Origin of the sequence: Streptomyces sp. NPDC127106 (assembly GCF_042677605.1) — a bacterium.
Lineage (GTDB): Bacteria > Actinomycetota > Actinomycetes > Streptomycetales > Streptomycetaceae > Streptomyces.
In genome coordinates this window covers 1-56,469 of record NZ_JBHXTC010000035.1, presented here as the reverse complement: position 1 = coordinate 56,469, position 56,469 = coordinate 1, and the positions used below count along the sequence as shown (strand labels likewise).

52 protein-coding genes and 2 pseudogenes (1 of these 54 only partly in view) are annotated in these 56,469 nt (G+C 72.4%); 23 read left to right on the top strand and 31 right to left on the bottom strand.

The genetic code is table 11. From position 1 onward, the window contains the following. The 12 genes and pseudogenes from ACFVGY_RS25655 to ACFVGY_RS25600 all read right to left on the bottom strand — a co-directional run. Window positions 1–2,053: the 5' portion of a WD40/YVTN/BNR-like repeat-containing protein gene (locus ACFVGY_RS25655; RefSeq protein ID WP_385681146.1), read on the bottom strand. The gene continues 311 nt to the left of window position 1, outside the view; only the first 2,053 of its 2,364 coding nucleotides appear in the window; it begins with the start codon at window positions 2,051–2,053; its stop codon lies off the left edge, out of view. Window positions 2,054–2,670: 617 nt separating this feature from the next. After that, window positions 2,671–3,948, bottom strand: coding sequence for a thymidine phosphorylase (locus ACFVGY_RS25650; protein ID WP_385681144.1), 1,278 nt, complete (start codon window positions 3,946–3,948; stop codon window positions 2,671–2,673). A gap of 102 nt (window positions 3,949–4,050) precedes the next feature. Beyond that, window positions 4,051–4,449, bottom strand: a complete 399-nt coding sequence (locus ACFVGY_RS25645) for a cytidine deaminase (protein WP_385681142.1) — start codon at window positions 4,447–4,449, stop codon at window positions 4,051–4,053. Further along, window positions 4,446–5,708, bottom strand: a complete 1,263-nt coding sequence (locus ACFVGY_RS25640) for an ABC transporter permease (RefSeq protein ID WP_385681140.1) — start codon at window positions 5,706–5,708, stop codon at window positions 4,446–4,448. Before ACFVGY_RS25640 ends, ACFVGY_RS25645 begins: the two co-directional genes overlap by 4 nt. After that, a complete protein-coding gene (locus ACFVGY_RS25635; protein WP_385681138.1) occupies window positions 5,705–6,820 on the bottom strand; it encodes an ABC transporter permease in 1,116 nt (371 codons plus the stop codon). Before ACFVGY_RS25635 ends, ACFVGY_RS25640 begins: the two co-directional genes overlap by 4 nt. Then, window positions 6,817–8,487: an ABC transporter ATP-binding protein gene (locus ACFVGY_RS25630; protein WP_385681197.1), complete on the bottom strand. Its 1,671-nt coding sequence runs from the start codon at window positions 8,485–8,487 to the stop codon at window positions 6,817–6,819. Before ACFVGY_RS25630 ends, ACFVGY_RS25635 begins: the two co-directional genes overlap by 4 nt. 229 nt (window positions 8,488–8,716) lie before the next feature. Next, on the bottom strand, window positions 8,717–9,775 hold the full coding sequence (locus tag ACFVGY_RS25625; RefSeq protein ID WP_385681136.1) for a BMP family protein: 1,059 nt from the start codon (window positions 9,773–9,775) through the stop codon (window positions 8,717–8,719). Window positions 9,776–9,998: 223 nt separating this feature from the next. Next, a complete protein-coding gene (locus ACFVGY_RS25620) occupies window positions 9,999–11,243 on the bottom strand; it encodes an amidohydrolase (protein WP_385681195.1) in 1,245 nt (414 codons plus the stop codon). Window positions 11,244–11,380: 137 nt separating this feature from the next. Beyond that, window positions 11,381–12,601, bottom strand: coding sequence for a hypothetical protein (locus ACFVGY_RS25615; protein ID WP_385681134.1), 1,221 nt, complete (start codon window positions 12,599–12,601; stop codon window positions 11,381–11,383). Between the two features lie 66 nt (window positions 12,602–12,667). Continuing rightward, window positions 12,668–13,582, bottom strand: coding sequence for an N-acetylneuraminate synthase family protein (locus tag ACFVGY_RS25610; protein ID WP_385681132.1), 915 nt, complete (start codon window positions 13,580–13,582; stop codon window positions 12,668–12,670). Between the two features lie 145 nt (window positions 13,583–13,727). After that, window positions 13,728–14,426 (bottom strand): annotated as a pseudogene (locus tag ACFVGY_RS25605) (acylneuraminate cytidylyltransferase family protein); the annotation flags it as partial. 134 nt (window positions 14,427–14,560) lie between these two features. Then, window positions 14,561–16,063 carry a DUF6716 putative glycosyltransferase gene (locus tag ACFVGY_RS25600; RefSeq protein ID WP_385681194.1) on the bottom strand — a complete coding sequence of 501 codons (1,503 nt, stop codon included), beginning with the start codon at window positions 16,061–16,063 and terminating at the stop codon, window positions 14,561–14,563. 203 nt (window positions 16,064–16,266) lie between these two features. Between ACFVGY_RS25600 and ACFVGY_RS25595 the strand changes: the two genes are divergently transcribed. Next, window positions 16,267–17,241, top strand: a complete 975-nt coding sequence (locus ACFVGY_RS25595; RefSeq protein ID WP_385681192.1) for a glycosyltransferase family 2 protein — start codon at window positions 16,267–16,269, stop codon at window positions 17,239–17,241. Further along, window positions 17,241–18,665, top strand: a complete 1,425-nt coding sequence (locus ACFVGY_RS25590; RefSeq protein ID WP_385681131.1) for a polysialyltransferase family glycosyltransferase — start codon at window positions 17,241–17,243, stop codon at window positions 18,663–18,665. Before ACFVGY_RS25595 ends, ACFVGY_RS25590 begins: the two co-directional genes overlap by 1 nt. Before the next feature lie 54 nt (window positions 18,666–18,719). On the opposite strand, the gene leuE is transcribed toward ACFVGY_RS25590, so the two are convergent. Together leuE and ACFVGY_RS25580 are read right to left on the bottom strand one after the other, a co-directional pair. Beyond that, complete coding sequence (leuE, locus tag ACFVGY_RS25585) at window positions 18,720–19,382, bottom strand: leucine efflux protein LeuE (protein WP_385681129.1); 663 nt, start codon at window positions 19,380–19,382, stop codon at window positions 18,720–18,722. Window positions 19,383–19,436: 54 nt separating this feature from the next. Continuing rightward, on the bottom strand, window positions 19,437–21,017 hold the full coding sequence (locus tag ACFVGY_RS25580; protein ID WP_385681127.1) for a methylmalonyl-CoA mutase: 1,581 nt from the start codon (window positions 21,015–21,017) through the stop codon (window positions 19,437–19,439). 182 nt (window positions 21,018–21,199) lie between these two features. On the opposite strand from ACFVGY_RS25580, the gene ACFVGY_RS25575 reads away from it, so the two are divergent. Beyond that, complete coding sequence (locus ACFVGY_RS25575) at window positions 21,200–22,081, top strand: peptidoglycan-binding protein (RefSeq protein ID WP_385681125.1); 882 nt, start codon at window positions 21,200–21,202, stop codon at window positions 22,079–22,081. A 457-nt stretch (window positions 22,082–22,538) separates the two neighbouring features. Here ACFVGY_RS25575 and ACFVGY_RS25570 read toward each other — a convergent pair whose 3' ends face one another. Together ACFVGY_RS25570 and ACFVGY_RS25565 are read right to left on the bottom strand one after the other, a co-directional pair. Further along, window positions 22,539–23,648, bottom strand: coding sequence for a hypothetical protein (locus tag ACFVGY_RS25570; RefSeq protein WP_385681123.1), 1,110 nt, complete (start codon window positions 23,646–23,648; stop codon window positions 22,539–22,541). Further along, a complete protein-coding gene (locus ACFVGY_RS25565; RefSeq protein WP_385681190.1) occupies window positions 23,648–24,391 on the bottom strand; it encodes an RNA polymerase sigma factor in 744 nt (247 codons plus the stop codon). Before ACFVGY_RS25565 ends, ACFVGY_RS25570 begins: the two co-directional genes overlap by 1 nt. Window positions 24,392–24,714: 323 nt before the next feature. Between ACFVGY_RS25565 and ACFVGY_RS25560 the strand changes: the two genes are divergently transcribed. The 13 genes from ACFVGY_RS25560 to ACFVGY_RS25500 all read left to right on the top strand — a co-directional run bounded on the left by ACFVGY_RS25560 (window position 24,715) and on the right by ACFVGY_RS25500 (window position 34,405). Continuing rightward, window positions 24,715–25,374: a 2-oxo-4-hydroxy-4-carboxy-5-ureidoimidazoline decarboxylase gene (locus ACFVGY_RS25560; RefSeq protein ID WP_385681121.1), complete on the top strand. Its 660-nt coding sequence runs from the start codon at window positions 24,715–24,717 to the stop codon at window positions 25,372–25,374. Window positions 25,375–25,526: 152 nt separating this feature from the next. Next, entirely contained in the window at window positions 25,527–25,907 is a 381-nt protein-coding gene (gene sdhC / locus ACFVGY_RS25555) for a succinate dehydrogenase, cytochrome b556 subunit (protein WP_385681119.1), read from the top strand. A 5-nt stretch (window positions 25,908–25,912) separates the two neighbouring features. After that, window positions 25,913–26,395, top strand: a complete 483-nt coding sequence (locus ACFVGY_RS25550) for a succinate dehydrogenase hydrophobic membrane anchor subunit (RefSeq protein ID WP_385681117.1) — start codon at window positions 25,913–25,915, stop codon at window positions 26,393–26,395. Window positions 26,396–26,421: 26 nt separating this feature from the next. Further along, on the top strand, window positions 26,422–28,176 hold the full coding sequence (gene sdhA / locus ACFVGY_RS25545) for a succinate dehydrogenase flavoprotein subunit (protein ID WP_385681115.1): 1,755 nt from the start codon (window positions 26,422–26,424) through the stop codon (window positions 28,174–28,176). Next, entirely contained in the window at window positions 28,176–28,934 is a 759-nt protein-coding gene (locus ACFVGY_RS25540) for a succinate dehydrogenase iron-sulfur subunit (RefSeq protein WP_385681113.1), read from the top strand. The genes sdhA and ACFVGY_RS25540 overlap by 1 nt, the downstream gene beginning before the upstream one ends. Before the next feature lie 157 nt (window positions 28,935–29,091). Next, on the top strand, window positions 29,092–29,712 hold the full coding sequence (locus tag ACFVGY_RS25535; RefSeq protein ID WP_385681111.1) for a Uma2 family endonuclease: 621 nt from the start codon (window positions 29,092–29,094) through the stop codon (window positions 29,710–29,712). A 134-nt stretch (window positions 29,713–29,846) separates the two neighbouring features. Further along, on the top strand, window positions 29,847–30,467 hold the full coding sequence (locus tag ACFVGY_RS25530; protein ID WP_385681109.1) for a Uma2 family endonuclease: 621 nt from the start codon (window positions 29,847–29,849) through the stop codon (window positions 30,465–30,467). 48 nt (window positions 30,468–30,515) lie between these two features. After that, window positions 30,516–31,097 (top strand): hypothetical protein, encoded by a 582-nt coding sequence (locus tag ACFVGY_RS25525; RefSeq protein ID WP_385681107.1) that lies wholly within the window; start codon window positions 30,516–30,518, stop codon window positions 31,095–31,097. 203 nt (window positions 31,098–31,300) lie between these two features. Further along, complete coding sequence (locus ACFVGY_RS25520) at window positions 31,301–32,143, top strand: alpha/beta fold hydrolase (RefSeq protein WP_385681105.1); 843 nt, start codon at window positions 31,301–31,303, stop codon at window positions 32,141–32,143. A 212-nt stretch (window positions 32,144–32,355) separates the two neighbouring features. Beyond that, entirely contained in the window at window positions 32,356–32,667 is a 312-nt protein-coding gene (locus tag ACFVGY_RS25515; protein WP_385681103.1) for a hypothetical protein, read from the top strand. Window positions 32,668–32,762: 95 nt separating this feature from the next. After that, window positions 32,763–33,170, top strand: a complete 408-nt coding sequence (locus tag ACFVGY_RS25510; RefSeq protein ID WP_385681102.1) for a hypothetical protein — start codon at window positions 32,763–32,765, stop codon at window positions 33,168–33,170. Between the two features lie 3 nt (window positions 33,171–33,173). Next, entirely contained in the window at window positions 33,174–33,617 is a 444-nt protein-coding gene (locus ACFVGY_RS25505; RefSeq protein ID WP_385681100.1) for a thiol-disulfide oxidoreductase DCC family protein, read from the top strand. Window positions 33,618–33,628: 11 nt separating this feature from the next. Next, entirely contained in the window at window positions 33,629–34,405 is a 777-nt protein-coding gene (locus tag ACFVGY_RS25500) for a TetR family transcriptional regulator (protein ID WP_385681098.1), read from the top strand. Between the two features lie 45 nt (window positions 34,406–34,450). Here ACFVGY_RS25500 and ACFVGY_RS25495 read toward each other — a convergent pair whose 3' ends face one another. Continuing rightward, on the bottom strand, window positions 34,451–35,440 hold the full coding sequence (locus tag ACFVGY_RS25495; RefSeq protein WP_385681188.1) for an NAD(P)-dependent alcohol dehydrogenase: 990 nt from the start codon (window positions 35,438–35,440) through the stop codon (window positions 34,451–34,453). Window positions 35,441–35,543: 103 nt separating this feature from the next. Between ACFVGY_RS25495 and ACFVGY_RS25490 the strand changes: the two genes are divergently transcribed. Then, the gene (locus tag ACFVGY_RS25490) at window positions 35,544–36,188 is read left to right on the top strand and encodes a TetR/AcrR family transcriptional regulator (RefSeq protein WP_385681096.1); all 645 of its coding nucleotides are present in this window, start codon (window positions 35,544–35,546) and stop codon (window positions 36,186–36,188) included. Between the two features lie 23 nt (window positions 36,189–36,211). On the opposite strand, the gene ACFVGY_RS25485 is transcribed toward ACFVGY_RS25490, so the two are convergent. Both ACFVGY_RS25485 and ACFVGY_RS25480 read right to left on the bottom strand, forming a co-directional pair. After that, entirely contained in the window at window positions 36,212–37,618 is a 1,407-nt protein-coding gene (locus ACFVGY_RS25485) for a metallophosphoesterase (protein WP_385681094.1), read from the bottom strand. Continuing rightward, entirely contained in the window at window positions 37,615–37,875 is a 261-nt protein-coding gene (locus tag ACFVGY_RS25480; RefSeq protein WP_385681092.1) for an SCO4848 family membrane protein, read from the bottom strand. The genes ACFVGY_RS25485 and ACFVGY_RS25480 overlap by 4 nt, the downstream gene beginning before the upstream one ends. A gap of 121 nt (window positions 37,876–37,996) precedes the next feature. Here ACFVGY_RS25480 and ACFVGY_RS25475 point away from each other — a divergent pair, with 121 nt between their 5' ends. Further along, window positions 37,997–39,253 (top strand): D-alanyl-D-alanine carboxypeptidase family protein, encoded by a 1,257-nt coding sequence (locus ACFVGY_RS25475; RefSeq protein ID WP_385681090.1) that lies wholly within the window; start codon window positions 37,997–37,999, stop codon window positions 39,251–39,253. A 15-nt stretch (window positions 39,254–39,268) separates the two neighbouring features. Here the strand turns inward: ACFVGY_RS25475 and ACFVGY_RS25470 are convergent, their stop codons facing one another. The 4 genes from ACFVGY_RS25470 to glyA all read right to left on the bottom strand — a co-directional run bounded on the left by ACFVGY_RS25470 (window position 39,269) and on the right by glyA (window position 43,625). Then, a complete protein-coding gene (locus tag ACFVGY_RS25470) occupies window positions 39,269–40,189 on the bottom strand; it encodes a YihY/virulence factor BrkB family protein (RefSeq protein WP_385681088.1) in 921 nt (306 codons plus the stop codon). A 169-nt stretch (window positions 40,190–40,358) separates the two neighbouring features. Next, a complete protein-coding gene (locus tag ACFVGY_RS25465; protein WP_385681086.1) occupies window positions 40,359–40,958 on the bottom strand; it encodes a 2'-5' RNA ligase family protein in 600 nt (199 codons plus the stop codon). Between the two features lie 129 nt (window positions 40,959–41,087). Further along, window positions 41,088–42,101 (bottom strand): tryptophan--tRNA ligase, encoded by a 1,014-nt coding sequence (trpS, locus tag ACFVGY_RS25460; RefSeq protein WP_385681084.1) that lies wholly within the window; start codon window positions 42,099–42,101, stop codon window positions 41,088–41,090. 255 nt (window positions 42,102–42,356) lie between these two features. Then, the gene (glyA, locus tag ACFVGY_RS25455; protein WP_385681082.1) at window positions 42,357–43,625 is read right to left on the bottom strand and encodes a serine hydroxymethyltransferase; all 1,269 of its coding nucleotides are present in this window, start codon (window positions 43,623–43,625) and stop codon (window positions 42,357–42,359) included. A gap of 251 nt (window positions 43,626–43,876) precedes the next feature. Between glyA and rocD the strand changes: the two genes are divergently transcribed. Beyond that, window positions 43,877–45,085 (top strand): ornithine--oxo-acid transaminase, encoded by a 1,209-nt coding sequence (gene rocD / locus ACFVGY_RS25450; RefSeq protein WP_385681080.1) that lies wholly within the window; start codon window positions 43,877–43,879, stop codon window positions 45,083–45,085. Window positions 45,086–45,145: 60 nt separating this feature from the next. Here rocD and ACFVGY_RS25445 read toward each other — a convergent pair whose 3' ends face one another. Continuing rightward, window positions 45,146–46,336 (bottom strand): glutathionylspermidine synthase family protein, encoded by a 1,191-nt coding sequence (locus tag ACFVGY_RS25445; protein ID WP_385681078.1) that lies wholly within the window; start codon window positions 46,334–46,336, stop codon window positions 45,146–45,148. Between the two features lie 4 nt (window positions 46,337–46,340). Continuing rightward, a complete protein-coding gene (locus tag ACFVGY_RS25440) occupies window positions 46,341–46,640 on the bottom strand; it encodes a hypothetical protein (protein WP_385681076.1) in 300 nt (99 codons plus the stop codon). Window positions 46,641–46,737: 97 nt separating this feature from the next. Here ACFVGY_RS25440 and ACFVGY_RS25435 point away from each other — a divergent pair, with 97 nt between their 5' ends. Next, window positions 46,738–47,592, top strand: coding sequence for a hypothetical protein (locus ACFVGY_RS25435; protein ID WP_385681187.1), 855 nt, complete (start codon window positions 46,738–46,740; stop codon window positions 47,590–47,592). Window positions 47,593–47,775: 183 nt separating this feature from the next. Here the strand turns inward: ACFVGY_RS25435 and ACFVGY_RS25430 are convergent, their stop codons facing one another. Then, the gene (locus ACFVGY_RS25430) at window positions 47,776–49,176 is read right to left on the bottom strand and encodes a PLP-dependent aminotransferase family protein (RefSeq protein ID WP_385681074.1); all 1,401 of its coding nucleotides are present in this window, start codon (window positions 49,174–49,176) and stop codon (window positions 47,776–47,778) included. Window positions 49,177–49,222: 46 nt separating this feature from the next. On the opposite strand from ACFVGY_RS25430, the gene ACFVGY_RS25425 reads away from it, so the two are divergent. Continuing rightward, window positions 49,223–49,735 carry a carboxymuconolactone decarboxylase family protein gene (locus tag ACFVGY_RS25425; protein ID WP_385681072.1) on the top strand — a complete coding sequence of 171 codons (513 nt, stop codon included), beginning with the start codon at window positions 49,223–49,225 and terminating at the stop codon, window positions 49,733–49,735. 72 nt (window positions 49,736–49,807) lie between these two features. Here ACFVGY_RS25425 and ACFVGY_RS25420 read toward each other — a convergent pair whose 3' ends face one another. The 3 genes from ACFVGY_RS25420 to ACFVGY_RS25410 all read right to left on the bottom strand — a co-directional run bounded on the left by ACFVGY_RS25420 (window position 49,808) and on the right by ACFVGY_RS25410 (window position 52,541). Then, window positions 49,808–50,797, bottom strand: coding sequence for a malate dehydrogenase (locus ACFVGY_RS25420; protein WP_385681070.1), 990 nt, complete (start codon window positions 50,795–50,797; stop codon window positions 49,808–49,810). A 261-nt stretch (window positions 50,798–51,058) separates the two neighbouring features. Beyond that, window positions 51,059–51,688: a DUF3017 domain-containing protein gene (locus ACFVGY_RS25415; RefSeq protein ID WP_385681068.1), complete on the bottom strand. Its 630-nt coding sequence runs from the start codon at window positions 51,686–51,688 to the stop codon at window positions 51,059–51,061. After that, window positions 51,678–52,541: a bifunctional methylenetetrahydrofolate dehydrogenase/methenyltetrahydrofolate cyclohydrolase gene (locus tag ACFVGY_RS25410; RefSeq protein WP_179175100.1), complete on the bottom strand. Its 864-nt coding sequence runs from the start codon at window positions 52,539–52,541 to the stop codon at window positions 51,678–51,680. Before ACFVGY_RS25410 ends, ACFVGY_RS25415 begins: the two co-directional genes overlap by 11 nt. A 253-nt stretch (window positions 52,542–52,794) precedes the next feature. Between ACFVGY_RS25410 and ACFVGY_RS25405 the strand changes: the two genes are divergently transcribed. Further along, window positions 52,795–53,412 (top strand): hypothetical protein, encoded by a 618-nt coding sequence (locus ACFVGY_RS25405; protein ID WP_385681066.1) that lies wholly within the window; start codon window positions 52,795–52,797, stop codon window positions 53,410–53,412. 101 nt (window positions 53,413–53,513) lie between these two features. On the opposite strand, the gene purH is transcribed toward ACFVGY_RS25405, so the two are convergent. Beyond that, entirely contained in the window at window positions 53,514–55,094 is a 1,581-nt protein-coding gene (purH, locus tag ACFVGY_RS25400; protein WP_385681064.1) for a bifunctional phosphoribosylaminoimidazolecarboxamide formyltransferase/IMP cyclohydrolase, read from the bottom strand. Continuing rightward, complete coding sequence (gene purN / locus ACFVGY_RS25395; RefSeq protein WP_385681062.1) at window positions 55,091–55,714, bottom strand: phosphoribosylglycinamide formyltransferase; 624 nt, start codon at window positions 55,712–55,714, stop codon at window positions 55,091–55,093. The genes purH and purN overlap by 4 nt, the downstream gene beginning before the upstream one ends. Before the next feature lie 313 nt (window positions 55,715–56,027). Here purN and ACFVGY_RS25390 point away from each other — a divergent pair. Then, window positions 56,028–56,469: pseudogene (locus ACFVGY_RS25390) on the top strand (hypothetical protein); the annotation flags it as partial.

Genomic DNA, 56,469 nt, shown 5'->3' with positions numbered 1-56,469 from the left:
TGACCCAGATGCGGTCGGTGTCGGCGGGGTCGACGTGGACGTCGCTGATCCAGGCGTCGGCCCGGGGCGTCGCCAGGGCGGCGAGCGGGCTCCAGGCGGCGCCCTGCCAGCGGGTGCGGTACAGCCGGCCCCGGGTGGTGCCGACCAGGACCTCGTCGGCGTGCGGGACGTACATGGCGCTGCCCATGCCCGGGGCGGGGAACGGCAGGCGCTTCCAGCTGCCGGCGTTGTCCCGGGAGACGTACAGGGCCCCGCCGCTGAAGGCGACGGTCCGCCCGGTGGTGGCGCTGGTCTCCAACGGCGGGTAGAAGAGCGAGCGCTCGCCGGACGGCACCGGGGGCGACACCCCGGTCCAGGTGCCGAAGTCGCCGCGGCTGCCGGAGCGTTCCAGGTTCATCTGGAAGAAGGTGTGGAAGACCGTGCGCGGGTCGTCGCGGTGGACCGCGCAGTCCCCGCCGTCGCCGTCCTGGACGTGGGTCCACTTCGGGGAGCCCGTCCAGCGGTTGGTGCCGTTGTCCTGGGTGCCGCCGAGCAGCCAGGCCTCCGAGGCGTGGTCCTGTGCGAGGTACTCGAACTCGGTGATGACCAGGCCGTGGTTGAGGTCCTCCCAGTGCCCGCCCCGGTCGGGGCTGCGGAACAGGCCGCCGTCGTTGCCCACGTACACCACGGCGGGGGCACCGGGTTCAAAGGCGATGGCGTGCTGGTCGGGGTGGATGGAGTCGCCGCCGGTCTCCCTGGTGGAGAGGGACTGCCAGCTCCACGCCGTGCCCGAACGGTCGCCGCGGTAGACGTCGATGGCACCGAGGTAGACCTGGTCCGCGCGGTCGGGGGCGATGCCGAGGAACCAGTCGTACCAGGCCTGCGCGGTGTCCAGGCCGGGGGGCACGGGCACCCTCGCCCAGTCCGTGCCGCCGGACCTGCGCCACAGCCGCGCCACCTCGTCGGCGTCGGCCGCCCAGCCGTACGCGACGCCGGGGTCGGACGGGGCGATCGCCACGGCGAACCGGGTGTACGGGAGGGTGCCCCCGGTGGGCAGGTCGACGGTGCGCCAGACGGCCCCGCCGTCGTCCGAGCGGAACAGGCCGTCCGAACAGGCCGCCAACGCCTCGCCGTTCGCGGACACCGCGACCGACCAGGTGGCGAAGGAGCGGCGCGGGGTCCAGCTCGCGCCTCCGTCGGCGGAGCCGTACAGGCCGTCGGTGGTCCCGGCGAGGACGGTGCCCCGGCGGGTGGGGTCGAAGGCCAGGTCGTAGAAGCCCCGGCCGACGAACGGGTCGGTGCACAGCGGCGCCCAGGTCGTGCCGCCGTCGGTGGAGCGGATGACCCCGGTGCCCAGCCGGGCCCAGAAGTTCCCCTCCCCCGTGCCCGCGAGCACGGTGCGGGAGGAGAAGGGGTCGAAGGCGAGGGCGCCGGTGGTGAGGGTGGCCGCGTCGTCCGTACGGGGCGCCCAGGAGGCGCCGCGGTCGGAGCTCTCCCAGATCCCGCCGCCCGCGGCCCCGGCCAGCAGGTGCGCGGCGTTCGCGGGGTCGACGACGACCGCGGAGATCCGGCCGGAGACGTTGACCCGGCTCAGGCCGTACGTCTGCCCGTTCGGCACGGTCCAGGGGCCGAGGGAGCGCCAGACCGGGCCGGGGGCGGGGGGCGGTGCGGCGAGCCGTTCGGCCGTCTCCCGGTACACGACGGCGAGGGACTCCGCGTCCGCGGTGCCCGCCCGGGTGCGCTCGGCGGCCTCCCGGGGCGACGGGGCCCCCGCCTCCCGGTCGTCCCCCCGGGCCGGCGGCCGCGGCGGCCGGTCCCGGGCGGTCGGGCGGACCTCGGGCGGCCCCACGGCCTCGGTGATCAGCTCCTGCCGGCGGCTGCGCGCCAGTCCGGGTGCGGCCCTGTCGACCGCGAGGGCGGCCTCCTCGCCGCGGCCCGTGCGTTCGAGTTCCTGGAGCAGCCGGGTCAGCGCCTTGCCGCCGGGCGGGCGGTGGCGGCTCCGGGCCGTGCCGCGGCCGGCCGTGCCTTGCGCGGCGCCTGATCCGCGGTCGTCGGGAGCGGTCGGATCCTGCATCGCTGCACCTCTTTCGGCGCGGACGCCCTCGCGGCGCGGGCGCCCTCGCGGCGCGCGTGGGGCCGGTTCAGGTCCTCCCCCTCGTCCCCGGCTCCTCCGCGTCGTGCCCGGCCGTCCCCACACGGCAGGACCGCACGGGGAAACCGGCCTCGCCGGGCCCGGGCCGCACACGCGGTGCGTGTCGCCGCCCCGGGGTCGAGGGCGCCCGAGGCCGTTCGGGGCGTGCGGCCGACCGGGCGCTCCTGTTCGGTCAGCCGGAACGGTCCTGCGCGGAGGGTGGGGGGAGGTCCGGCCGGGACCGGTCCGGGTCCCGGGCGGATGTCCCGTCCCGGACCCGGACCGTGTCCCGGCTCTCACCCCGGTCCCGGCTCCCGCCGTCCGTGGGCGCTTCGGGGGGCCCTTCGGGCTCCCCCGCCGGCTCCCGGGCGGCGAGGAACTCCTCCAGCCGCCGTGCGGCCCGGCCGCCTCTCCTGCGCGGTGCGGGACCGTCGGCCGGCTCGTGGGACCGTCCCTCGCTCACACCGCCAGGTTACGTCCGGGGTGTGGCCCCCGCATGCGGGAACGCCGGCCCCGACGGTACGGGGCCGGCGTTCCGGCAGGGTGTGCGGACGGGCCGATCAGGCGATGCGGTCCAGGACGATCGGGCTGGCGGTGAACGCCGTGCCCGCCGGGGCGACGTCGTACGAGCCCTCCAGCGAGGCCAGGGCGTAGTCGAACTTCTCCGGGGTGTCCGTGTGCAGCGTCATCAGCGGCTGCCCGGCCACGACCTGGTCGCCCGGCTTCGCGTGCAGCTCGATGCCCGCACCCGCCTGCACCGGGTCCTCCTTGCGGGCGCGGCCGGCGCCCAGGCGCCAGGCGCCGACGCCCACCGCGTACGCGTCCAGACGGGTCAGCACGCCCGACGCGGGCGCGGTGACCACGTGCTGCTCGCGGGCGACCGGCAGGGTCGCGTCCGGGTCGCCGCCCTGCGCCTGGATCATGCGGCGCCAGACGTCCATCGCGGAGCCGTCGGCCAGCGCCTTGGCCGGGTCGGCGTCCTTGATGCCGGCGGCGTCCAGCATCTCCTTCGCCAGGGCGATGGTCAGCTCGACCACGTCGGCCGGGCCGCCGCCGGCCAGGACCTCGACGGACTCGCGGACTTCCAGCGCGTTGCCGGCGGTCAGGCCGAGCGGGGTGGACATGTCGGTGAGCAGGGCGATCGTCTTCACGCCGCTGTCGGTGCCCAGCGCCACCATGGTGGAGGCGAGTTCGCGGGCGTCCTCGATGTTCTTCATGAAGGCGCCGGAGCCGACCTTCACGTCGAGGACGAGGGAGCCGGTGCCCTCCGCGATCTTCTTGGACATGATGGAGGAGGCGATCAGCGGGATGGCCTCGACGGTGCCGGTCACGTCGCGCAGCGCGTACAGCTTCTTGTCGGCGGGGGCGAGGCCGTCGCCGGCCGCGCAGATGACCGCGCCGGTGGTGTCGAGGACGTGGAGCATCTCCTCGTTGGAGAGCAGCGCGCGCCAGCCGGGGATGGACTCCAGCTTGTCCAGGGTGCCGCCGGTGTGGCCGAGGCCGCGGCCGGACAGCTGCGGCACGGCGGCGCCGCAGGCGGCGACGAGCGGGGCCAGCGGGAGGGTGATCTTGTCGCCGACGCCGCCGGTGGAGTGCTTGTCGGCGGTCGGGCGGGAGAGGGAGTCGAAGTTCATCCGCTCGCCGGAGGCGATCATGGCCGCGGTCCAGCGGGCGATCTCGGACCGGTTCATGCCGTTGAGCAGGATGGCCATGGCCAGCGCCGACATCTGCTCGTCGGCGACGACGCCGCGGGTGTACGCGTCGATGACCCAGTCGATCTGCTCGGGGCTCAGCTCGCCGCGGTCACGCTTCGTACGGATGACGGAGATGACGTCCATTGGTGCTTCCTTCTACGCGCATAGAGGGGTGGTGCGGAGTTCCGCGGAAGTACGGAAGTGCGACGGCCCCTCGCCTCGGGGGGCGAAGGGCCGTCGACACGGTTATCTCAGGTGGTCCGGCCCGAAGGCCTGCGGCAGCATCTCTGCCAGCGGGAGGATCCCGTTCGGGGTCTCCACCAGCAGTTCCGGTCCGCCGAATTCGTACAGCAGCTGGCGGCAGCGCCCACATGGGACGAGGACGTCGCCCTTTCCGTCGACGCAGGTGAAGTGCGTCAGGCGGCCGCCGCCCGTGGCCTGGAGCGAGGACACCAGGCCGCACTCGGCGCACAGGCCGAGCCCGTAGCTCGCGTTCTCGACGTTGCAGCCGGTCACGGTCCGGCCGTCGTCCACCAGGGCCGCGACACCGACCGGGAAGCCCGAGTAGGGGGCGTACGCCCGGGACATGGCGTCCCGGGCGGCCTCCCGCAGGGCCTCCCAGTCGGGGGTGGGCGCCGTCGTCACTTGCCTTGTCCCTTGCGGTACGGCATGCCGTCCGCCTTCGGCATCCGCAGGCGCTGCGCCGACAGGGCGAGCACGAGCAGCGTCGTGACGTACGGAGCGGCGTCGACGAACTGGCTCGGGACGGCGTCGACCAGCGCGTACCAGACGAACAGGCCGGCGGCGCAGGCGGCGGCGATCGCGGCCTGGACGTGCTTCTTCTTGTACAGCTGCCAGACGACGACGGCCACGAGCAGGATCGCCAGGAGCAGCAGCATCGCGTGGACGTTCTCGGCGCCACCGCGCAGCTTGAGGCTGTAGGTGAAGCCGAACAGACCCGAGCCGAGGGCCATGCCGCCCGGCATCCAGTTGCCGAAGATCATGGCGGCGAGACCGATGTAGCCGCGGCCGCCGGTCTGGCCCTCCTGGTAGATGCCGGTGGAGACGATCGCGAGGAACGCGCCGCCCAGGCCGGCCATAGCACCGGAGACGACCACGGCGATGTACTTGTACTTGTACACGTTGACGCCGAGGGACTCCGCGGCGATCGGGTTCTCACCGCAGGAGCGCAGCCGCAGGCCGAAGGAGGTGCGCCACAGCACCCACCAGGTGGCCGGGATCAGCAGGATGGCGACGACGGTCAGCAGCGACAGGTTGGTGACCAGGCCGCCGAGGACACCGGCGAGGTCCGAGACCAGGAACCAGTGCTTGGCCTGGAGGTCGGCCAGCCAGCCCGACAGACCGGGGACGGTGATCTCGGTGATCGGCTCGATGCGCGGGGACTGCTTGGAGGAGCCGCCGGGGACCGTGTCGAAGGTGAAGTTCGACAGGTACTGGGTGAAGCCGAGGGCCAGGATGTTCACGGCCACACCGGAGACGATGTGGTTGACGTTGAACGTGACCGTGATGATCGCGTGCAGCAGGCCGCCGAGGGCGCCGCCGACGATGCCCATGAGGACGCCGGTCCAGGGACCCCACTGGTAGCCGGCCCAGGCGCCGAACCAGGTGCCGAGGATCATCATGCCTTCGAGGCCGATGTTGACCACGCCGGCGCGCTCGGCCCACAGGCCGCCGAGACCGGCCATGGCGATCGGCACGGCGAGCTGGAGCGCGCCGGAGACCTGGCCGATGGAGGTCAGGTCGTTGGCGCCCGAGATCGTCCGGACCAGCGAGATCAGGACGAGGCCGCCCGCGATGATCAGCAGGATCCAGGGCAGGGTGAGCTTGCGGCGGCCGTCCTTCTTGGGCGCGGCGCTCGTCGCGGAAACGGTGCTGGTGCTCACGCCGCGACCTCCTTGTCGGTCTTGATGGCGTGGCCGGCGGCCAGCTCCTCGCCGACCTTCTGCTGCTGGCGGCGGATGCCGTAGCGGCGGACGAACTCGTAGCTGACGACGACCGCGATCACGATCAGGCCCTGCATGATCGTGCCGATCTCCTTGGCGTAGCCGGCGGTGTCGAGACCGGCGGACGCCTTGTCGATGAAGGCGATCAGGAGGGCGGAGAAGAAGATGCCGAGCGGGTTGTTGCGGCCCAGCAGGGCGATGGTGATGCCCGTGAAGCCGATGCCCGCCGGGAACGACAGGTTGTACGTGTGGGACTCGCCGAGCAGCAGCGGCATGCCGGTGAGGCCGGCGACGGCACCGGAGATGAGCATCGAGGTCATGATCATCTTCTTGGCGTCCACACCGGAGGCCTGGGCGGCGGACTCGCTCGCGCCGGTGGCCCGCAGGTCGAAGCCGAACCGGGTGCGGTTGAGGACGAACCAGTAGACGATGCCGAGCGCGAAGGCGACGAAGGTGAAGCCGTAGACCTCCAGGCCCGGGCCGATCTCGACGGCCGGGAACCAGCCCGACTCCGGGATGTCACCGGTGGTCAGGTCGTTGGAGCCGGGCAGCTGGACACCCAGGTTCTTGGGCAGCAGCAGCCAGGCGATCACGGAGGTCGCGATGGCGTTCAGCATGATCGTCGAGACGACCTCGCTCACGCCGCGCTTGGCCTTGAGGATGCCCGCGATACCGGCCCAGAAGGCACCGGTGAGCATGGCCACGGCCACGATCATCAGGATCTGCAGCGGACCGGGCAGCGTGACCGCGGCGCCGACGACGGCCGAGATCATCGCGGCGAGGCGGTACTGGCCGTCCACACCGATGTTGAAGAGGTTCATCCGGAAGCCGACGGCCACGGCCAGGGCTGCCAGGTAGTAGATGCCGGCCTGGTTGAGGATCAGGACCTGGACGTCTTCGTAACCGGCCTGCTCGATCATGATGCGCAGCGGGTCGATCGGGTCCACGCCCGAGGCGGCCAGCACGATCATGGTCAGCAGGAAGGCGCTGACCAGTGCGAGCGCCGGTCCGGCGACCGCGAGCAGCAGCCGGTCCTTGTCGAATTTCTTCATCGGGCCTCGTCCTCCGTCGTGTCACCGTCGGCAGCGACAGAGCCTTGATCGGGGTGGGGTTCGGTGGCTTCCAGGTGGCCGCGCGCGGCACCCGTCATGGCGGTGCCGAGCTCCTCCGGCGTGATGGTCGCCGGGTCGGCGTCCGCGACCAGGCGGCCGCGGTAGATGACGCGCAGGGTGTCGGACAGGCCGATCAGCTCGTCGAGGTCGGCGGAGATCAGGAGCACGGCCAGGCCCTCGCGGCGGGCCTCGCGGATGGCGTCCCAGATCTGCGCCTGCGCACCGACGTCCACACCGCGGGTGGGGTGGGCGGCGATGAGGAACTTCGGGTTGTGGCTCATCTCGCGGCCGACGATCAGCTTCTGCTGGTTGCCGCCGGAGAGCGAGGCCGCGGTCACGTCGATGCCCGGGGTGCGGACGTCGTACTCGCGCACGATCCGCTCGGTGTCCTTGCGGGCGGCCTTCGGGTCGAGGATGCCGCGCTTGGAGTTGGGTGCCTCGGTGACGTGGCCGAGGATGCGGTTCTCCCACAGCGGGGATTCCAGCAGCAGACCGTGGCGGTGGCGGTCCTCGGGGATGTAGCCGATGCCGTCTTCACGGCGCTTACGCACCGGGTGCTTGGTGATGTCCTGGCCGTCGAGGGTGATCACACCGGCGTCCGGGGCCATCATGCCCATGAGGGCCTCGATCAGCTCGGTCTGGCCGTTGCCCTCGACACCGGCGATGCCGAGGACCTCGCCCTTGTGGATCGTGAAGTCGACGTCGTCCAGCAGCAGGCGGCCGACGGGGACGTGCTCGTGGACGTTCTCCGTGTCCTCGTTGCGGTCCTGGGCGGCGGCCGGCAGCGGAGCGGTCACGCCCCCCTTCTCGGCCAGGGTCAGGCCCTTGACCTGGAGCATCGGGACGTCGGTGACCGTCGACTCGCGGGTCTCCGGGGTGGGCAGCTCGCTACCGACCATGAGCTCGGCGAGCTGCTTGGTCGTCGCGGTCTTCGGGTCGGCGGTGCCGACCGTGGTGCCCCGGCGGATGACGGTGATGTCGTCGGCGACCTTCAGCACCTCGCCCAGCTTGTGCGAGATGAAGATGACGGTCAGGCCCTCGGCCTTGAGCTCGCGCAGGTTGTCGAAGAGCGCGTCCACCTCCTGCGGCACGAGCACGGCGGTCGGCTCGTCGAGGATGAGGGTGCGGGCACCGCGGTAGAGGACCTTGAGGATCTCCACGCGCTGCCGGTCGGCGACACCGAGGTCCTCGACCAGGGCGTCGGGACGGACACCGAGGCCGTACGCGTCCGAGATCTCCAGGATCTTCTTGCGGGCCTTGGCCCCGATGCCGTACAGCTTCTCGCCGCCGAGAACGACGTTCTCCAGGACGGTGAGGTTGTCGGCCAGCATGAAGTGCTGGTGGACCATGCCGATGCCGCGGGCGATGGCCTCACCCGGGTTGTTGAAGGAGACCTGCTCCCCGTCGATGGCGATGGTGCCCTCGTCCGGCTTCTGCATGCCGTAGAGGATCTTCATCAGGGTCGACTTGCCGGCACCGTTCTCACCGATGAGGGCGTGGACCGTGCCCTTGCGGACGGTGATGGCGATGTCCTTGTTGGCGACGACGCCGGGGAAACGCTTGGTGATGCCGTGCAGTTCTACGGCAGGGGGGCTGGACGCGTTGATGACGCACTCTCCTTGGCGCGAAAGGAGCTGGAAAAGATGCCGCTGGGCGGGGGGACAGGGCGGGGAGAGAAGGTATCGCGTCCACGATGCCTCTACGCGCGTAGCACTGTCGAAAGTGAAAACTTGCGGCCAAGTGGCCACAAGGAATCACGGAATGCGGTTCGGGGCCCGGGAGCGGCAGAGACCGCTTCCCGGACCCCCGAGACCTTACTTCACGTCAGGGACGGCCTTACGGCGCGGTCTTGACGTTGATCTTCTTGGCGATGATGTCGGCCTTGGCCTTCTCGACGGCAGCCTGGACATCGGCCATGTTCTTGTACTCCGGGTTGGACGGAGCCAGGCCCACACCGTTGGTGTCGAGGCCGTAGCGGACCTCACCGGTCTGCGGCTTGCCGTCCTGGACCGACTTGATCAGGTTGTAGACGGCGCCGGACACGTCCTTGGTGACCGAGGTCAGGATCTTGTCCTTGTACTTCGCCAGACCGGCCTGGTTGTACTGGTCCGAGTCGACACCGACGGCCCACTTGCCGGCGGTGGCGGTGGCCTCGATCGCACCGGAGCCGGCGAGGCCCGCGGCGGAGTAGATCACGTCGGCGCCGTTGTCGAGCTGACCCTTGGCGGCGGCCTTGCCCAGGTCGGGCTTGGCGAAACCGGAGAAGTCCGGCGGCTGGCTCAGGTAGGTCGACAGCACCTTGGCGTTCGGGTTGGTGTCCTTGACACCCTGGGTGAAGCCCGCCTCGAACTTCTTGATCAGCGGAACCTCGACACCGCCGATGAAGCCGACCGTGCCGGACTTGGAGGCCTTGGCGGCGGCGACGCCGGCCAGGTACGAGCCCTGCTCCTCGTTGAAGACCAGGTTCGCGATGTTCTTGTCGGTCACCGAGGTGTCGTCGATGAGGCCGAACGTGGTGTTCGGGAACTTCGGCGCGACCTTCTTGATCGCCGGCGCGTAGGCGAAGCCGACGCCGATGACCGGGTTGTTGCCCTTGCGGGCCAGCTCGGTGAGGCGCTGGACCTTGTCGGCCTCGCTCTCGCCCTCGGTGGGCTCCGCCTCGGCGCCCTTGATCTTCAGGTCCTTCTCGGCCTTCTCCAGACCCGCGTACGCGGCGTCGTTGAAGGACTGGTCGCCGCGGCCGCCGATGTCATAGGCGATGGCTGCGGACTTCTGACCCGCGGACTCCGTGGAGGAGGCGGTGTCGGACGACTTCTTTCCGCCACAGGCGGTGGCCGAGAGGGCCAGCGCCGCGGACGCGAGGCCCACGGTGGCGATCCTGGTGATCCGGCGCAAGGGGAGGCTCCTTCAAAACCTGACCGAAAGCGCCTACTGACCGGCGCTGGTTTTCGCGGCGATCGTAACGCGCGTAGATGTCAGTTAAAGGCCCGTTCATGAGTCGTTATCGGATCGTCGTGAACCGGACAGTGACCGATCAGTGACGCATCGGACGTCCAGCCCTTGGGACACAAGGGCTGGACAGGTGTGCCGACCGTCGCTCAGATGAGGAAAAACTTTCCTACGTGATCGGCCGTGCACGGTGCCCGTCGATCAGTGCGGCGGCCGTGAAGAACTCGACGCCGATCCCGATCGCGGCCTCGTCCACGTCGAAGTCGCCGCGGTGGAGATCCTTCTTCACACTGGCGCCCGGCGGGTGGACCCCGAGGCGGGCCATGGCCCCGGGCACGTGCTCCAGGTACCAGGAGAAGTCCTCGCCGCCCAGGCTCTGCTCGGTGTCCTCGACCGACTCCGCGCCCCGCCGCGCGGTCATCGACTCGCGCAGCAGCTCCGTGATCACCGGGTCGTTGACGACGGGGGGCACCCCGCGCACGTAGGTGATCTCCGACTTGGCCCGGTGCACCCCGGCGATCTCGTCGATCGCCGCGTGGATCTGGTCGGGCGCCTCGTGCCAGGCCTTGATGTCCAGGCAGCGGATGGTCCCGGACAGCTCCGCGTGCATCGGGATCACGTTGCAGGCGTGCCCGGACTCGATCCGGCCCCAGGTGATCGACATGCCCGAGCGGGCGTCCATGCGGCGGGCGACGACCGCGGGCAGGTCGGTGGCGACCCGGGCGGCGGCCGTCACCAGGTCGGTGGTGAGGTGCGGCCGGGCGGTGTGCCCGCCGGGGCCCTCCAGGGTGATCTCCAGGCGGTCGCAGGCGGAGGTGATCGGCCCGGCCCGCAGGCCGATCTTCCCCGCGTCGACCCGGGGGTCGCAGTGCACGGCGAGGATCTTGCCCACGCCGTCGAGGACCCCGGACGCGATGGCGTCGGTCGCACCGCCCGGCAGCACCTCCTCGGCGGGCTGGAAGAGCAGCCGCACGGGTCGGGGCAGCAGGCCCTGCCGGTCGAGCTCGGCGAGGACGAGCCCGGCGCCGAGGACGACCGCCGTGTGCACGTCGTGGCCGCAGGCGTGGGCCCGGTCGGGGAAGGTCGAGCGGTACGCGACGTGCGTCTTGGCGTCGGGAATGGGCAGGGCGTCGATGTCCGCGCGCAGCGCCAGCATCGGCCGGCCGCCGTCCCAGGTGCCCACGTCGCAGATCAGCCCGGTCCCGGACTTCAGTACGCGTGGCCGCAGGCCGGCTTTCTCCAGTCGGGCCTTGATGGCCGCCGTGGTGCGGAACTCCTGGTGTCCTAGCTCCGGGTGCATGTGCAAGTCCCGGCGGAAGGCGATCAGTTCGGCACGCAGGTGGTCCGGAAGAGTGCCGGGCAGCTCGGGCTGGGCGGGCGTGCCGGGCAGGACGGGCTGGGACTCGCGGGACATCAACTGGTTCACCCGTTGAAGGGTAGGCGCACGAATGGCCCAACTGGATGGAGATCAGGAAAAGTTCATGCCGTCAGGGGAAAAAAACCAGACCTCTGGACGCATGACCGCATGCAGCCGGGGGTAAACTCGCGCGCTCAACCGGCCGCCGGGACCGTACGGGCGTGGATTCTGCGCACATCACGGGCGGTCTCGGTGACGCCGGTGAGGAAGCTCTGCGCCCGCGGCGACGCGGAGCCGGTCAACCAGGCCGGGTCGACATCGCATACGGCAACGGTCACGCCCGTACCGCTCAGCGCGTACGGCAGCGTGTGGACGACCGTGGACGGGAAGCTGACGACCGTTCGGCCGATCGGTCCGCGGCGAGCCGTCAGCTCCAGCGGCAGGTCGGGGCGGACGATCTCCAGCCCGGTCTCCTCGCTCAGCCTGCGCAGCTTCTCCGCCGACTCGCGGCGGTGCGCGAAGTAGCGGGTGGCACCGTGGCGCACCGTCAGGGCCCGTACGGCGTCCAGGTAGCCGGCCGCGTCCACCACCCCGGTCTCCACGAGCGAGGTGCCGACCAGGTCGGTGCCGCGGGTCAGCCGGGGCGGGCCGAACCGGGCGCGGGTCCAGGCGAAGTCGTTGACCCGCAGCCTCATCGTGCCGTGCACGGTGACGGGCATCGAGGTGAACATCTCGACGCGGCGGCCCGTGCGGGCCGCCGGGGTGAAGCGGCGTCGGGCGGCCGACGAGACCGGCGCGTACGCGAGCTCGCGCAGCCGGCCGGCCGCGCCGCCGCGGCCGATGCGGTGCCAGCGGACGAGGCGTTCTCCGCGGGCGGTCTGGGCGGCGAACTCCATGGTGGCGGTGCCGTCGTCGACGACGACGAGCTCCTCGGCGCGCACCAGGGTCAGCAGCAGCTGCACGTACCGGGAGAAGGGGTCGCCGACGATGATCCGCGCGGCGGCCCGCACGTCGCGGGCGAGCGCTGCGAGCGCCTTGACCGGGGCGAGCCGACTGCCGCGGGCCTCCTGCCACCGGACCTCGTACCCCTCGTCCCGGGCGAGCGCCGCCATGCGGCGGAGCTGGCCGCGGGACATCGGGTCGGTCGGCGGCAGGACGACGATCCGCAGCCCGCCCGCCGCGCCGGCCGCACGGGGCGTGCCGGCGTCGCGGGCGTCGGGGGCGTCGGGGGCGTCGGCCGCGCCGCCGGTCCGGGCCCCGGACCGGCCCGCGGTCCGGGCCGGCTGGCTCGGGACGCCGTCCAGCAGCGGGGCGCCGCCGGGCGGCTGGGTGCCGTACGCGTACGCCCACTCCAGCACGTTCAGGAGCTGGACGGGGCTCTCGACGAAAGCCAGGGAGGTGGCGGAGGGGGTCACCGTGCACTCCTCGTCAGGGACGGGCTGGGGCAGGGGCGGGGCTTCGTACGCACACCGGACGGCCGGTCAGACCGCGACCGGTTCGCCCTGGACGCGGCGGAGCTTGCGCATGGGGGCGAGCTCGGAGTCGTAGACCCGCTTGACGCCGTCGCCGAGCGCGGTCTCGATGGTGCGGATGTCGCGGACCAGGCGGGTCAGGCCGCCGGGCTCGACGGAGGCGGCCTGGTCGGAGCCCCACATCGCGCGGTCGAGGGTGATGTGCCGCTCGACGAAGGCGGCGCCGAGGGCGACGGCCGCGAGGGTGGTCTGCAGGCCGGTCTCGTGGCCGGAGTAGCCGATCGGGACGTTGGGGTACTCCTCCTGGAGGGTGTTGATCACCCGGAGGTTGAGCTCCTCCGCCTTGGCCGGGTACGTGGACGTGGCGTGGCAGAGCAGGATGTTGTCGCTGCCGAGCACCTCGACGGCGTGCCGGATCTGCTTCGGGGTGGACATGCCCGTGGACAGGACGATCGTGCGACCGGTCGCGCGCAGGGCGCGCAGCAGCTCGTCATCGGTGAGGCAGGCCGAGGCCACCTTGTGGGCGGGGAGGTCGAACTTCTCCAGGAAGGCGACCGCCTCGGTGTCCCACGGGGAGGCGAACCAGTCGATGCCGCGCTCCTTGCAGTGCTCGTCGATGGCCCGGTACTCGGCCTCGCCGAACTCGACGCGGTGGCGGTAGTCGATGTACGTCATGCGGCCCCAGGGGGTGTCGCGCTCGATGGCCCACTGGTCGCGCGGGGTGCAGATCTCCGGGGTGCGCTTTTGGAACTTGACGGCGTCGCAGCCGGCCTCGGCGGCCGCGTCGATCAGCGCGATGGCGTTGTCCAGCTCGCCGTTGTGGTTGATGCCGATCTCGCCGACGACGTAGACGGGGCGGTCGGGGCCGACGATGCGGGAGCCGAGGGTCCGCAGACGGGGGTGCAGGGTGGTGGCGAGGGTCATGGCAGGAGGGGTCCTTCGTTCGGTGCGGGGTGCGGTGCGGTGCGGTGCGGGGGTGTCAGGGGGCCGGCGGGGAGGCCGGGGAGGAGGAAGAGGAAGAGGAAGAGGAAGAGGAAGAGGAGGGGGAGGGGGAAGGGGAGGGGGTGTGGTCGAGGAGCGGGGCGAGGAGGCGCGCCCGGGCCAGGTCGTGCGGGTCGTCGATCTCCAGGACCCGGGCGGGGTCCGTGGTGACGGGGAGGGTGCGGCCGAAGAAGCGGTGCCGGGCCCGGCGGAAGCCGGCCGCGTCCATGGCGTAGGCGGCTCCGGTCTCCAGCAGGTCCTGCGGGCGGTCCTGGCGGCGGGGGCGGACGGACCGGTCGTGGTTGACGCCCCATGCGCCGGGGTCGTCGCTGCCGGATCCGGGAACCGACGGGGTCGTCTCCCGCCAGAGGAAGCCGTGGAAGGGGGCGACGGTGAGGGCGGTGTCGGCTGCTCCGGCGGCGACGGCGGAGGCGACCGACTCGACCTCCGCGGAGGTGATGAACGGGCTGGTGCACTGGACGAGGAGGACCACGTCCACGAGTACGGAGTGCAGCTCCTCGAAGGAGTCGAGGGCGTGCAGTACGGCGGCCTCGCTGGTCGCGGTGTCCCCGGAGAGGGCCGCGGGCCGGCGCAGCGGGTGGGCTCCGGCGGCGCGGGCGGCCTCGGCGATGGCCTCGGAGTCGGTGGAGACCAGCACGTCGGTGACGGTGGCCGCGGCCCGGCAGGCGGCCACGGCCCGGGCCACGAGCGGTACGCCGCCCACCTCGGCGAGGTTCTTCCCGGGGACCCCCTTGGAGCCGCCGCGGGCCGGGATCACCGCGAGCACCCGCTTGCGGGGGCTTCCCGGGCCGGGGGTCCGCTCGGTGCGGGGCGCGGGCGGGGTGGCGGATGCGGGCGGGGTGGCGGGCGCGGATGCGGGCGCGGGCGCAGATGCAGGTGCGGGCGCGGATGCTCGGGTGGTCACAGCTCTCCCAGTCGGCGGATCACCGGGGCCACGCGCTGCACCCCGTGTCGGTAGGCACCCCGGGCGGCCTCGCGCAGCTGCCGCCGCAGGAGGCTCCGCAGCCGGGACTCGCCGGCCGTGTCGCGGAGGGTGCCGGGCAGCGGGGTCCCGTCGGGGGCGAGGTGCTGGCGGGCGAGGATCCCGGGGAGGTATCCGGGGGCGGTGGTCCGGGTGTAGTAGGGGTCGACCGGCGGCAGCCAGGGCCGCGCGGCCAGCTCGGCGACCCGCGCCCGGGCAGCCGCGTACGGATCGCCGGGGGCCGGGTAGCCGGGGGCCGCTGGGCCCGCGGCCTGCGTGAGCGGGTCCGCCGTGAGCGGGTCCGCCGTGAGCGGGTCCGCCGTGAGCGGGTCCGCCGGGCCCGGAGCCCCGGGTGCGGGCGCGTCGGTGTCGGAGGCGGCAGCGCCGGGTACGCCGTGGGCCGCCAGCCAGGACGGGTCGGGCTGCGGGAGCAGTCCGGAGTCCAGCTGGTCCCACGAGGCGAGGCAGCCCGAGCCGAGGAAGTGGTGGTTGCCGAGGGCCTCGCGGATGCCGAGGTCGGTCAGGACCGCGGTCGGGATGCCCCGGTGCAGGGACTCCAGCGCGGCCGTGGAGGACACGGTGACCAACAGGTCGGTGCCGTCCAGGACCTCGCCCATGTTCCCGTAGGCCAGCCGGCAGTTCGGCGGCAGGCCGCCGGGGATCCGCTCGGCGAGCCGCTGGTACGGCGCCTCCTCCAGGTGGGTGGTGTGCTCCCCGGGCCGGCTGCGCAGCTTGACGAGCACCTCGCGGTCCGGGTGCAGCCGGGCGTGGCCGGCGGCCCGCCCGAGCAGGTACGCCCGGTCCTTGCGGGTCTCGGGGACCGACGGCTGGACCGCGAAGACGACCCGCAGGGCGCGGCTCGGAGCCGCGTCCGCCGACCGGTGGGAGCCGCCGGGGCCGGCGTCCGCGAGGAAGGGGAGGGCGGTCTCCGTGACGGAGTCCGCGGCCGCGCCGACTCCCTCGTACACCGCGCGGAAGCGTTCGGCGTCGTGCCGGGAGTTGGCGAGGACGAGGTCGGCGCCGTGCCGCAGCAGCAGCCCGTCGGCGAGCTTCTCGTAGACGACGCCGACGTAACCGGTGACGAGCACCGGGCGGGCGGCCGGCTCCGGCCACAGCGCGCGGACCCCGTGCAGGACGGCCTGGACGGCGCCGCCGACGAGCGCGAGGACCACCACGTCGGGCCGTTCGCGCTCCAGGGCGGCCAGGAACTCGGGGCAGGTCACCTCCGCGAGCCGGTCGGCCCGGACCCCGACCTCGCCGAGCTGCCGCGCGGTCGGGGTGGCCCGGCCGCGCAGCAGGTACCCGGTGAGTTCGGCGTGGTCGGGCACGAGGCGTCGGGCGGTGAGCGCACCCCATTTCCAGCGCGTGTCGGAATCCGCCAGAACGGCGACGGAGAGGCCGGTGCGAGGCGTGCGTGACGCACGGGACGCATGGGATGCGATGGTGTCTGCGCGATTGCTGACTGGCACCTGGCAGAAGGTATTCGGGGATTTCGCAGATAGGCCCAACGACCGCACAACATCGGGTTAACAGGCCGTCGACGAAATACGAATCCGCGCCGGTTAACGCGCCCGCCCCGCGCCGTTCACGCGGAATACGCACGCGGGTCACGGTGAATGCCACGCGGCGTCTTAATGTCTCACAGGTGCCCAAGCTCTCTGTTGTCGTGCCGTTCTACAACGTGCAGACATACGCACCGGATGCCCTGAAAAGCCTCGAACTCAATGCACGGGACGATTTCGAGTTCCTGCTGGTCGACGACCGCTCGACGGACGGGACGCCCGCGCTCCTGGAGCGGGCCGCGCGCGAGCTGCCGGGGGCGGTGCACCTCGTGCGCGACCGGAACGGCGGGTTGGCCACCGCCCGCAACACGGGCCTGGACGCGGCCAGCGGCGAGTACATCGCCTTCCTGGACGGCGACGACTGGCTGGCCCCCGGCCACCTGGCCCGCACCCTGGCTGCCATAGAGGCTCTGAACTGCGATTTCGTCCGCACCGACCATGTCACGGTGACCGGCCGGACGCGCGCGGTCCGGCACGTGCCGTACGGACCCCAGCTCGTGCCCGCCGATCCGCGCGCCGCCATCCTGCCCGCCACCCGGTCGACGTGCGTGGACTATCCGTACGCCTGGGCCGGCATGTACCACCGGCGGCTGCTGGACCTGGGGTTGCTGCACTTCACGGACGGGCTGCGTACGGCGGAGGACCGGCCGTGGATCTGGCGGCTGCACCGCCGGGCGCGGTCCTTCGCGGCGGTCGGTCTGCCCGGGATCTTCTACCGGCGCGGCATTTCGACCTCGTTGACGCAGATCAAGGACGAGCGGCAGCTCGATTTCATCCGGGCATTCGATCAGGTACTGGACGACACCGCGACCGATCCCGACGTCGAACTACTGCTCCCGAAAGCCGTCCGAACATATTGTGCAATTATCGCGCACCATATCGGGTCCATCGAAAGGTTCGAACCACCCGTGGCCGAAAAACTCCGACTCATGAGCGCGGGCGCCCTCCAGCGCATGCCCCCTGAGCTGCTGGACCAGGCCCTGGACGCGATGGACCCGGCGCGCAGCACCCTGCTGCGGCGCCTGCGCCGCCTGCGCAGCGGCAAGGGGGCCGTCTGATGCCCGCTCCCGGACCCGTACCCGGGCTCGCGCCCGTCCCCGTCCCCGGCACCGGCCCTGTCCCCGGCACCGGAGCCGTCCCCTGTACGCAGGTCTTCCTCGCCTCCACCCTCTACGGCACGGCCACCCTCGCCGCCGGCATCGACGCCGGCTGCTTCCCGTCTGCCCACCGGCGCATCCTGCTGACCAGCAACCACGCCCTCGCCGCCGAGGTGTCCCCGGGCCTGGCCGACATGCCCGGCTTCACCGAGCTGCGCACCCGCTTCGACGAGGTCATCGACTGGAACGCGGTCATCGCCCCGCAGCACCCCAGCTCCTGGACCCCGCGCCCCGAGGACGTCCCCCTGTGGGAGCGGCAGCTGCGCACCCTGTGGGGGCTCGGCGACGACCGCGTCGAACTGATCGTGGAGTCCCTCCAGGTGCCGCCCGCCCGCGCCCTGTGCCTGCTCTTCCCCGGCGCCGCCGTCGACGTGTACGCCGACGGGCTGATGAGCTACGGCCCCACCCGCTTCCGCCTCGACGCCCAGCTCGGCACGCGCGTGCGCCGGGTGCTCCACCCCGACCTGGTACCCGGTCTGGAGCCGCTGCTGCTCACCGAGTTCGGCGTGCCCTCGGAACTGCTGCCCACCGACGCCCTGCTGAAGGTCCTCGACGGGCTCCCCGCCGAGGCGCCCGAGCTCGCCGGGGTCGGGGAGGGGCCGGCGCTGCTGCTGGGCCAGTACCTCTCCGCCCTCGACCTGCTCTCCCCGCACGAGGAGGAGGACCTACACGTGGGCATGGTCCGCGGGGCGCACGCCCTCGGCCACCGCGAGCTGGTGTTCAAGCCCCATCCCAGCGCCCCCGCCGAGTACTCCCGACGGGCCGCCGCCGAGGCCGAGCGGCTCGGCGCCCGGCTCACCGTCGCCTCCGCCCCGGTCCTGGCCGAATGCCTGTACCAGCGGCTCCGCCCGGCCCTGGTCGTCGGCTGCTTCTCCACCGGACTGCTGACGGCCGCCACGCTGTACGGGCTGCCCGTCGCGCGCACCGGCACCGAGGCCGTACTGGCCCGGCTGACCCCGTACCAGAACAGCAACCGGATCCCGCTGACGGTGGTCGACGCCCTGCTGCCCGACCTCGCGGACGCGGCCGCCGTCGCCGACTGGACCGCCCCCGGACCCGACCAGGTCCGCAGCCGGCTGACCGGGCTGGTCACCGCCGTCGGCTACGCCATGCAGCCGCAGATCCTGGCCGAGCGCCGCGCCGATGTCGAGCGCCACCTGACCGCGCACGCGGAGCCGCGCACCCGCGGCTACATCCCGCGCCGCCGCCTCACCACCCTCGGACTGCCCGGCGGCGTCCCGGCCGGCCTGGCGTTCCTGCCGCAGAACCCGGCGGTGCGCCGCGTGGTCCGCCGGCTGCGCCGCCTGCGCGCGGCCCGCTCCTGACCGGGGCCGTCCGCCGGCCGCCCGGCGCCCGGCACCGGCACCGGCACCCGGCGACTACCCGGTGGCGAGCTTCGCGGCGAAGCCGAGGAAGAGCGCCCCGGCGGCCGAGGTGGCCCCGGCCGAGAGCCGCCTGCGCCGGCGGAAGGCCGCGGCCAGTCGGGTGCCGCCGAATATCAGCAGCGTCAGGTAGAGGAAGCTGCCGAGCTGGAGCAGGGTGCCCAACAGGAGGAAGGAGAGCGCCGGATAGGCGTAGGACGGATCGACGAACTGCACGAAGAAGGAAACCAGAAACAGGATCGCCTTCGGGTTGAACACGCTGATCAGCACCGCCCGGCGGTACGGCCGCTCGCTCTCGCCCGCATCCACCGCCGCGCCCGCGGGAGCGGCTTCCGGCTCCTCCTGCGGCCCGGACCGCGACCGCCACAGCGACCAGGCGCCGCGCAGCATCCCGACGGCGAGCCAGGTCAGGTAGCCGGCGCCGAGCAGCTTGACGATGCCGAAGAGCACCGGGCTGGTCTGGAGCAGGGCCCCGGCCCCGGTGGCGGCGAGCGCCATGAGCACGGCGTCGCCCGTGAACACCCCGGCGGCGGCCTTGTACCCCGTACGCACCCCGCGCCGCGCGGCGACGGACAGCACGTACAGGGAGTTGGGCCCCGGCAGGAGGATGATCAGGGCGAGCCCGACGAGGTAGGTCGGCAGATCGGTGACACCCAGCATGGGCAGGAGTGTCCCATGGGGTTGCTCCTGTCGCACCAGCGTTCCAGCATGCGGTCACCAGCGGGATTCGGACGGTTCGTACGCACCCCAGACCTCGCGCAGGGTGGTGCAGACCTCGCCCACCGTGGCCCGGGCGCGCAAGGCCTCCTTCATCGGGTACAGGACGTTGGCCGTGCCCTCCGCCGCCTCGCGCAGGGCGGCCAGGGCGGCTTCGACCGCCGCGCCGTCCCGCTCGGCGCGCAGGGCGGCGAGGGCCTCGCGCTGGCGGACCTCGATGGCCGGGTCGACGCGCAGCGGCTCGTAGGGCTCCTCCTCGGCCAGGGCGAAGCGGTTCACCCCGACCACCACCCGCTCGCCGCTGTCGGTTTCCCGCGCGATGCGGTACGCATTGCGCTCGATCTCCGCCTTCTGGAAGCCGGCCTCGATCGCGGCCACCGCCCCGCCGAGGTCCTCGACGCGGCGCATCAGGTCGAGCGCCGCCGCCTCCACCTCGTCGGTCATCCGCTCCACCGCGTAGCTGCCGGCGAACGGGTCGACGGTGTGCGGGACGTCCGTCTCGTGGGCCAGCACCTGCTGGGTGCGCAGGGCCAGCCGGGCCGCCTTCTCCGTCGGCAGGGCGATGGCCTCGTCGAACGAGTTCGTGTGCAGCGACTGGGTGCCGCCGAGCACGGCCGCCAGGGCCTGCACCGCCACCCGTACGAGGTTCAGCTCGGGCTGCTGTGCCGTCAGCTGGACGCCGGCGGTTTGGGTGTGGAAGCGCAACATCAGCGACTTGGGGTCCTTCGCCCCGAATTCCTCCCGCATGACGCGGGCCCAGATGCGCCGGGCGGCCCGGAACTTCGCGACCTCCTCCAGCAGGGTCGTGCGGGCGACGAAGAAGAACGACAGGCGGGGGGCGAACTCGTCGACGGCCATCCCGGCGTCCAACGCGGTGCGCACGTACGCGATCCCGTCGGCCAGGGTGAAGGCGATCTCCTGCGCGGGCGAGGCCCCGGCTTCGGCCATGTGGTAGCCGGAGATGGAAATGGTGTTCCAGCGGGGGATCTCGGCCCGGCAGTACCGGAAGGTGTCGGCCGTCAGCCGCAGCGAGGGGCCGGGCGGGAAGATGTACGTCCCGCGCGCGATGTACTCCTTCAGCACGTCGTTCTGCACGGTCCCGGTCAGCTGCCCGCCCGCGATCCCCTGTTCCTCGGCGACCAGCTGATACAGCAGCAGCAACAGGGCGGCCGGGGCGTTGATGGTCATCGAGGTGGACACCCGGTCGAGGGGAATCCCGTCGAACAGCACCCGCATGTCGTCGATCGAGTCGACGGCGACGCCGACCTTTCCGACCTCGCCGTGCGCGAGGGGCGCGTCCGAGTCGTGCCCCATCTGGGTCGGCAGGTCGAACGCGACGGACAGGCCGGTGCCGCCGCCGGCGATGAGCTGCCGGTAGCGGGCGTTGGATTCGGCGGCCGTCCCGAAGCCCGCGTACTGCCGCATCGTCCACGGCTTGCCGGTGTACATCGTGGGGTAGATCCCCCGTGTGTACGGGTACGCCCCTGGTTCGCCCAGTTTGGTGCGCGGGTCCCACTCCGTCAGGACGTCCGGCCCGTAGACGGGTTCGATGGGGATGCCGCTCTCGGTGTTCGACATGTGACCAAGCCCTCCGTAGAGCAAAGGGACCCGGGGCTGATACAACCTTCCCCGCGACGGCTGCCGGCCGTCTTCCTGACGGCTGCTGGTCACAATGGCGCAACATCCCCGCACCCTGTGCAACTCTCCACGCCCGCCAGGCATCACCTAGACACACGACGTAGAAATCGGGGGGACAGCACATGCACCGCCAGAGAGTCATAGTCCGCACACTCGGGGCGGCTGCCGCCGTCGCGCTCGCCGCGACTGCGTGCGGGCCCAAGTCGGAGCCGGCCGGCTCCGCTTCCCCGGTCGCCTCGGCCTCCGCGGCCGGCGCCTCCCCCGAAGTCTCGGCCTCGGCCGACGAGAAGGCGGCCTCGCCCTCCGCGTCGCCGTCGCAGTCCGCCTCCCCGTCGGCTTCCGCTTCGGCCTCGGCCTCGGCTTCCCCGGCGGTCAAGCCGATCATGGCGAACGGTGACGACAGCGACCAGGTGCGCGAGCTCCAGGCCCGTCTGAAGCAGCTCAAGTTCATGTCGGTGAAGCCGACCGGCTTCTACGGGACGAAGACGACCGCCGCGGTCAGGGCCCTCCAGTCGAAGCACGGTCTGCCCGCCACCGGCTCGGTCGACGCGGCCACCTGGAAGAAGCTCCAGGACGTCAGCAAGAAGCCGACGGCCGACGAGCTGCGCCCGCCGGAGGTCAACGAGGCCGACGCGCCCGACCCGCGCTGCATGCAGGGCCGCGTCCTGTGCATCAGCAAGGAGAGCCGCACCCTGGCCTGGATGATCGACGGCAGGGTCGTCTCCACGATGGACGTGCGCTTCGGCTCGGAGAACACCCCGACCCGCGAGGGCGAGTTCAACGTCGGCTGGAAGGCCAAGGACTGGACGTCGACGATCTACCACACGCCGATGCCGTACGCGATGTTCTTCAGCGGCGGCCAGGCGGTGCACTACTCGGCGGACTTCGCGGCGCGCGGCTACAAGGGCGCCTCCCACGGGTGTGTGAACGTCCGCGACAAGGGCAAAATCGCTGCGCTGTTCGACCAGGTGAAGGTCGGCGACAAGGTCGTCGTCTACTGGTGAGGCACCGGGCCTGACGGCCCGAGTCCGGACCCGGGGGGGGCCGGACTCGGGCCGTTTTTCTTTGCCCGGTGTCCTGCCTGCGGGCTGCCGGCTGCCGCCGTGTACCGCTGTGCTGCTGTGTGCCGCCGGTGTCGCCGGTGTCGCCGGTGTCGCCATGGGCTCGAACGGCCCGGGGCGGAAGGCCGGAGGCCGGAGGGGCGACGGGCCCGGAGGCGGAGGAAGAGGAAGGGGGGCGCGGGCAGGGCCGGGGGAACGAACCCCGCCCGCGCCAGGTGCGCAGAGCCCAGGGGTACGGGGGGAACCCCGGCTCATGCGCCGCCGATGACCAGTCGGCTCGTTATGTACTGCGCCGCAGGTTCGAAAAGTGTTACAGGGTGTTCGTGACACCCTCCGCGGACAGCGCGAAGGCCCCGCGCGGAGCATCGTCGCGGGGCCTTCGCAGGTGCCGGGGCCGCGGTCAGCGCGGCACGCGCACGCCCGGGGATGCGGTGCCGACCTCCGGGGTCGGCTGGGTCATCGGGGCGGCCCGGCCGGGGCTCGGGGCCTTGAGGACCTCGCTGCCGTCCCCGCTGCTGCGGGGCGCGGTGCCGGTCCTGGAGCCGCCGGACCCGTCGAGCAGCGCCTCGCAGTAGTGCGGGATCCGCGCGAGACCCTTGGCCAGCTTGGAGAGCTTGTCGCGGCGGTCGGCGTTCATGCTGCCCGAGCGGTACGCCTCGCAGAGGTTCACCGCCCTCAGGCGGGTCTGCCCGTCCTGGTTGTGCAGCTCGGTCGCGCCGCCGAGGGTCTCCTTGCCGGTGTTGCCCGTACCGGCCGCGGAGGCCCCGCCGGACGAGGTGTCAGCGCTCCCTCCGAAGCGGGAGTCCGGTCCGGGTCCGCCGCCGTCGGCCGGGCCCGTGCCGGCCGCGGAGCCGTCGGGGCTGGCGGGCGACGCGGTGGGCCCGCCGTCGGCGCTGCGGAACGGGTCGGGGCGCAGCTGCGGAGCAGAGGTCGGGCCGGTGCCGCCGGACGACGGTGCCGGGGTCTCCAGGGCTCTGAGCGTCGCGGCGGGCGCGGGTCCGGCGGAGGTGTGGGTGACGCGGTCCAGCAGGCCGGCGCCCGCGGCCGCGGCGAGCCCGCCGACGGCGACGCTGGCCAGCGCCGCGGCCAGGGCGAACCGCACGGGGCGGCCCCGGCGGGAAGCGGCGTCGGCTTCGGCCGGGTCGGGCGCGGGCAGGGGGATGACGGGGCCGAGGTCCACCACGGGACCGGCCGCGGCGGCGGACCCAGCGGCGCCGATGGACGCCGCAGCGCCGGTGGAGCCCGCAGCGCCGGTGGAGCCCGCAGCGCCGGTGGAGCCCGCAGCGCCGGTGGAGCCCGCGCGCGCGGCGCGGAACGCGGCCAGCGCGGCGGCCTCTCCGGGCAGCTCCGCCCCGGCGGGGGCCTGCGGCGGCACCAGCATGTCGAGGGCGGACCGCAGCCGGTCTTCGGCATCCCGGGCGCGGCGATCGGCGCCCGGGGCGGCCGGCGTGCCGTTCAGCACGCGTTCTGCCGCCACCCGGTCCAACCACCTGTTGCGCTCGTCGGCCATCACATGTCCTTCTGCGTCCGCCAACGTGAATGCGTCACACCGGTTTGTTCTACGAGGCCACCACCCCGGCCGCGCTGCGCGGGCACGGCGTCGAGGTCGCGCTGACCCCCGCCCTCCCGGATCTGGCCACCGGCATTATGGCCGACGCCCGGAACCCGGTCCGACCCAGGTTCCGCTTCCGGCCCGTGGCCGCCCTCGGCGCCCAGCAGTTCCGCCAGTTTCTTCAGGCCCCGGTGGGCGGCGGTGCGGACCGCTCCGGGCCGCTTGCCCAGGGTCTCGGCCGCGCTCTTGGCGTCGAGCCCGACCACGACGCGCAGGACCACCGCCTCGGCCTGGTCCTGCGGAAGCCGGGCGATCAGGGCCATGGTCCGGCCGGTGGAGAGGGCCTCCATCGCCTCGCCCGCGGTGTCGCTGTCGGCGGCCCGGCCCGTCAGCTCGGTCTCGTCCCCGCCGATGGCGGGACGGCGGCCGCGCATCCGGACGTGGTCCAGGGCCCGGTTGCGGGCCACCCGGGCGGCCCAGCCGCGGAAGCGGTCGGCGTCGCCGGTGAAGGAGTCGAGGTCGCGGGCGATCTGCAGCCAGGCCTCGGAGGTCACGTCCTCCGCATCGCCGTCGCCGACGAGCGTGCGTACGTACCCGAGCAGCCGTGGGTGCACGGAGCGGTACACAGCACGGAACGCGTTCTCGTCGCCGTCCTGTGCCGCGAGCACCGCGGCGGTCAGCTCCGCGTCGTCCCCCAGCAAAGTCCCCAACCCGTTCACTGTCCTGTACGTGTGGCGCAAATCAGCACGTTACGGCTTTCAAGTACCTTCGTCCACGAGTTGTACGGGGAGCAACCAATCGTGCGCGAACCGAGGTGTGACACAAAACGCACGCGCGGCGCTGTCATGGGTACGGGCTTGTCGCACGAGTCCGTACGGACGGCGACCGGGGCCTCTCCTGTGGGGGGTGGCGGCCTCGGTCGTCTTCCACCTCCCTCTCGTGGACCTCACCACGTCATCCTTTCGGCTCACTTCCGGGTGAAAACACCGCACCGGCCCGGCGCGCCCTGTCTGGCGTCGCTAGCGTGGCGGTACACCGGTACCGCGCCCCGAGGAGTCCCCCGCTGTCCAGCCATCTTCCGGCACAGGCCCCTGGGGGTACCTCCCTGGGGGCCCCTCCCGGACGAAGTCTGGGGCAGACGCCTGCGGAACGCTCCGCCCTCGTCCACGACCACGGCCTGGCGCGTTTGAACGCCCTGTCCGCCGAGGCGGCCGAGGCCGTCCTGATGCAGTGCTGCGGCAGCCGGCGCTGGGCACACCGGGTGGCCGCCCACAGACCGTACCCGGACTCGGGCGCTCTGCGGGCCGCCGCCGACGAAGCCTCGTACGACCTGGGCGGGGCGGACCTGGCCGAGGCGCTCGCCGCGGAGTTCCCGCCGGAGCTGGGCCACGGGGCCCCGTACGCGGCCCGGCTGGCACTGGACGCGGCCCACGCGGAGTACGAGCGGACCTTCGGGCACGCCTTCGTGGTCTGCCTCGACGGGCACCCTCCGGAGGAGCGGGCCGACCAGCTGCTCGGCGCGATCCGCCGCCGGATGGGGCTGGACCCGGAGGAGGAGCGGGCGATCTCGGCGGACGAACTGCGCCGGCTGGCCCGGTCGCGGCTCGCCGACCTGACGGACTGGCTCATCTCCCCGGACGGTGTGGGTGCGGCCGAAACGGGGCTATTCGCCCCCGTGGGATAGGCCGTCCGTGCCTGTTTGATCACACCGGAGGACCCCGGGCGAAGGAACCGACAAAGCGTCGCTACGATGTCCGGGGCCGGTGGACCGTACCCGGCCGGGCCCGACCGACAACGAAGCCGGCAGGCCCCCGCCCCGCTTCCGGAGGGTTTTCCGTGCCGGCTGGAACGTTGTACCGCGGCCGGGAAGGAATGTGGTCCTGGGTGGCTCATCGAGTCACCGGCGTCCTCATTTTCTTCTTCCTGTTCGTACACGTCCTCGACACCGCTCTCGTCCGCGTCTCCCCCGAGGCGTACGACGATGTCGTGGCTACCTACAAGACGCCGATCGTCGCGCTGCTGGAGTACGGCCTCGTGGCCGCCATCCTGTTCCACGCGCTGAACGGTCTCCGCGTCATCGCAGTGGACTTCTGGTCCAAGGGCCCGCGCTACCAGAAGCAGATGCTCTGGTCGGTCATGGTGCTCTGGCTGGCGCTGATGATCGGGGCCCTGGTCCCCGTCCTCGGCCACGCCTACCTCGAACTGTTCGGGAAGTGACGCGCATGTCCTCTGACACTTCTTCCGCTCAGGCCATCGGCGACGTGGAGGGCGTGAGCCTCTACGACGCGGACAACCCGGCGCCGTACATCGAGGCCCCGCGCAAGCGCACCGGCAAGACCCCGCGCTCCACCCGCGGCAATTTCGAGATGGTCGCATGGCTCTTCATGCGCCTGTCCGGCATCGTCCTCGTGGTCCTGGTCATCGGCCACCTCCTCATCCAGCTGGTGCTGGACGGCGGCGTCTCCAAGATCGGCTTCGCCTTCGTGGCCGGCCGCTGGGCGTCCCCGTTCTGGCAGGTCTGGGACCTGCTGATGCTGTGGCTGGCGATGCTGCACGGCGCCAACGGCCTGCGTACCGTCATCAACGACTACGCGGAGCGCGCGAACACGCGCCTGTGGCTGAAGGGCCTGCTCTACACCGCCACGGTGTTCACCATCCTTCTGGGCACGCTGGTGATCTTCACCTTCGACCCGAACATCCGCTAGGCAACGGGGCTGAGGCGACACATCTCATGAAGATCCACAAGTACGACACCGTCATCGTCGGCGCCGGTGGCGCGGGCATGCGCGCCGCCATCGAGGCGACGAAGCGCAGCCGCACCGCGGTCCTGACGAAGCTGTACCCCACCCGCTCCCACACGGGCGCCGCGCAGGGCGGCATGGCCGCCGCGCTGGCCAACGTGGAGGAGGACAACTGGGAGTGGCACACCTTCGACACGGTCAAGGGCGGTGACTACCTGGTCGACCAGGACGCCGCCGAGATCCTGGCGAAGGAGGCCATCGACGCCGTCCTCGACCTGGAGAAGATGGGCCTGCCGTTCAACCGCACCCCGGACGGCACCATCGACCAGCGCCGCTTCGGCGGCCACTCCCGCAACCACGGCGAGGCCCCGGTCCGCCGGTCCTGCTACGCCGCGGACCGCACCGGCCACATGATCCTCCAGACGCTGTACCAGAACTGCGTCAAGGAGGGCGTGGAGTTCTTCAACGAGTTCTACGTCCTGGACCAGCTGATCACCGAGGTCGACGGCGTCAAGAAGTCCGCCGGTGTGGTCGCGTACGAGCTGGCCACCGGCGAGATCCACATCTTCCAGGCGAAGGCCGTCGTCTACGCCTCGGGCGGCAACGGCAAGTTCTTCAAGGTGACCTCCAACGCGCACACCCTCACCGGTGACGGCCAGGCGGCCTGCTACCGGCGCGGCCTGCCGCTGGAGGACATGGAGTTCTTCCAGTTCCACCCGACGGGCATCTGGCGCATGGGCATCCTGCTGACGGAGGGCGCCCGCGGTGAGGGCGGCATCCTCCGCAACAAGGACGGCGAGCGCTTCATGGAGAAGTACGCGCCGGTCATGAAGGACCTCGCGTCCCGTGACGTCGTCTCCCGCTCCATCTACACGGAGATCCGCGAGGGCCGCGGCTGCGGTCCCGAGGGCGACCACGTGTACCTGGACCTGACGCACCTGCCGCCGGAGCAGCTGGACGCCAAGCTCCCGGACATCACGGAGTTCGCGCGCACCTACCTCGGCATCGAGCCCTACACGGACCCGATCCCGATCCAGCCCACCGCGCACTACGCCATGGGCGGCATCCCGACCAACGTCGAGGGTGAGGTCCTGTCGGACAACACCACCGTCGTCCCCGGCCTGTACGCGGCCGGCGAGGTCGCGTGCGTGTCGGTGCACGGCGCCAACCGCCTCGGCACCAACTCGCTGCTGGACATCAACGTCTTCGGCCGCCGCGCGGGCATCGCCGCCGCCGAGTACTCCGCCAAGGCCGACTACGTCGAGCTGCCGGAGAACCCGGCCCAGCTCGTGGTCGACCTGGTCGAGCAGCTGCGCAACTCCACCGGCTCCGAGCGGGTCGCGGACCTGCGCAACGAGCTCCAGGAGACGATGGACGCGAACGTGTCGGTGTTCCGCACCGAGCAGACCATCAAGACCGCGGTCGAGAAGATCGCGGAGCTGCGTGCGCGCTACAAGAACGTCGCGATCCAGGACAAGGGCAAGCGGTTCAACACGGACCTGCTGGAGGCCATCGAGCTGGGCAACCTGCTCGACCTGGCTGAGGTCATGGCCGTCTCGGCCCTGGCCCGCAAGGAGTCCCGCGGTGGCCACTACCGCGAGGACTACCCGAACCGCGACGACGTCAACTTCATGCGCCACACCATGGCGTACCGCGAGGTGGCGGCCGACGGCAAGGACTCCGTCCGGCTCGACTACAAGCCCGTCGTCACCACCCGCTACCAGCCGATGGAGCGTAAGTACTGATGGCCACCCCGACCCTCGTGAAGAAGGAGGCGGAGCCCGCCGCCTCCCCGTACATCACGGTCACCTTCCGGATCCGCCGCTTCAACCCCGAGGTCTCCGACCAGGCCGAGTGGCAGGACTTCCAGATCGAGATCGACCCGAAGGAGCGCGTGCTCGACGGTCTCCACAAGATCAAGTGGAACCTGGACGGCACGCTCACCTTCCGCCGCTCCTGCGCGCACGGCATCTGCGGCTCCGACGCGATGCGGATCAACGGCAAGAACAGGCTCGCCTGCAAGACGCTGATCAAGGACATCAACCCGGAGAAGCCCATCACCGTCGAGGCCATCAAGGGCCTGACCGTGATGAAGGACCTCGTGGTCGACATGGAGCCCTTCTTCCAGGCGTACCGGGACGTCATGCCGTTCCTGGTCACCAAGGGCAACGAGCCGACCCGCGAGCGCCTGCAGTCGGCGGAGGACCGCGAGCGCTTCGACGACACCACGAAGTGCATCCTGTGCGCTGCGTGCACGTCCTCGTGCCCGGTGTTCTGGAACGACGGCCAGTACTTCGGCCCGGCGGCGATCGTCAACGCGCACCGCTTCATCTTCGACTCGCGTGACGAGGCCGGCGAGCAGCGCCTGGAGATCCTGAACGACAAGGACGGCGTGTGGCGCTGCCGCACCACGTTCAACTGCACGGACGCCTGCCCGCGCGGCATCGAGGTCACGAAGGCGATCCAGGAAGTCAAGCGCGCGCTGATCACCCGTCGCTTCTGACCCTCCCGGTCCCCCGCGTACACCGCACGAGGGCCCCGCACCCGGTTCGCCCGGGCGCGGGGCCCTCGGCCGTTCGGGTGACCGCGCCGTATCCGGCCCCGGGGCGGGTTCCCGCCCTACGATGATGCTCTCGGCAGCAGCCCACGGGAGGCACGTGATGTCCGCAGCACCCGCTGAGCAACCCCACGGTGACCGGTCCCTGATCGACGAGGCCAACCGGCTCATGGAGCGAAACCCCGGCTACCGCGTCGAGATCATCGGAGGCGTCATCGTCGTGACTCCGCCAGCGGACGTCGCTCATTCCAGGGCCATCAAGAAACTCGATCGTCCGTTCCTGGCCGCAGGTCTGGACGAGGGCGGGTCGGAGGTGCACCAGGGCATCGGCCTCTGGCTGCCTGCCGGCCCCTCGGACTACGCCATTCCCGACCTCTGCGTCGTCGATGCGGACATCGACGAGTACCTGGTCGAGAACAACTGCTACGAGCCCTCGGTCTTCCGGCTCGTCCTCGAAGTGACGTCGAGCAACTACCAGAACGACCTGCGCGGCAAGGTCACCGCCTACGGCAACGCCAAGATCCCCGTCTACGTGATCGTCGACCGCAAGCACCACCGCCTGCACGTCCTGACCGACCCGGTCGCCGACGGGTACGCCACCCACCGCATCCACGCCCCCGGGGAACTCGTGACCCTGCCGGAGTCGATCGGCGCCAAGGTCACCCTGGACGTCGCCGAGATCCTCACGGCGGCGGGGCACAGGCCACAGGGCGAGGCGGAGTAACGCGTCGGGAGTGTTCCCCCGGTTCGCCCGGGCGCGGGGCCCTCGGCCGTTCGGGTGACCGCGCCGTATCCGGCCCCGGGGCGGGTTCCCGCCCTACGATGATGCTCTCGACAGCAGCCCACGGGAGGCACGTGATGTCCGCAGCACCCGCTGAGCAGCCCCCTGGCAACCGGTCCCTGATCGACGAGGCCAACCGGCTCATGGAGCGAAACCCCGGCTACCGCGTCGAGATCATCGAAGGACAGATCCTCGTGTCCCCACCAGCCGACGGCCCTCACGGGGAGGTCCTGACCGACCTCATCCTGCCCTTCGTCGTGGCGGGGCTGCACGGCGACGAGGCGAAGCTGATCCAGGGCATGGGGCTCTGGCTCCCTGGCGGGCCCTCGGACTACGCCATCCCGGACCTGTCCTTGGTCGACGCCGATTACAGGAACCACAAGGCCTACAACAACTGCTACGACCCGGTTGTGTTCCGCCTGGTCCTGGAGGTCACCTCCTCCAACTACCAGACCGACCTGCGCGCCAAGGTCACCGCGTACGCCCATGCCAAGGTCCCCGTCTACGTGATCGTCGACCGCAAGCACAGCCGCCTGCACGTCCTCACCGACCCGGCGCAGGACGGGTACGCCACCCACCGCATCCACGCCCCCGGGGAACTCGTGACCCTGCCGGAGTCGATCGGCGCCAAGGTCACCCTGGACGTCGCCGAGATCCTCACGGCGGCGGGGCGCAAGCCGGAGGCCGAGGCGGAGTAGCGGCTCGGGGCGGTCTCGGCAGGCGGGTTCTGTGTAAGGATCGGCGGCATGAGCGATCAGCAGCCGAATCCGTACGCGAGCGACAACGGGCAGCCCGGCGGCCCGAGTTACGGCTATCCGCAGCCCTACCCGGCGGCCCCGGGCTACCAACCGACCATCGGCGGCGCGGGCATACCGGCCCCCGCCCAGCCGCCGGCCATGCCCCCGGCGCCTCCGGCTCAGCCGCCCGTGATGCCGCCCGTCGCGCAGGCCGCGTACGCCCCGGCCCCGGTCCCGCCCATGGGCGGCGGCGGAGGTCTGACGCTCGGTGACATCACCATCGCCGGCGACCAGATCATCACCCCGTCCGGAACGATGCCGCTCAAGGGCGCCATGTGGAACGCCACGGACTTCTCCCGGACCGAGACGAAGATCCCGTCGCACGCCATCGTGCTCGCCATCATCTTCTTCATCTTCTGCCTGCTCGGCCTGCTGTTCCTCCTCATGAAGGAGAAGACCACCACCGGCTACATCCAGGTCACGGTCACCAGCGGCGGCCGCCACCACGCCACGATGATCCCGGCGATCGACGCGAGCACCTTCCAGTGGGTGATGGGCCAGGTCAACTACGCCCGGTCGATGAGCATCTAGCCGTCTGACCCTTCGTCGGCTGCTGCTCGTTCCGCGGGGCGTCGAGCGGGTCGAAACGCACCTGGTCGGTGGTCAGCCGCTGGAAGGCGCCGGACTCCGCCCGTCACCCCACGCCTGCCCGGAAGCGTACGGGCGGGCACCGACAGCGGCCGGCGCGGGATTTCCGCAGGCGGCGGGCGGCCCGGCTCCGGCAGGATGCGCCCATGACGAACGTGATCCCTTCGCCTGCGGCCGCAGCCGATGCAGCTGCCGGTGCCGCTGCTGGTGCGCTCCTTTCCGAACCCGACCCCCTCCCCGCCCACGACGTGGCGGGTCCGGCCGACGGCCCGGCCGTGGTGCTGCTGCACTCCTCCGTCTGCGACCGGCGGATGTGGCGGGCTCAGTGGGAGCCCCTGGCCGAGGCCGGTTTCCGGGTGGTCCGGATGGACTTCCGCACCTGCGGCGAGACCCCTCCCGCGACCGCGCCCTACCGCGACGAGGACGACGTGGTGGCCCTGCTGGACCACCTGGGCATCGAGCGGGCGGCGCTGGTCGGGTCCTCGTACGGGGGCCGCGTCGCCCTGCAAATCGCGGCCCGGCACCCGGGACGGGTGACCCGACTGGCCCTCCTCTGCACCGACCTGCCCGGCCACACGCCGAGCCCGGCCCTGCGGGAGATCGACGAGCGGGAGGACGCGCTGCTGGCGGCCGGCGACACCGGGGCCGCGGTCGAGCTGATGGTCGACACCTGGCTCGGGCCGTCCGCCTCCGAGGAGGCCAAGGAGTTCGTACGGACCATGCAGCGCCGCAGCTTCGAGGTCGGGCAGACCATGACCGAGGACCACGAACTCCCGGCGCACCCCGTCGACCTCGCGGACGTCACCGCTCCGACGGTGGCGTTCGGCGGCGCGCACGACCACCCCGACTTCCGCGGCATCGCCGCCTCCGTCCCGCAGTTGGTGCCGGGCGCCCGCCACGTGGAGCTGCCCTGGGCCGGCCACCTGCCGTCGCTGGAGCGCCCGCAGGAGACGACCGCCCTGCTGCTGGAGTTCCTGGGCCGCCCCTGAGGCGGCGGCCGGACGGCCGGACGGCCGGATGGCAGCCGTACCGGCGGCGTGCCAGGCTTGACGGAGGGGAGCGGTCGGCCGCGGTGAACAGGCCCCCGCCGGCGCCCCCTCCCGGCCCCCGCGCGACCACGGCCCTCACGGTCGTGCGTCGCGGCTGCGGCCCGCGGGGCCGGCCGGATCCATCCAACCGCCCGCCCGAACAGGAGCCAGTCATGACGACGGACGACAGGGTGCGCAGCGACGAGGACCTCGCCTTCTTCGAGGCCGTCGCGGACCTCTTCCGGAAGTACCCGGACGCGCAGGGCAGGTACGCCCTCGCGAGCCTGGAGCAGGAGATCGAGCTGGGGGTCGACTTCAGCCGGCAGGTCGGGATCTCCCGGGTGGAGGACCGGCGGATCATCACGGAGTTCGTGGACCGCGAGGAAGCCGAGGCCGCCGCCGGCCCCCGGGCGGCCCGGATGCGGCTCTGCGTCAAGCGGGACATCCACGGCAGGTGCCTGATGTGGATCGAGGCGCCGGAGTAGCGAGGCCGGCCCGACACGCGGCTTGAACCTGTTCAAAAAGAGGTCTAGAGTCAGTCCTGCCAACGAGTTGAACACGTTCAAGGGGGGCGAGGGCATTGGACCTCACCGTCGTCGCGTACGTCATCTACCTGCTCATCAGCATCGGCCTCACCATCTGGGTGGCCCGGACGCTCAGCCGCAACGGGCGGATCTTCATCGCCGACGTCCTGCACGGGAACGAGAAGCTCGCGGACGCCGTGAACCACCTCCTGGTGGTCGGCTTCTACCTCGTGAACATCGGCTTCGTCGCCCTCTACCTGCGGTCGGCCGACACGATCGACACCGCCCGGGCCCTCTTCGAGGCGCTCTCGGTCAAGCTCGGCGTCGTCCTGCTGGTCCTCGGCGTCATGCACCTCGGCAACGTGTGGGTGCTGAACAAGATGCGCCGCCGCGGGATCATGGAGCGTCAGCAGACGCCGCCGGTCGCCCCGCAGGGCTGGACCGTGCCGACCGCCAGGGCCTGACCGATGGCACCGGCCGCGCACACCGCCGCCACCGGGCACCTGACCGTCCTGTACGACGCGGACTGCCCGCTGTGCGTCCACATCCGGCACTGGCTGCTCGGGCAGCGGTGGCTGGTCCCGCTCCGGCTCGTGCCGGCCGGGTCCCAGGAGGCACGGCGGCGGTTCCCCGAGCTCGACCACGCCTCGACCTTGCGCGAGATCACCGTGATCGGGGACTCGGGCCAGGTGTGGACCGGCACCGACGCCTTCATCGTCTGCCTGTGGGCGCTGGCCGAGCACCGGCCGAAGGCGAACTGGCTCGCCACCCCGGCCGGCCGGCCCTTCGCCCGGGCCGCCATGTACACCGCCTCCGCCTGGCGGCAGGCAGTGCGGACCGGGCCCGGCGCGGAGCCCGGGCCGGACGCGGAAGGACCTGCCTGTGACGAGCACTGCCCCGCACCCCGATAGGCTCGGACACCGTGACTGATCAGAAGGCTCCCAAGAGCGAGCAGACCCGCACGCTCATCCTCGAAACCGCGCTCCGCCTCTTCCAGGAGCGCGGCTTCGACAAGACGACCATGCGGGCCATCGCCAAGGAGGCCGGAGTCTCGGTCGGCAACGCCTACTACTACTTCGAGTCGAAGGAACACCTCGTCCAGGGGTTCTACGACCGGATCGGCGCGGCCCACCAGGCGGCGATCCGGCCCATCCTCGACAACGAGACCGACCTGCAGAAGCGGCTCGCGGGCGTACTGACGACCTGGCTGGACATCGCGGCGCCCTACCACGAGTTCGCCTCGCAGTTCTTCAAGAACGCCGCGGACCCCGAGAGCCCGCTCAGCCCCTTCTCCCCCGAGTCCGAGCCGGCCCGCAAGGCCGCGATCGACATGCACCGCGAGGTCCTCGCCGGCGCGAAGACCAAGGTGCCGGACGAACTGGCCGACGTGCTGCCCGAGCTGATGTGGCTCTCGCACATGGGACTCGTCCTGTACTGGGTCTTCGACCGGTCCCCCGACAGCGTCAAGACCCGGCGGCTCGCCGAGCGCGGCGCGCAGCTCACGACCCGCGGCATCGTCCTGGCCCGCTTCCGGGTCCTGCGCCCGCTGGTACGGGAACTGCACGAGCTGTTCGCGGACTTCCTGCCGGGCATGGCGCAGACGGCCGTGTCAAAAAAGAAGCGCGCCTCCGCCGCCCCCTACCCGGACCCCGGCCCGGAAGCCGAAGCCGAGGCGCACCGGGCCGGCGGTCAGGACTGAGGACGGGCCCGATCCCCCCGCGCCCCGGGGAGCCGGCGGTCCGGCTCAGGGGCGCCCCGGTTCCGCGGGCCGGACCGTGATGGCGGTCTTGCCGCGGGCCTGACCCGCTGCCAGCAGGCGGACCGCCTCCGGGACGTCGGCCAGCGCGTAGGCGGCGCCCACGACCGGGGTCAGCCGGCCCGCTGCGACGAGCTCGTTCAGCGCTTCCAGGTCGGCCCGCCGGGTCTTGGCGACGAACATCGTCAGCCGCTGCCGCACGAAGGGCGACAGGACGACCGCGTGGAACTGCCGGCCCAGCCCGATCCAGTCCCCCGCGTCCTCGCCGCCCGCGATGACGAGGGTCCCGCGCGGTACGAGGGCCCGGCGCAGCCGGGACAGGCTGCTGCTGCCGCCGATGTCGAGGATCACGTCGTAGCGGCGGCCGCCGGCCGCGAAATCGGCGCGGGTGTAGTCGATCACGTGGTCCGCGCCGGCCGACCGGACCAGCTCCGTCTTGGCCGTGCTGCACACCCCCGTCACCTCGGCCCCCAGGGCCTTGGCCACCTGCACGGCGAACGTCCCCACGCCGCCCGACGCGCCGAGCACCAGCACGTGCTGCCCCGGGCGCACCCGGCCCACGTCCCGCAGGCCCTGGAGCGCCGTGAGCCCGGAGACCGCCACCACGCCGGCCTCTTCGAAGCCGAGCCGGGCCGGCTTGTGCACGATCCGGTCGGCGCGGGCGACCGCGTACTCGGCGAAGGAGCCGGGCGCGACCCCGTACACCGCGTCGCCCACGGCGAAGCCGGTCACGCCGGGCCCCACCGCCGCGACCGTGCCCGCCACGTCCTGCCCGACCCGGGGGTTCCGCGGCCGGCGCAGCCCGAGGGCCAGCCGCACCACATAGGGCCGGCCCGCCATGAGGTGCCAGGTGCCCCGGTCGACGCCCGCCGCCGCGACCCGGATCAGCACCTCGCCCTTACCGGCGCGGGGCCGCGGGACCTCCGCCAGCCGCAGGACCTCGGGAGGCCCGTACCCCTCCTGGACGACCGCCTTCATCAGCTCCATGCCCGCCCGCCCTCTCATCCGTACTAAGTACGACTTACTTAGTACGGTACCCTGCAGGCAGCAGCAGAACCACGATGTGACCGACGGAAGCGATATGGCCCAGCAGGCTCCGCTCAGCCGCGAACGGGTGCTCGCCGCGGCGGTACGCGTCGCGGACGCAGGGGGCATCACCGCGCTGACGATCAGGTCCCTGGCACAGGAGCTCGGCGTCAAACCGATGTCCCTGTACCACCACGTGCCCAACAAGGAGGCGATCGTCGACGGCATCGTCGACGCCGTCTTCGCCGAGATCGACCTGCCCCCGGCCGGCACCGACTGGCGGACCGCGCTCCGCCACCGCGCCCACTCCGCGCGCGCCGTCCTGCGCCGCCACCCGTGGGCGACCGCGGTGATGGACTCGCGCGCCCACCCCGGCCCCGCCACCCTCCGGCACCACGACGCCGTGATCGCCGTCCTGCGGGGCGGCGGCTTCCCGTTCGCGCTCGCCGCGCACGCGTTCTCGCTGCTGGACAGCTACGTCTACGGGTTCGCCCTGACGGAGGCCGCCCTGCCGTTCGAGCCGCAGGAGGTGGGCGGGGCCGCCCTGGAGTTCCTCGCGCAGTTCCCGGCCGAGGAGTACCCGCACCTGGTCGAGTTCACCCGGGAGCACGTCATGCGGCCCGGGTACGACCACGGGGCCGAGTTCGACTTCGGGCTGGACCTCATCCTCGACGGCCTCGAACGGCGCCTGGCGGGCTGAACGGGCCGCCGGCGCCGTCCGGTTCAGGCCTGGTACGAGGCGAGCTCGACGACGGTGATGTCGGACGGCGCCCCGACCCGGACCGGCGGGCCCCAGGCGCCCGCGCCGCGGGAGACGTAGAGCTGGGTGTCCCCGTAGCGTTCCAGGCCGGCGACGGTCGGATTGGCCAGGTCGGCGAGGTACTCCCCGGGCCACATCTGGCCACCGTGCGTGTGGCCGGACAGTTGGAGGTCGACGCCGTGGCGGACGGCGTCGTGGATGACCACCGGCTGGTGGGCGAGGAGCACCGCGGCGCGGGACCGGTCGCGGTCCCCGAGGGCCGCCCGGAAGTCCGGCCCGCTGCCCTCCCGCTCGCCCTGGACGTCGTTGACGCCGGCGAGGTCGAAGTGCGGCAGCGCGCGGCGGGCGTTCTCCAGCGGGGTCAGGCCGAGTTCGCGAACGTGGTCGATCCACTGCTGCGCCCCGGAGAAGTACTCGTGGTTCCCGGTGACGAAGTACGCGCCGTGCCGCGCCCTGAGCCCGGCCAGCGGCTCGGCGGCGGGGCCGAGGTCGGCGACGTCGCCGTCGACCAGGTCGCCGACGATGGCGATGAGGTCGGGCTGGGTGCGGTTGACGGTCTCGACGATGCGGGCGGCGTGCGCCCGGCCCAGGACGGGGCCGAGGTGGACGTCGCTGACGACGGCGATCCGGAAGCCGTGGGCCGCGCGGGGCAGTTTGGCGAGCGGGACCTGCACCCGCTTCACGCGCGGCCCGCGCATGACCCCGTAGGTCCCGTGGCCGACGGTCCCGGCGGCGGCCGCGACCGCGACGCCGGCGACGGCGCGGGCGACGAACAGCCGCCGGCCGATCCCGGCGGCTTCCGGCTCCTGCGACCTCTCCGGGTTCTCCGGGTTCTCCCGGTTCTCCCGGTCCTCCGGGTTCTCCCGGTTCTCCGACCTCTCCGGCTCCGCCGGCTTCTGCGGAGCCTGCTGCTCCTCCGGATTCGCCGCCTCCGGCTCCGGCGCCGACCCGGACGCGGCCTGCGCCGCGGCTCCGACGGGGGCGGAGGCCTGCCGCTGCGGTGCACGCACCGGTTCGGGCTCCGGCCGCGGCTGCGGCTCCGGCTCGCGCGCCGGGCGGCGGCGCAGCAGGAGGGCCCGTACCGGCTCCGCCACCAGCATGGCCATGCTCAGGTACAGCAGGACGGCCAGCCACAGGTAGCCCGGCCAGGCCACGGCCTGTTCGAGCGCGAAGGGCGCCCCGGCGCGTCCCGCGGTCAGGGCGGCCAGCGACAGCAACGGCAGCGCGACGGCGAGGGCGGTGCCCACCCGGCGGGCGGGGCCCCCGGGGCGGGTGGTGTCGCGGACCAGGCGGACCCACAGCCAGCGGTGGACCAACCCCAGCAGGGCCAGGACGAGCAGGGCGACGGCGGCGAAGAGGACGACGGTCACTGCTCCGGCCCCCGGCGCGCCGCACGGCGCAGTGCCAGCACTCCGCGCAGCCCGATCACACCAACGGCCGTCCCCAGGAGAAAGGACGTCACCGCCAGGAGAAAGTGGACCCAGAAATACGAGGTCGGCTCGCCCGCCGCGTCGAACGCCAGGCCGCTGCCGTTCTTCCACAGGTTCCGGACGAAAGACACCCAGATGAACCAGCTCCACACGCCGAAGGCGAGCAGGAACCAGGAAGCGGAACGGCTGAGTTTCATGCCCCCAGTATCGGTTCGGTCCCCAGGACGGACGCGCCGGGGTGGGCTGTCCCGGCGGTGGTGGGGCAGACTTGGCCGGTCCCCGGCGGTGGCGAGCCGATGTGCATGTACGTTCACCTGCGTGTCTGCCAAGAAGACCGCCCTGGCGGTCCTTTCCGCCGCGCTGCTGGCCCCCGCCCTCCTCGCGGCGCCCGCGCACGCCGCGCCCGCTCCCCCGGCCGACGGGAAGGGGCAGCCGCAGGACGCGCCGGGCGCGCCCGCGCCGCCCGCGTCGATGTCCACCGTCGGCGGGTCCCTGCTCGGCAAGCCGGGCGTGCAGGTCAATCCGCTGCCCGGGGCCCCCGCCCTGCCGGCGAACCTCACGGGGCGGTCGTGGATCGTGGCCGACGCCGAGACCGGGGAGGTGCTGGCGGCGAACAACGCGCACTGGCGGCTGCCCCCGGCCTCGACGATGAAGATGCTCTTCGCCGACACGCTGCTGCCCCGGCTCCCCAAGAACCAGATCCACAAGGTCACCGAGCAGGAGCTGTCCGGCGTCGGGTCCGGCTCCAGCCTGGTCGGGGTCAAGGAGGAGCTGGAGTACTCCGTGCACGACCTGTGGCTCGGGGTGTTCCTGCGGTCGGGCAACGACGCCGTGCACGTGCTCTCCGCCATGAACGGCGGCATCGAGAAGACCGTACGGGACATGCAGGCGCACGCCGAGGAGCTCCAGGCCCTCGACACCCAGGTCGTCTCCCCCGACGGGTACGACGCCCCCGGGCAGATGTCGAGCGCGTACGACCTCACCCTGATCGCCCGCTCCGGCCTGCAGAAGCAGGACTTCCGCGAGTACTGCGGCACGGCCACCGCCAAGTTCCCCGGCGAGCAGGAGGCCGGCAAGCCGCGCGAGTTCTACGAGATCCAGAACACCAACCGGCTGATGACCGGCGCCGGCGGCCTCGCCCCGTACAAGGGCATCGCGGGCGTGAAGAACGGCAACACCACGATGGCCGGGGCCACCTTCACCGGCCTCGCCCAGCGCGGCGACAAGAAGCTGCTGGTCACGGTGATGAACACGGAGGGCGGGGCCAATTCCGTCTACGAGGAGACCGCCGGGCTCCTCGACTGGGGCTTCGCGGCGGCCGGGAAGGTCAAGCCGGTCGGGGAACTGGTGCCGCCCAAGGGCGCCGACACCTCCCCGCACGGCTCCCCCGCACAGTCGCACGACCGGGCCCCGTCGGCGGACGGCGACGGATCCGGCGGCGGGCTCGGCACCGCGCTCGGGGTCGCGGCCGGGACGCTGGCCCTCGCCGCGGCCGGGGCGTACGCCGTCAACCGCCGCTGGCCGCTGGGGGCGCGCAGCCGCCGCGAGGAGCGGACCGACACCGACACGACCTGAGCCGGTCCGGCAGGGTCACTTTCCGGCCTCGTCCGCGCCGCCGTTCCCGCCCCCGCCCCCACCGCCGCTCCCGTCGCCAGCCGCGGGGCGGGGGCGGGTCGCCGTCCAGGCCGCGCAGAACAGCAGCAGCTTCGCCGTGAGGTTGATCCAGAGCAGCAGGGCGATCGGCACCCCGAAGGCCCCGTACATGCTCTTCGTGGCGACGCTCCGCATATAGCCGCTGATCAGCAGTTTCAGTAGTTCGAAGCCGACCGCGCCGAGGAGTGCCGCCTGGACGAGGCTGCGGCGCGGCGGCTCCACCCCGGGCAGCAGGGTCAGCAGGTACAGCAGCATCAGGAAGGCTGCGACGACGCCGACCAGGAAAGCCGCGGTGCGCAGGACGACGCCGCCCGCGCCCTGCTGGGGGATGCCCAGCCAGTCGCCGAACCGGCCGACGGCGCTGCCGCCGACGATCGACGCGGCGGCCGAGGCCAGCCCGACGGCGCCGAGGCCGAACAGGACGAGGGTGTCCTTGCCCTTGCGGACGAAGACGTTCTCCTCGTCCTTCTCGTCCTTCTCCCAGACGGCGCGCAGGCACTCCCGCATGCTCCCGACCCAGCCGATGCCGGTGAGGAGCAGCAGGGCGCCGGCGACGAGGCCGATGGTGGCCGCGTTGTCGACGAGGCCACCGATGTTGAGCTGGTCGGAGATGCCGGGGACCTGTTCGGCGAGGGTCTTCTGGAGCTGGTCCAGCTGCTCCTGGCTGAGCAGGGCGGCGCCGACGGCGGCGGCCACGGCGAGGAGCGGGAAGAGCGCGATGAAGCTGATGAAGGTGATCGCGGCGGCGAGCCGGGACCAGTGGGTGCGGTCCAGGCGCTCGTACGAGCGCCAGGCGCGGGTCTGCATCAGGCGGGTGGCCGCCGGTCCGACCACCGGGAGGTTCTTCAGCCAATCCATGGGCTCACCGTAAAGGAGCCGACGGAAATAGCCGGGATTGCCGCTTTCGGGGACTACGGTCGTCGATTGTGACTTTTCGCCACGGTCTTCGCCCGTTCCACCAGCTGGTCCTGCGCTCGATCGCATTCCGGGCCCGCCGGGTCCTGCGGCCGCTGCGGCAGGAACCGCGTCAGGGCTGCTGTACGGAGGTGTCCGCGGCCTCATCGGCCGGGGCGCCGGCCTGCGCCGGGACGGTGCCCGCCGCGCCGCTGCCGAAAGGGTATTCGCGCAGCTTGCGCCACACCCCGTCCGAGCCCTGCTCGTAGAGCGCGAAGCCGGTGCACGTCCACCCGGCCGCGTAGTCGGCGAGCTCGGCGAAGGCCAGGTCCATCGCCTCCTCGGAGATCCCGTGGGCGACGGTGACGTGCGGGTGGTACGGGAAGGCCAGCTCCCGGTCGAGCGGCCCGGCGGGGTCGCGGACCAGGCCCTGGAGCCGGTTGCAGCCCGCGCCGCCCTCGGCGACCTTCACGAAGACGACCGGGGAGAGCGGGCGGAACGTGCCGGTGCCCTCCAGCCGCATCGCGAAGGGTCCGAACGCGGCCGCGACCTCGGCGAGGTGGGCCCTGACCTCCGGCAGCCGGTCCGTGTCCACCTCGGTGGGCGGGACGAGCGTGACGTGCGTGGGGATGCCGTGCGCGGCGGCGTCCCCGAAGCCGGCGCGCAGCTGCTGGAGCTGGGTGCCGTGCGGCTCCGGGACCGCGATCGAAACGCCGAGCGTTACGGTCCCCACGTATCTCTCCTTGGTCGTCTGTGTGCCGGATGTGTGCGTGCCGTGCCGACCCAGTGTGCGGCCGAGGGCCCCCGGAATGCCAGGGGCCTTCTTCCGCCGCTGCCCCGCCGGTCCTGCGGCGGGGCCGGATCAGTGCTTCGCGGGCAGGAAGCCGAGGCGGTCGTACGCCTGCGCCAGGGTCTCGGCGGCGACCGCGCGGGCCTTCTCCGCGCCCTTGGCCAGGATCGCGTCCAACGTCTCGGGGTCGTCCAGGAATTCCTGGGTCCGCTGCTTGAACGGTGTGACGAAGTCGACCATCACGGCGGCGAGGTCGGTCTTCAGCGCACCGTAGCCCTTGCCCTCGTACCGGGCCTCCAGGGCCGGGACGGTCTCCCCCGTGAGGGTGGAGTAGATCGTGAGCAGGTTGCTGACGCCGGGCTTCTTCTCCGTGTCGAAGCGGATCTCGGTCTCGGTGTCGGTGACCGCGCTCTTGACCTTCTTCTCGGTGGCCTTGGGCTCGTCGAGGAGGTTGATCAGGCCCTTGGGGGACGACGCGGACTTCGACATCTTGATCGCCGGGTCCTGGAGGTCGTAGATCTTCGCGACCTCCTTGACGATGTGCGCGGCGGGGAGGGTGAACGTCTGTCCGAAGCGCTGGTTGAAGCGCTCGGCCAGGTCGCGGGTCAGCTCGATGTGCTGGCGCTGGTCCTCGCCGACGGGGACGGCGTTCGCCTGGTAGAGCAGGATGTCGGCGACCTGGAGGATCGGGTACGTGAACAGGCCGACGCTGGCGGCGTTCACACCGCCCTTGGCGGACTTGTCCTTGAACTGGGTCATCCGGCTGGCCTCGCCGAAGCCGGTGATGCAGTTCATGACCCAGGCGAGCTGCGCGTGCTCGGGGACGTGGCTCTGGACGAAGAGGGTGCAGCGCTCCGGGTCGAGGCCGGCCGCGAGCAGCTGCGCGGCGGAGAGCCGGGTGTTCGCGCGGAGGTCCTTCGGGTCCTGCGGCATGGTGATCGCGTGCAGGTCGACGACCATGTAGAACGCGTCGTGCGTCTCCTGGAGGGCGACGTACTGGCGGATCGCTCCGAGGTAGTTCCCGAGGTGGAACGAACCGGAGGTGGGCTGGATGCCGGAGAGCGCGCGGGGACGATCAGAAGCCATGGCTTCATTCTCTCAGGTGTGCGGGCCGGCGCGGGCCGTTTACTGGCCGGAAGCCGCCCGGTCCGCACGGGGGTGCGACACGGGTCACACCGCCGCGGCCCCGCCCGGCCCGGCCCCCGTCCGCGTACCGGGCAGTAGCCGGGCGGCCGAATCCCCACCCTGCCGAGCGACCGCTTTCGGCCGCCCGGCACGGGCACCGGCACCCCCGGCACCGGCACCGGCGAACCGGTCCGGAGGACGGGGGCCGGGGCGGGGTCAGGACAGCGGCAGGCCGGGGGCCGGGTGGGCGGCCATCAGGTCGGCGACCTCGGCCCGGACCGCGGCCAGGGCCGGCTCGTCGCCGCCCGCGGCGGCGTCCACGGCCCGCGCGATCCAGTCGGCGACCTGCGCCATGTGCTCGGCGGTCAGACCGCGCGAGGTCAGCGACGGCGTGCCGATGCGGATGCCGGACGGGTCGAACGGCTTGCGCGGGTCGAACGGGACCGTGTTGTAGTTCACGACGATGCCCGCCCGGTCCAGCGCCTTCGCCGCGGTCTTGCCCGGAACGCCCTTGCGGGTCAGGTCGATCAGGATCAGGTGGTTGTCGGTACCGCCCGACACCAGGTCGAAACCACGCTCCAGCAGCGCCTCGGCCAGCGCCTTCGCGTTGGCCACCACCGCGTGCGCGTACGCGGTGAACGACGGCTGCGCCGCCTCGTGCAGGGCCACCGCGATGCCCGCCGTCGTCTGGTTGTGCGGGCCGCCCTGGAGGCCGGGGAACACGGCCTTGTCGATGGCCTTGGCGTGCTCCTCGCGGCACATCAGCATCGCGCCGCGCGGGCCGCGCAGGGTCTTGTGCGTGGTGGTGGAGATGACGTCGACGTGGCCGGCCGGGGAGGGGTGGGCCCCGCCCGCGATCAGACCCGCGATGTGGGCGATGTCGGCGACCAGGACCGAGCCCGCCTCCTTCGCGATGGACGCGAAGGCCTCGAAGTCGATCGTGCGGGGCAGTGCGGTGCCGCCACAGAAGATGATCTTCGGGCGTTCGGTCAGCGCGAGGTCGCGCACCGCGTCGTAGTCGATCAGCCCGGTGTCCGCGGAGACCCCGTACTGCACGCCGCGGAACCAGGTGCCCGTCGCCGACACGCCCCAGCCGTGCGTCAGGTGACCACCCATCGGCAGGGCCATGCCCATCACCGTGTCGCCGGGCTGCGCGAAGGCCAGGTACACGGCCAGGTTCGCGGGCGAGCCGGAGTACGGCTGGACGTTGGCGTGGTCCACGCCGAACAGGCCCTTGGCCCGCTCGACGGCCAGTGCCTCGATCCGGTCGACGTTCTGCTGGCCCTCGTAGTAGCGGCGGCCCGGGTAGCCCTCGCTGTACTTGTTCTGCAGGACGGTGCCGGAGGCTTCGAGCACGGCGGCCGACACGTAGTTCTCGCTGGGGATCAGACGGAGCGTCTGCGCCTGGAGCTGTTCCTCGGCGGCGACGAAGGACGCCAGCTCGGGGTCGGTGGCGGTCAGGGCGGGATGGCGGGGCGCGGTCACGGCGGCTCCTCCGGGGTCGATGTCGGTCCTCGTCCCCGCGGGGCCCAGGCGAGCGGCCCCGTATGCGGTCGTGCGCGCGCGACTCCCCCGGAGTTCCTTCTCCGTGCGCCAGTTGTCGTGCGTACCGCCAACCTTAGCGGGCGCGCCACGGGAAAGGTTTCCGCGTCCGGTATACGAGCGACGTATAGCCGTATACAAGGTGACACCACCGTGTCACCGCACCCGGCCCGCTGACGACGATCGGAGACCCCGTGTCGACCACTGCTGATGCCATCGCCGCCGCCGAGGCGCACAGCGCGCACAACTACCACCCGCTGCCCGTCGTCGTGGCGACGGCGGAGGGCGCGTGGATGACCGATGTGGAGGGCCGCCGCTACCTCGACATGCTCGCCGGCTACTCCGCGCTCAACTTCGGCCACGGCAACCGCCGTCTGATCGACGCGGCGCGGGCGCAACTGGAGCGGGTCACGCTGACCTCGCGGGCCTTCCACCACGATCGGTTCGCCGAGTTCTGCACCGCGCTCACCGAGCTGTGCGGCAAGGAGATGGTGCTGCCGATGAACACCGGTGCGGAAGCCGTGGAGACGGCGGTGAAGACCGCCCGGAAGTGGGGGTACGAGGTCAAGGGCGTGCCGGACGGCCACGCCAAGATCGTGGTGGCGTCCGACAACTTCCACGGCCGCACGACGACCATCGTGAGCTTCTCCACCGACCACGAGGCCCGCGACCACTTCGGGCCGTACACCCCGGGCTTCGAGATCGTCCCGTACGGGGACCTCACCGCCCTCGCCCACGCCGTCACGTCCAACACCGTGGCCGTGCTGCTGGAGCCGATCCAGGGCGAGGCCGGCGTGCTGGTGCCGCCGCCCGGCTACCTGCGGGGCGTACGGGAGCTCACGCGCGAGCGGAACGTCCTGTTCATGGCGGACGAGATCCAGTCGGGGCTGGGCCGCACGGGCCGGACCTTCGCCTGCGAGCACGAGGACGTCGTCCCGGACGTCTACGTCCTCGGCAAGGCGCTGGGCGGCGGCGTGGTGCCGGTCTCGGCCGTCGTCGCCGACCGGGACGTGCTCGGCGTCTTCAAGCCCGGCGAGCACGGCTCCACCTTCGGCGGGAACCCGCTGGCCTGCGCGGTCGCCCTGGAGGTCATCGCGATGCTGCGGACGGGCGAGTACCAGCAGCGCGCCGCCGAACTCGGTGACCACCTGCACCGGGAGCTGAACCTGCTGGTCGGCGGGGGCGCGGTGACCGCCGTACGCGGCCGCGGCCTGTGGGCCGGCGTGGACATCGAGCCCGGCCACGGAACGGGCCGGGAGGTCTCGCACCGCCTGATGGAGCGGGGCGTCCTGGTCAAGGACACCCACGGCGCCACGATCCGCATCGCCCCGCCCCTGGTGATCAGCAAGGAGGACCTGGACTGGGGCCTGGACCAGCTCCGCGCGGTCCTCGCCACGGGCTGACGGCCCGTCCCGGCGGGCGGGGCGCGGTGTTCGCCGCGCCCCGGCCGCCGGGACGTCCGCTCAGAGGATGACGTGCGGGATGAAGCGGGCGTACTCGTCCGTGACGGCTCCCGCGGACTCGCGGATGCCGAGGCCCGCCGCTTCCTCCTCGACGACCCACGCGCCGAGCACGACCCGGTTGCCGTCGAAGTCGGGCAGCGGGGCCAGCCCCTGGTAGACGTACCGCTCGCCCGCGGCCGGGGTGAACGGCTCACCGCCCGGGGTGTGCAGGCTGACACCGGCGCCCTCGCGGCCCAGCAGCGGCTTCGCGGCGAAACCGGTGCTCTCCGCCAGCTCGCGGGGGCCGTCGAGGTAGGCGGGCAGGAGGTTGGGGTGCTCGGGGAAGAGCTCCCACAGGATCGCCAGCAGCGCCTTGTTGGACAGCAGCATCTTCCACAGCGGCTCGATCCAGCAGGTGGTGCCGGAGCCGCCGCCCTGGTCGTAGGTGTCCAGGACGTACGGGCCGAACTCGTCGGTGGTCAGCCACTCCCACGGGTAGAGCTTGAAGATGCCGCGGATGAACCGCAGGTGCTGGTCGACGAACCGGCCCGAGAGGGTGTCCCAGCCGATCTGCTCGACGGACAGCGCCTCGGTGTCCAGGCCCGCCTGGTCCGCGGTCTCCTGGAGGTAGGCCACCGTCATCAGGTCCTCGCCGAGCTCGTCGGCCGCGGAGTGCGCGAAGTGCACCGGGCCGGCCGGCAGCAGCTCCGCCTGGCGGCGCCAGGCGTCGACGAGCCGTTCGTGCAGGGAGTTCCACTGGTCGGCGCCGGGAAAGCGCTCCTCCATCCAGAACCACTGCGGACCGGCCGCCTCCACCAGGGAGGTGGGGGTGTCGGCGTTGTACTCCAGCATCTTGGCGGGGCTGCCGGAGCCGTCGTAGCGCAGGTCGAAGCGGCCGTACAGGGAGGGCTGCTCGGCGCGGCGCCGCCAGGACTCGGCGATGAGCGCGGCGAGCTTCGGGTCGGTGATGCCGAGGTCGGCGAAGCGGTCGTGCTCGACGATGTGCGCGGCCGCGGCCAGGCACATGGCATGCAGTTCCTCGACGACGTTCTCCAGCGCCTCGACCTCGGGGAGCGAGAAGGAGTAGTACGCGCTCTCGTCCCAGTACGGGCGCAGGGAGTCGTCGGGGTAGCGGGTGAGGGGGTAGATGAGCCCCTGCTCCTCGACGGTCTTCTGCCAGTCCGGCCGGGGCTCGATGGTGTGGCGCTCCACGGGCTCAGCCGCCGCTGGAGCTGGAGCCGCCGCCGATGCCGCCGGTCTTGACGGCCGACTTGTCGAAGCTTCCGCCGTGGACCCTGTTGTTGGTGACCGAGCCACCGTAGTAGTACGACCCGCGGCCGCCGCTCCTGCACTCCTTGGTGTTGAGCTTCTCCAGGGTCACGCGGTCGGCGCAGCGCTTGTCCGGCTCGCTGCTGCTGCCGCAGGCGACGAGGGCTGCGGCGAGCAGGCCCATGCCGCCGAGGGCGACGCCGCCGGAACGCATGCGTCGGGTGGTGCTGCTACTGCTGCTGTCCATGGCCGACAGCCTAGAACGGGGCATCGAAGGGATGGAATCCGGCCGTCGAAACCGTCACCGAGACTCCATGATCTAGAGTCGATTCGTGCTGATCGGCATGGTTTGCGCGCTCGGGGCGGCGGTCTGCTTCGGCACGGCATCGGTCCTGCAGGCGGTCGGCACGCGCGCGGTCGAGCCCGGATCCGGCTCCGGCGTGGACACCGCCCTGCTGCTGCGCGCCGTGCGCCAGTGGCGCTATCTGGCCGGTCTGGGACTCGACGCGGCCGGGTTCGTGCTCCAGATCGTGGCGCTGCGGCACATCCCGATCTACGCGGTGGGCGCCGCCCTGGCGGCGAGCCTCGCGGTGACGGCGGTGGTCGCGGCGCGGATGCTGCGGATGCGGCTGAGCGCGGCGGAGTGGTCCGCGGTGGGGGTGGTGTGCGCGGGGCTCGCGATGCTGGGGCTGTCCGCGGGCGGGGAAGGATCCGGGCAGGGGTCTTTCGCGCTGGAGCTGGGCCTGCTGCTGACCGCGGGCGGGGTGCTGGCCGTCGGCGCGCTGTGCGGCGGCCTGCCGGACCGGCCGCGGGCGCTGGTCCTGGGGCTGGCCTCCGGGACGGGGTTCGGGGTGGTGGAGGTGGCGGTCCGCCTCATCGACGGCTTCTCCCCGGCCGAGCTGCGCAACCCGGCCCTGTACGCCCTGCTGCTCGGCGGCGGCGCCGCGTTCCTTCTGCTGACCTCGGCGCTGCAGCGCGGCTCGGTCACGGCGGCCACGGCGGGGATGGTGCTCGGGGAAACGGTCGGCCCGGCGGTGGTCGGGGTCGTCTGGCTCGGGGACCGCACCCGCGAGGGCCTGGCCTGGCTGGCGGTCCTCGGCTTCGTCGTGGCGGTGGCGGGCGCCCTGGCGCTGGCCCGCTTCGGTGAACTCCCGACCCCGGGACCGGACCCGGATCCCGCGGCGGGGACCGCCCCGTAGCGGCGCCGCCGGAGCCGCCGCCGGGCCGGCGGGGCAGAGCGGTCGGGCCGGGGCGCCGGGCCGGGCGACGGGCCGGGCGACGGGCCGGGGGCGACAGGCCGGGCGACGGGCCGGGGGCGACAGGCCGGGCGACGGGCCGGGGGTGACGGGCCGGGGCGCCGGGCCGGGCGACGGGCCGGGGCGTCAGGGCAGGGTGGACACCAGGGCTGCCAGGCTCCCGGACCAGGCGCTCGTCGACGGGGTGCCGTAGCCGACGACCAGGGCCTCCCGCGGCGGCTCCACCGCGTCCGGATGGGCGTAGCGCGACAGGGTCTCCAGGGCCAGGTCGTGCCAGGCCGCCGCCCGCAGCACCGCCCCCTGCGTTCCCTCGGGGAGGTCCAGCACCGCGTGCAGGCCCGCCGCGATGCCCGAGACGGCGACCCGCCCCGACACCGCCGCCAGCAGCTCGTCCCGGCGGCGCCGGTAGCGCAGCCGCATGCCGCGCACGTGGCGGTCGTACGCCCCCGACCGGATGAACTCCGCCAGGGTCAGCTGGTCCGGGGCGCTCGACGCCCAGTCGAACCGCCCCTTCGCCGCGAGGACCTCCTCCAGCAGCCCCAGCGGCACCACCATCCAGCCCATCCGCAGCCCCGGCGCCAGGGACTTGCTCGCCGTGCCGAGGTACACCACCCGGTCGGGGTCGAGCCCCTGCAGGGCGCCGACCTGCTGGCGGTCGTAGCGGAACTCCCCGTCGTAGTCGTCCTCCAGGATCAGCCCGCCCGTGGTGCGGGCCCAGTTGACCGCCGCCGCCCGCCGGGACGCCGTCAGCGCCACCCCGGTCGGGAACTGGTGGGCCGGCGTGAGCAGCACCGCCCCCGCCTCGCCCGCGGACAGCTCCGGGGTGCACGCCCCGGCCCCGTCCACCGTCAGCGGAGCCGTCCGCAGCCCCGCCCCGGTGAGCAGCTCGCGGTGCACGTCCAGGCTGTACCCCTCGACCGCCACCTCCCGTACCCGGCGCTCCCGCAGCACCCGCGCCAGCAACGACAGCGCGTGCACGAAGCCGGAGCACAGCACGATCCGGTCCGGGTCCGTGTACACCCCGCGGGCCCGCGCCAGATAGCCGGCCAGTGCCTCGCGCAGCTCGACCCGGCCGCGCGGGTCGAACCCGTAGCCGAACGCCTCGTTCGGGGCGTCCGTCAGCGCCCTCCGGGCCGCCGACAGCCAGGCCGCGCGCGGGAACCCGCCCAGGTCCGGGGTGCCGGCCAGCAGGCTGTACGCGGGTCCCCGTCGTGCCGGGGGCCGGACGCGGGCGGCCGCGGCCGCGGGCCGGCGGGGCCGGGCGCGTTCCGCGACCCGGGTGCCCGAGCCCTGGCGGGCCGTGAGCCAGCCCTCGGCGACGAGCTCGGCGTACGCCTCCGCGACCGTGTTGCGCGCGATGCCGAGGTTCGCGGCGAGCGACCGCGAGGACGGCAGCCGGGTCCCGGGCGCGAGCCGCCCGCTGCGCGCCGCCTCGCGCAACGCCTCGGAGAGACCGGCCCGCAAGCCGCGCCCGGCGGAGAGGTCCAGATGCAGGTCGGCGCCGAAAGTGGCCCACGAATCCGTCATGGATATGGACCATATCGGCGGGCCGCCTGCTCCGTAGGCTGGGTTCATGACCACTCACGAGCACACCAACGAAGCCGGACCCGCCTATGCCGACGAGCACACCCCGCGCATGAACCTGGCCCAGCAGGTGCCGGACGTCTACAAGGCCGTCCTCAACCTGGAGATGGCCACGCGCAGGGGGATGGACCCGGTCCTGTTGGAACTGGTCAAGATCCGCGCCTCGCAGCTCAACCACTGCGCGTTCTGCATCGACATGCACACGAAGGACGCGCTCGCGGCGGGCGAGAGCGTGCAGCGGATCGTCCAGCTCAGCGCCTGGGAGGAGTCGCGGCACTTCTACACCGAGAAGGAGATCGCCGCGATCGAGCTGACCGAGGCGGTGACCGTGCTGACGGACGGTTTCGTGCCGGACGAGGTGTACGAGAAGGCCGCGAAGCACTTCGAGGAGAAGGAGCTCGCCCAGCTGATCACTGCGATCGCGACGATCAACGTGTGGAACCGCCTCGCCGTCACCACCCGTATGGTCCCGGGCCACTACACGCCGGGCAAGCACCGCTGAAGCACCCGCAACGGGGGACGGCGAGGGCCCCGGCGCACACGCTGTGCGCCGGGGCCCTCGCCGTGGTCAGACTCAGATGAGGCCGAGCTCGCGGACCGCGTCGCGCTCCTCGGAGAGCTCCTGGACGGACGCGTCGATGCGCGCACGGGAGAACTCGTTGATGTCCAGGCCCTGGACGATCTCGTACGTACCGTCCTTGCAGACGACCGGGAAGGAGGAGATGAGGCCCTCCGGGACGCCGTAGGAGCCGTCCGACGGGATGCCCATGGAGGTCCAGTCGCCCTCGGCGGTGCCGTTGACCCAGGTGTGGACGTGGTCGATGGCGGCGTTGGCGGCGGAGGCGGCCGAGGACGCGCCACGGGCCTCGATGATCGCGGCGCCGCGCTTGGCGACGGTCGGGATGAAGGTGTCGGCCAGCCACTGCTCGTCGGCCACGACCTCGGCGGCGTTCTTGCCGGCGATCTCCGCGTGGAAGATGTCCGGGTACTGGGTGGCGGAGTGGTTGCCCCAGATCGTCAGGCGCTTGATGTCGGAGACGGCGGCACCGGTCTTGGCGGCCAGCTGCGAGATCGCGCGGTTGTGGTCCAGGCGGGTCATCGCGGTGAAGCGCTCCGCCGGTACGTCCGGGGCGGCCGACTGGGCGATCAGGGCGTTGGTGTTGGCCGGGTTGCCGACGACGAGGACCTTGATGTCGTCCGCGGCGTGGTCATTGATGGCCTTGCCCTGCGGCTTGAAGATGCCGCCGTTGGCGGAGAGCAGGTCGCCGCGCTCCATGCCCGCGGTGCGGGGGCGGGCGCCGACGAGCAGGGCGACGTTCGCACCCTCGAAGCCCTTGTTCGGGTCGTCGAAGATGTCGATGCCCTTCAGCAGCGGGAAGGCGCAGTCTTCGAGCTCCATGGCCGTGCCCTCAGCGGCCTTCATGCCCTGGGGGATCTCCAGCAGGCGGAGCTTGACCGGCACGTCCGCGCCGAGCAGGTGACCGGAGGCGATGCGGAAGAGCAGCGCGTAGCCGATCTGGCCGGCGGCGCCGGTGACGGTGACATTCACAGGAGTGCGGGTCATGGCCTTCTCCGTTAGACAGCTGGCGGTGGGGCGTCCCCGCCCCATGTGCTGGCGGACGCCGCTTCCCTGCGAATCTTGACGTGAAGAGACATCCGGCGTCAGGCTATCCGACTCCCAAGCACCCCAACCCCCCGGTCCGTGTGGTCCGTGGCACACGGACCGGGAGTTCGAAGGCGAGCGGGCGTACACGCCCCCGCAATTCGCCCGCCCGGCTCATCCGGACGGGTGGATCCGGTGGATCCGGGGAGCCGGACGGGGCCCTCAGCGGACGGTGAAGCGGACCGCGTCCTCCAGGAACGGGACCTCCAGCCACGGCTTGGGCTCGACCACCAGCGCGAGCAGCGTGATCGCGAGGCCCAGCAGCCCGTACGTGATCATGTCCGTGAACCGGGAGCGCACGGCGAGCATGCCCACGTCCGGCAGGGCGCGCCGCAGCACGGAAGCGGCGATCAGGGCCGCGCCGATCACCAGGCAGCCGACCCGCGCCTGGCCCAGCGCGGTGAGCAGCAGCCCGATCGCGGTCGCGGCGAGCACGCTGAGCATCGGCCACTGACGGGCCGCGAGCGCGTCCCCCGGAGCGGCCCGGCCCGCGCCCTCGGGGCGGGCCGTGTCCTGGGTGACCGCGGGGAAGCGGCGCGACCTCGGCGCCTGCGCCGCCGCCTCCTCGGCACCGGCGTCGGCCCCGGCGTCGGCGTTGGCTCCGGCGTGGGCGTCGGCTCCGGCGCGGCCGTTGGCTCCGGCGCGGGTCCCGGCCGCGGGCGCGGTCTTGGCGCCGGTCTCGGTCCCGCTCCCGGCCTCGGTCGCGGCCTCGGTCGCGGCCTCGGTCGCGTCGGCGGCTCCGGACGCGGCCTCGGCGCCCGCTTCGGGTTCGGCGTCGTGCTCAGCCCGCACTGGTCGCCGTCCGCTCGGCCGCCTCGACGACGTTGACGAGGAGCTGGGCGCGGGTCATCGGGCCGACACCGCCCGGGTTCGGGGAGATCCACGCGGCGACCTCGGCGACGCCGGGGTGCACGTCGCCGACGATCTTGCCGTTCTCGTCGCGGCTGACGCCCACGTCGAGGACGGCCGCGCCGGGCTTGACGTCCTCCGGCTTGACCAGGTGCGGGACGCCGGCCGCCGCGACGACGATGTCGGCGTGGCGCAGGATCCCGGACAGGTCGCGGGTACCGGTGTGGCACAGGGTCACGGTGGCGTTCTCGGACTTGCGGGTCAGCAGCAGGCCGATCGAGCGGCCGACCGTGATGCCGCGGCCGACGACCACGACGTGGGCGCCGTTGATCTCCACGCCGTGGTGGCGCAGCAGCTCGACGATGCCGTAAGGGGTGCAGGGCAGCGGTCCCGGCTCGTTCAGGACCAACCGGCCCAGCGACATCGGGTGCAGGCCGTCGGCGTCCTTCTCCGGGTCCATCAGCTCCAGCACGCGGTTGGTGTCGATGCCCTTGGGCAACGGGAGTTGGACGATGTAGCCGGTGCAGGCCGGGTCCTCGTTCAGCTCGCGGACGACCGCCTCGATCTCCTCCTGGGTGGCCGTGGCGGGCAGTTCGCGCCGGATGGACTCGATGCCGACCTCGGCGCAGTCCTTGTGCTTTCCGTTGACGTACCAGCGGCTGCCCGGGTCGTCGCCGACCAGCAGGGTGCCGAGTCCGGGGGTGACGCCCCGGGCCTTGAGGGCCGCCACACGGGCGGTCAGTTCGGACTTGATCGCGGCCGCGGTGGCCTTGCCGTCGAGAATCTGGGCGGTCATGCTTCCATCCTCCCGGATGGAGCGGCCCCGGTTCCACTCAAGGGGCCGCCGTACGGTCACAGGCTTGAACCAATCGTTGCACTTGCACAACAAGTGACGGTGCGGTCGCAATAGCCGCTGGACAAGTCGGGCCCGGTCGGCCGACGATGAGCAAAAAGAGTGCCGCGGGCAGTGCCGGGGGGCGGGCCGCAACAGCATGACCACCTCCGTGCGTGCCGTGCGTCCCCGCACTTCCACGGAGGAACACCCCAAGATGAGCTTCGGTGACCCGAACAACCCGTACGGGCAGCAGCCGCAGGGCCAGCCCGGTTACGGCTACCCGCAGCAGGCCCCGCAGGGCTACCCGCAGCAGGGTGGCTACGCCTACCCGCAGCAGCCCCAGCAGGGCGGCTACGCCTACCCGGCCGGCCCCGGCGGCTACCCGGGCATGCCGATGCAGATGCCCGGCCTGCTGAAGACCGCGCGCGTGTTCCTCTACATCATCGCGGGCCTCCAGCTGATCGTCGGCGTCTTCGCCCTGCTGGGCGCCGCCTTCCTCTCCAGCAGCGACTCGCTCGGCAGCAGCTCCTCCGGCGACGCTGCGGCCGGCGTGATCGCGGCCATCGCCCTGGTCTCCATCGCACTCGCCGTCTGGGCGATCGTGCTCGCCGCGAAGTTCGCCAAGGGCGGCAACGGCGTGCGCATCACGACGATCGTGTACTCCGTGTTGTTCATCCTGAGCAGCCTGGGCAACTTCGCCAACCTCGCGGGCAGCGAGGCCTCCCCCGGCTCCATGGTGGGCGGCGTGGTCGGCCTGGCCATCGGCGTGCTGGTCCTGGTCGCGGCCGTCAACAAGGATTCGGTCGCCTGGTTCAACCGCCCGCGGTACTGAGCCCGGCGGGGAGTTTCCCCGTACGCAGGCACGTGGCAACAGCGGCGAAGGCCGCGTCCCGCAGGGTTGCGGGGCGCGGCCTTCGCCGTGTGTGCCGTTGCTCAGTGGAAGAAGTGGCGGGTGCCGGTGAAGTACATGGTCACACCCGCCGCCTTCGCGGCTTCGACGACCTGCTCGTCACGGACCGAACCGCCAGGCTGCACCACGGCCTTGACGCCCGCTCCGGTCAGGATCTCCAGCCCGTCCGGGAACGGGAAGAAGGCGTCGGACGCGGCGTACGAGCCCTGCGCGCGCTCGGCGCCGGCCCGCTCGACGGCCAGCTTGGCCGAGTCCACGCGGTTGACCTGGCCCATGCCGACACCCACCGAGGCGCCGTCCTTGGCGAGCAGGATCGCGTTGGACTTCACGGCCCGGCAGGCCTTCCACGCGAAGGCGAGCTCGGCGAGCTCCTCCGGGGCGAGGGCCTCGCCGGTGGCCAGCGTCCAGTTCTTCGGGTCGTCGCCCTCGGCCTGGAACACGTCGCTCTGCTGGAGCACCGCACCGCCCGAGATCGGCTTGAGGTCGCCGGGCTGGTGCGGGCTGCCGTCGACGCGCAGGACGCGGATGTTCTTCTTCTTGGCCAGGATCGCGAGCGCGCCCTCCTCGTAGGCGGGGGCGGCGATGACCTCGGTGAAGATCTCCGCGACCTGCTCGGCGAGCTGGACGGTCACCGGGCGGTTGACGGCGATGACGCCGCCGAAGGCCGACAGCGGGTCGCAGGCGTGGGCCTTGCGGTGCGCCTCGGCCACGTCCGCGCCGATCGCGATGCCGCACGGGTTGGCGTGCTTGATGATCGCGACGCAGGGCTCGTCGTGGTCGTAGGCGGCCCGGCGGGCGGCCTCGGTGTCCACGTAGTTGTTGAAGGACATCTCCTTGCCGTGCAGCTGCTCGGCGTTGGCGAGCCCGCCCGGCTGCCCGTCGGAGTAGAGGGCCGCGGCCTGGTGCGGGTTCTCGCCGTAGCGCAGGACGGCCTTGCGGTCCCAGGCGCCGGCCAGGAACTCGGGCAGCACGGCCTCCGGCTCCGGGGCGTACGCGCTCGTGAACCAGGAGGCCACGGCGACGTCGTACGCGGCGGTGTGCTGGAAGGCCTCGGCCGCCAGCCGCTTGCGGGCGTCGAGGTCGAAGCCGCCGGCCCGGACGGCGGCGAGGACGTCGGCGTACCGGGCCGGGCTGGTGACGACGGCGACGGACGGGTGGTTCTTCGCGGCGGCGCGCACCATGGACGGGCCGCCGATGTCGATCTGCTCGACGCACTCGTCGGGGGTGGCGCCCGAGGCGACGGTCTCCCGGAACGGGTAGAGGTTGACGACCACCAGGTCGAAGGGCTCGACGCCCAGCTCGGCGAGCTGGCGCTGGTGGTCCTCCAGACGCAGGTCGGCGAGGATGCCGGCGTGGACGCGCGGGTGCAGGGTCTTGACGCGGCCGTCGAGGCACTCGGGGAACCCGGTCAGCTCCTCCACCTTGGTGACGGGCACGCCGGCGTCGGCGATGCGGGAAGCAGTGGAGCCGGTGGAGACGAGGGAGACACCCGCCTCGTGCAGGCCGCGGGCCAGCTCCTCCAGTCCCGTCTTGTCGTAGACGCTGACGAGGGCGCGCCGGATCGGTCGCTTCGACGAGGTGGTGCTGCTCTCTGCGGCGGTCACTGGATCGTTACCTTTCGTCCCTCAATGCGGTAGCCGTGCCGGGCCAGGCGCCCCACGACATCGACGAGCAGCTGGCGCTCGACTTCCTTGATGCGCTCATGGAGAGCGGCTTCGTCCTCCTCGTCCCTGACCTCGACCACACCCTGGGCGATGATCGGGCCGGTGTCCACGCCCGCGTCCACGAAGTGGACGGTGCAGCCGGTGACCTTCACCCCGTACGCGAGGGCGTCCCGGACGCCGTGGGCTCCGGGAAAGGCCGGGAGGAGGGCGGGATGGGTGTTGACGATGCGACCGCCGAAGCGGTCGAGGAACGCCTCGCCCAGGAGCTTCATGAACCCGGCGGACACGACGAGGTCCGGTGCGTACGCGTCGGTCGCCTCGGTGAGCGCGACGTCCCACTCGGCACGGCTCGCGTGGGCCTTGACCGGGCACACGAAGGTGGGGATCCCGGCCTTCTCGGCCCGTTCGAGGCCGGCGATGTTGTCCCGGTCGGCCCCCACGGCGACGACTTCGGCCCCGAAGCCCTCGGTTCCGCCGGGATGGGCGTCGATGGCGTCGAGCAGGGCCTGGAGGTTGGTGCCGGAGCCGGAAACCAGCACGACCAGGCGGGAGGCGGCCATGGGAGGCCCTTTCTCACGGAGATCGTCGTTCGTCTTGTGCGGTCATACAAAACTTCGGTGCCCTGTTTTACGGGGAACCCTACGAAGCCACCGACCGCACGCAACGATACCGGCACACGGGACGGCCCCCGCGGGACGGGGGGACGGCCGAGGGGTAGCGTCTGGGATACAAGCCGCGAACGGCGCGGTGCGAGGGGGGCCGCGCAACCCCCCGACACACCCCGCACGACCACCCGCGACGCATTTCGACGCCGCCGCCCCGGCCCCGGCCGGACGCGGCGGCGTCCACGACACAGGGGAAGTAACGCACTCGATGCCGGACCGCCGCCAGCCCGACTCCTCCACCGACGACAACCCCTTCGCGGCTCCCCCGGAGGGCCGGCCCGACCAGCCGTGGCAGCCGCGCGGCAACGGCGGCCGCCCGGGCCAGGACCCGGGGTCCGGGCCGGGGGGACCCGGCGGACCCGGCGGACCGGCGCGCTGGGACCCGACGGACCCGGTCCAGCGGCGCGCCCGCTACGCGCTGCTCGCCGGCATGTGGGGCTTCTTCTTCGGGATCTTCGGGATCCCGTCGGTCGGACTGCTGCTCGGCGCGCTCGCGGTGTACTGGGGGATCAGCGGCCTGCGCGGCCGGCCCGCGCCGGTCGGGCCGGACACGGCCACTGCCGGGGCCGCGCGGGGCGCCGCGGGCGGCGGGGGGGGGGGGCGGCCCGGGGGGGGGGGGGATACAGAAACCGCGACCCCCCCCCCCACCA

Coding starts and splice junctions, on each gene's coding strand:
- ACFVGY_RS25535 (WP_385681111.1), top strand. CDS start 29,092: ATGTCCGCAGCACCCGCTGAGCAACCCCACGGTGACCGGTCCCTGATC.
- ACFVGY_RS25590 (WP_385681131.1), top strand. CDS start 17,241: ATGCCCGCTCCCGGACCCGTACCCGGGCTCGCGCCCGTCCCCGTCCCC.
- ACFVGY_RS25515 (WP_385681103.1), top strand. CDS start 32,356: ATGACGACGGACGACAGGGTGCGCAGCGACGAGGACCTCGCCTTCTTC.
- ACFVGY_RS25410 (WP_179175100.1), bottom strand. CDS start 52,541: ATGACCGCCCAGATTCTCGACGGCAAGGCCACCGCGGCCGCGATCAAG.
- ACFVGY_RS25525 (WP_385681107.1), top strand. CDS start 30,516: ATGAGCGATCAGCAGCCGAATCCGTACGCGAGCGACAACGGGCAGCCC.
- ACFVGY_RS25650 (WP_385681144.1), bottom strand. CDS start 3,948: ATGGACGTCATCTCCGTCATCCGTACGAAGCGTGACCGCGGCGAGCTG.
- sdhA (WP_385681115.1), top strand. CDS start 26,422: ATGAAGATCCACAAGTACGACACCGTCATCGTCGGCGCCGGTGGCGCG.
- ACFVGY_RS25470 (WP_385681088.1), bottom strand. CDS start 40,189: ATGGATTGGCTGAAGAACCTCCCGGTGGTCGGACCGGCGGCCACCCGC.
- ACFVGY_RS25440 (WP_385681076.1), bottom strand. CDS start 46,640: ATGGACAGCAGCAGTAGCAGCACCACCCGACGCATGCGTTCCGGCGGC.
- ACFVGY_RS25520 (WP_385681105.1), top strand. CDS start 31,301: ATGACGAACGTGATCCCTTCGCCTGCGGCCGCAGCCGATGCAGCTGCC.
- ACFVGY_RS25480 (WP_385681092.1), bottom strand. CDS start 37,875: ATGAAACTCAGCCGTTCCGCTTCCTGGTTCCTGCTCGCCTTCGGCGTG.
- ACFVGY_RS25610 (WP_385681132.1), bottom strand. CDS start 13,582: ATGACCCTCGCCACCACCCTGCACCCCCGTCTGCGGACCCTCGGCTCC.
- ACFVGY_RS25550 (WP_385681117.1), top strand. CDS start 25,913: ATGTCCTCTGACACTTCTTCCGCTCAGGCCATCGGCGACGTGGAGGGC.
- ACFVGY_RS25505 (WP_385681100.1), top strand. CDS start 33,174: ATGGCACCGGCCGCGCACACCGCCGCCACCGGGCACCTGACCGTCCTG.
- ACFVGY_RS25540 (WP_385681113.1), top strand. CDS start 28,176: ATGGCCACCCCGACCCTCGTGAAGAAGGAGGCGGAGCCCGCCGCCTCC.
- ACFVGY_RS25570 (WP_385681123.1), bottom strand. CDS start 23,648: ATGGCCGACGAGCGCAACAGGTGGTTGGACCGGGTGGCGGCAGAACGC.
- leuE (WP_385681129.1), bottom strand. CDS start 19,382: ATGCTGGGTGTCACCGATCTGCCGACCTACCTCGTCGGGCTCGCCCTG.
- ACFVGY_RS25425 (WP_385681072.1), top strand. CDS start 49,223: ATGACCACTCACGAGCACACCAACGAAGCCGGACCCGCCTATGCCGAC.
- ACFVGY_RS25405 (WP_385681066.1), top strand. CDS start 52,795: ATGAGCTTCGGTGACCCGAACAACCCGTACGGGCAGCAGCCGCAGGGC.
- purN (WP_385681062.1), bottom strand. CDS start 55,714: ATGGCCGCCTCCCGCCTGGTCGTGCTGGTTTCCGGCTCCGGCACCAAC.
- ACFVGY_RS25490 (WP_385681096.1), top strand. CDS start 35,544: ATGGCCCAGCAGGCTCCGCTCAGCCGCGAACGGGTGCTCGCCGCGGCG.
- ACFVGY_RS25420 (WP_385681070.1), bottom strand. CDS start 50,797: ATGACCCGCACTCCTGTGAATGTCACCGTCACCGGCGCCGCCGGCCAG.
- ACFVGY_RS25635 (WP_385681138.1), bottom strand. CDS start 6,820: ATGAAGAAATTCGACAAGGACCGGCTGCTGCTCGCGGTCGCCGGACCG.
- ACFVGY_RS25530 (WP_385681109.1), top strand. CDS start 29,847: ATGTCCGCAGCACCCGCTGAGCAGCCCCCTGGCAACCGGTCCCTGATC.
- ACFVGY_RS25495 (WP_385681188.1), bottom strand. CDS start 35,440: ATGAAGGCGGTCGTCCAGGAGGGGTACGGGCCTCCCGAGGTCCTGCGG.
- ACFVGY_RS25620 (WP_385681195.1), bottom strand. CDS start 11,243: ATGTCCCGCGAGTCCCAGCCCGTCCTGCCCGGCACGCCCGCCCAGCCC.
- ACFVGY_RS25575 (WP_385681125.1), top strand. CDS start 21,200: ATGCACCGCCAGAGAGTCATAGTCCGCACACTCGGGGCGGCTGCCGCC.
- ACFVGY_RS25430 (WP_385681074.1), bottom strand. CDS start 49,176: ATGACGGATTCGTGGGCCACTTTCGGCGCCGACCTGCATCTGGACCTC.
- trpS (WP_385681084.1), bottom strand. CDS start 42,101: ATGGCTTCTGATCGTCCCCGCGCGCTCTCCGGCATCCAGCCCACCTCC.
- ACFVGY_RS25435 (WP_385681187.1), top strand. CDS start 46,738: ATGGTTTGCGCGCTCGGGGCGGCGGTCTGCTTCGGCACGGCATCGGTC.
- ACFVGY_RS25580 (WP_385681127.1), bottom strand. CDS start 21,017: ATGTCGAACACCGAGAGCGGCATCCCCATCGAACCCGTCTACGGGCCG.